The organism is Streptomyces sp. NPDC000075, assembly GCF_040301925.1.
Classification (GTDB): domain Bacteria; phylum Actinomycetota; class Actinomycetes; order Streptomycetales; family Streptomycetaceae; genus Streptomyces; species Streptomyces polychromogenes.
The window spans coordinates 56,189-109,998 of record NZ_JBEPFL010000005.1; the positions used below are offsets into that span (position 1 = coordinate 56,189).

60 protein-coding genes and 1 pseudogene (1 of these 61 cut by a window edge) are annotated in these 53,810 nt (G+C 72.4%); 27 read left to right on the forward strand and 34 right to left on the reverse strand.

Annotated elements, in window-relative coordinates; genetic code table 11:
• Together ABT403_RS07940 and ABT403_RS07945 are read right to left on the reverse strand one after the other, a co-directional pair.
• Positions 1–175, reverse strand: partial view of a L,D-transpeptidase family protein gene (locus ABT403_RS07940; RefSeq protein WP_344165806.1) — the 5' end (the start) only. Its footprint begins 470 nt before the window's first position; 175 of the gene's 645 nt are visible here — the first part of the coding sequence; the start codon lies at positions 173–175; its stop codon lies off the left edge, out of view.
• 167 nt (positions 176–342) lie between these two features.
• Complete coding sequence (locus tag ABT403_RS07945; protein WP_344163889.1) at positions 343–1,620, reverse strand: MFS transporter; 1,278 nt, start codon at positions 1,618–1,620, stop codon at positions 343–345.
• A 98-nt stretch (positions 1,621–1,718) separates the two neighbouring features.
• Here ABT403_RS07945 and ABT403_RS07950 point away from each other — a divergent pair, with 98 nt between their 5' ends.
• Positions 1,719–2,657 (forward strand): LysR family transcriptional regulator, encoded by a 939-nt coding sequence (locus ABT403_RS07950; protein ID WP_344163892.1) that lies wholly within the window; start codon positions 1,719–1,721, stop codon positions 2,655–2,657.
• A 53-nt stretch (positions 2,658–2,710) separates the two neighbouring features.
• Here the strand turns inward: ABT403_RS07950 and ABT403_RS07955 are convergent, their stop codons facing one another.
• The 4 genes from ABT403_RS07955 to ABT403_RS07970 form a co-directional block, all read right to left on the reverse strand.
• Positions 2,711–3,940, reverse strand: coding sequence for an NsdA family TPR-like regulatory protein (locus tag ABT403_RS07955; protein ID WP_486388783.1), 1,230 nt, complete (start codon positions 3,938–3,940; stop codon positions 2,711–2,713).
• Entirely contained in the window at positions 3,856–4,896 is a 1,041-nt protein-coding gene (locus ABT403_RS07960; RefSeq protein WP_344163898.1) for a helix-turn-helix transcriptional regulator, read from the reverse strand. The genes ABT403_RS07955 and ABT403_RS07960 overlap by 85 nt, the downstream gene beginning before the upstream one ends.
• A 228-nt stretch (positions 4,897–5,124) precedes the next feature.
• Positions 5,125–5,490, reverse strand: a complete 366-nt coding sequence (locus ABT403_RS07965) for a cupin domain-containing protein (RefSeq protein ID WP_344163901.1) — start codon at positions 5,488–5,490, stop codon at positions 5,125–5,127.
• 102 nt (positions 5,491–5,592) lie between these two features.
• A complete protein-coding gene (locus tag ABT403_RS07970) occupies positions 5,593–6,312 on the reverse strand; it encodes an alpha/beta hydrolase (RefSeq protein WP_344163904.1) in 720 nt (239 codons plus the stop codon).
• 113 nt (positions 6,313–6,425) lie between these two features.
• On the opposite strand from ABT403_RS07970, the gene ABT403_RS07975 reads away from it, so the two are divergent.
• The 3 genes from ABT403_RS07975 (at position 6,426) to ABT403_RS07985 (ending at position 8,878) form a co-directional block, all read left to right on the forward strand.
• Positions 6,426–7,574 (forward strand): adenosine deaminase, encoded by a 1,149-nt coding sequence (locus ABT403_RS07975; RefSeq protein ID WP_344163907.1) that lies wholly within the window; start codon positions 6,426–6,428, stop codon positions 7,572–7,574.
• A 139-nt stretch (positions 7,575–7,713) separates the two neighbouring features.
• Entirely contained in the window at positions 7,714–7,968 is a 255-nt protein-coding gene (locus ABT403_RS07980; protein WP_344163910.1) for a hypothetical protein, read from the forward strand.
• A 127-nt stretch (positions 7,969–8,095) separates the two neighbouring features.
• Positions 8,096–8,878: a hypothetical protein gene (locus ABT403_RS07985; protein ID WP_344163913.1), complete on the forward strand. Its 783-nt coding sequence runs from the start codon at positions 8,096–8,098 to the stop codon at positions 8,876–8,878.
• A 22-nt stretch (positions 8,879–8,900) separates the two neighbouring features.
• Here ABT403_RS07985 and ABT403_RS07990 read toward each other — a convergent pair whose 3' ends face one another.
• From ABT403_RS07990 to ABT403_RS08000, 3 genes are all read right to left on the reverse strand, one after another.
• The gene (locus ABT403_RS07990) at positions 8,901–9,119 is read right to left on the reverse strand and encodes a PspC domain-containing protein (RefSeq protein ID WP_344163916.1); all 219 of its coding nucleotides are present in this window, start codon (positions 9,117–9,119) and stop codon (positions 8,901–8,903) included.
• Positions 9,120–9,176: 57 nt separating this feature from the next.
• On the reverse strand, positions 9,177–9,767 hold the full coding sequence (locus ABT403_RS07995; protein ID WP_425580245.1) for a VanZ family protein: 591 nt from the start codon (positions 9,765–9,767) through the stop codon (positions 9,177–9,179).
• Between the two features lie 108 nt (positions 9,768–9,875).
• Entirely contained in the window at positions 9,876–10,259 is a 384-nt protein-coding gene (locus tag ABT403_RS08000) for a winged helix-turn-helix transcriptional regulator (RefSeq protein WP_344163919.1), read from the reverse strand.
• 170 nt (positions 10,260–10,429) lie between these two features.
• Here ABT403_RS08000 and ABT403_RS08005 point away from each other — a divergent pair, with 170 nt between their 5' ends.
• Positions 10,430–10,819, forward strand: coding sequence for a PPOX class F420-dependent oxidoreductase (locus ABT403_RS08005; protein ID WP_344163922.1), 390 nt, complete (start codon positions 10,430–10,432; stop codon positions 10,817–10,819).
• 120 nt (positions 10,820–10,939) lie between these two features.
• On the opposite strand, the gene ABT403_RS08010 is transcribed toward ABT403_RS08005, so the two are convergent.
• The gene (locus ABT403_RS08010; protein ID WP_344163925.1) at positions 10,940–11,581 is read right to left on the reverse strand and encodes a PH domain-containing protein; all 642 of its coding nucleotides are present in this window, start codon (positions 11,579–11,581) and stop codon (positions 10,940–10,942) included.
• 138 nt (positions 11,582–11,719) lie between these two features.
• On the opposite strand from ABT403_RS08010, the gene deoC reads away from it, so the two are divergent.
• From deoC to ABT403_RS08025, 3 genes are read left to right on the forward strand one after another with little or no spacing between them, the layout of a single operon-like run.
• On the forward strand, positions 11,720–12,682 hold the full coding sequence (deoC, locus tag ABT403_RS08015) for a deoxyribose-phosphate aldolase (protein WP_344165812.1): 963 nt from the start codon (positions 11,720–11,722) through the stop codon (positions 12,680–12,682).
• Between the two features lie 5 nt (positions 12,683–12,687).
• Complete coding sequence (locus ABT403_RS08020; protein ID WP_344163928.1) at positions 12,688–14,124, forward strand: aldehyde dehydrogenase family protein; 1,437 nt, start codon at positions 12,688–12,690, stop codon at positions 14,122–14,124.
• Complete coding sequence (locus ABT403_RS08025; protein ID WP_344163931.1) at positions 14,117–15,010, forward strand: aldehyde dehydrogenase family protein; 894 nt, start codon at positions 14,117–14,119, stop codon at positions 15,008–15,010. Before ABT403_RS08020 ends, ABT403_RS08025 begins: the two co-directional genes overlap by 8 nt.
• Positions 15,011–15,085: 75 nt before the next feature.
• On the opposite strand, the gene ABT403_RS08030 is transcribed toward ABT403_RS08025, so the two are convergent.
• Positions 15,086–15,439: a hypothetical protein gene (locus ABT403_RS08030; protein WP_344163934.1), complete on the reverse strand. Its 354-nt coding sequence runs from the start codon at positions 15,437–15,439 to the stop codon at positions 15,086–15,088.
• On the opposite strand from ABT403_RS08030, the gene ABT403_RS08035 reads away from it, so the two are divergent.
• Positions 15,438–16,220 carry a uridine kinase family protein gene (locus tag ABT403_RS08035; RefSeq protein WP_344163937.1) on the forward strand — a complete coding sequence of 261 codons (783 nt, stop codon included), beginning with the start codon at positions 15,438–15,440 and terminating at the stop codon, positions 16,218–16,220. The two genes, ABT403_RS08030 and ABT403_RS08035, sit on opposite strands and share 2 nt — an antisense overlap.
• 187 nt (positions 16,221–16,407) lie before the next feature.
• On the opposite strand, the gene ABT403_RS08040 is transcribed toward ABT403_RS08035, so the two are convergent.
• A complete protein-coding gene (locus tag ABT403_RS08040; RefSeq protein ID WP_344163940.1) occupies positions 16,408–17,109 on the reverse strand; it encodes a SigE family RNA polymerase sigma factor in 702 nt (233 codons plus the stop codon).
• 218 nt (positions 17,110–17,327) lie between these two features.
• Here ABT403_RS08040 and afsQ1 point away from each other — a divergent pair, with 218 nt between their 5' ends.
• The 6 genes from afsQ1 (at position 17,328) to ABT403_RS08070 (ending at position 21,597) form a co-directional block, all read left to right on the forward strand.
• A complete protein-coding gene (gene afsQ1, locus ABT403_RS08045) occupies positions 17,328–18,005 on the forward strand; it encodes a two-component system response regulator AfsQ1 (RefSeq protein ID WP_185117195.1) in 678 nt (225 codons plus the stop codon).
• Positions 18,002–19,492, forward strand: coding sequence for a HAMP domain-containing sensor histidine kinase (locus tag ABT403_RS08050; protein WP_344163946.1), 1,491 nt, complete (start codon positions 18,002–18,004; stop codon positions 19,490–19,492). The genes afsQ1 and ABT403_RS08050 overlap by 4 nt, the downstream gene beginning before the upstream one ends.
• Positions 19,473–20,123, forward strand: a complete 651-nt coding sequence (locus tag ABT403_RS08055) for a GerMN domain-containing protein (protein ID WP_344163949.1) — start codon at positions 19,473–19,475, stop codon at positions 20,121–20,123. The genes ABT403_RS08050 and ABT403_RS08055 overlap by 20 nt, the downstream gene beginning before the upstream one ends.
• A gap of 556 nt (positions 20,124–20,679) precedes the next feature.
• The gene (locus ABT403_RS08060) at positions 20,680–20,874 is read left to right on the forward strand and encodes a type II toxin-antitoxin system Phd/YefM family antitoxin (RefSeq protein ID WP_344163952.1); all 195 of its coding nucleotides are present in this window, start codon (positions 20,680–20,682) and stop codon (positions 20,872–20,874) included.
• 34 nt (positions 20,875–20,908) lie between these two features.
• Entirely contained in the window at positions 20,909–21,277 is a 369-nt protein-coding gene (locus tag ABT403_RS08065) for a DUF6247 family protein (protein ID WP_344163955.1), read from the forward strand.
• Positions 21,274–21,597, forward strand: a complete 324-nt coding sequence (locus ABT403_RS08070; protein WP_351648366.1) for a hypothetical protein — start codon at positions 21,274–21,276, stop codon at positions 21,595–21,597. The genes ABT403_RS08065 and ABT403_RS08070 overlap by 4 nt, the downstream gene beginning before the upstream one ends.
• A 649-nt stretch (positions 21,598–22,246) precedes the next feature.
• Here ABT403_RS08070 and ABT403_RS08075 read toward each other — a convergent pair.
• From ABT403_RS08075 to ABT403_RS08085, 3 genes are all read right to left on the reverse strand, one after another.
• Positions 22,247–23,896: a phospho-sugar mutase gene (locus tag ABT403_RS08075; RefSeq protein ID WP_344163961.1), complete on the reverse strand. Its 1,650-nt coding sequence runs from the start codon at positions 23,894–23,896 to the stop codon at positions 22,247–22,249.
• A 62-nt stretch (positions 23,897–23,958) separates the two neighbouring features.
• The gene (locus ABT403_RS08080; RefSeq protein ID WP_045949141.1) at positions 23,959–24,765 is read right to left on the reverse strand and encodes a purine-nucleoside phosphorylase; all 807 of its coding nucleotides are present in this window, start codon (positions 24,763–24,765) and stop codon (positions 23,959–23,961) included.
• 163 nt (positions 24,766–24,928) lie between these two features.
• Entirely contained in the window at positions 24,929–25,366 is a 438-nt protein-coding gene (locus tag ABT403_RS08085) for a gamma-glutamylcyclotransferase family protein (RefSeq protein WP_007266087.1), read from the reverse strand.
• Between the two features lie 208 nt (positions 25,367–25,574).
• On the opposite strand from ABT403_RS08085, the gene ABT403_RS08090 reads away from it, so the two are divergent.
• Positions 25,575–27,014 carry an NAD(P)H-quinone dehydrogenase gene (locus ABT403_RS08090; RefSeq protein ID WP_344163971.1) on the forward strand — a complete coding sequence of 480 codons (1,440 nt, stop codon included), beginning with the start codon at positions 25,575–25,577 and terminating at the stop codon, positions 27,012–27,014.
• Between the two features lie 235 nt (positions 27,015–27,249).
• On the forward strand, positions 27,250–28,179 hold the full coding sequence (locus ABT403_RS08095; RefSeq protein ID WP_385533872.1) for a DeoR/GlpR family DNA-binding transcription regulator: 930 nt from the start codon (positions 27,250–27,252) through the stop codon (positions 28,177–28,179).
• Between the two features lie 432 nt (positions 28,180–28,611).
• Here ABT403_RS08095 and ABT403_RS08100 read toward each other — a convergent pair whose 3' ends face one another.
• A complete protein-coding gene (locus ABT403_RS08100; protein WP_344163977.1) occupies positions 28,612–30,375 on the reverse strand; it encodes an acetyl/propionyl/methylcrotonyl-CoA carboxylase subunit alpha in 1,764 nt (587 codons plus the stop codon).
• A 378-nt stretch (positions 30,376–30,753) separates the two neighbouring features.
• Between ABT403_RS08100 and ABT403_RS08105 the strand changes: the two genes are divergently transcribed.
• A complete protein-coding gene (locus tag ABT403_RS08105; RefSeq protein WP_344163980.1) occupies positions 30,754–31,191 on the forward strand; it encodes a hypothetical protein in 438 nt (145 codons plus the stop codon).
• Here ABT403_RS08105 and ABT403_RS08110 read toward each other — a convergent pair.
• From ABT403_RS08110 to ABT403_RS08125, 4 genes are all read right to left on the reverse strand, one after another.
• The gene (locus ABT403_RS08110) at positions 31,172–31,771 is read right to left on the reverse strand and encodes a Maf family protein (RefSeq protein WP_344163983.1); all 600 of its coding nucleotides are present in this window, start codon (positions 31,769–31,771) and stop codon (positions 31,172–31,174) included. The genes ABT403_RS08105 and ABT403_RS08110 overlap by 20 nt on opposite strands.
• An 18-nt stretch (positions 31,772–31,789) precedes the next feature.
• On the reverse strand, positions 31,790–31,924 hold the full coding sequence (gene mmpB, locus ABT403_RS08115; RefSeq protein WP_344163986.1) for a morphogenic membrane protein MmpB: 135 nt from the start codon (positions 31,922–31,924) through the stop codon (positions 31,790–31,792).
• A 131-nt stretch (positions 31,925–32,055) separates the two neighbouring features.
• The gene (locus tag ABT403_RS08120; RefSeq protein WP_344163989.1) at positions 32,056–32,268 is read right to left on the reverse strand and encodes an acyl-CoA carboxylase epsilon subunit; all 213 of its coding nucleotides are present in this window, start codon (positions 32,266–32,268) and stop codon (positions 32,056–32,058) included.
• A gap of 21 nt (positions 32,269–32,289) precedes the next feature.
• Positions 32,290–33,882 (reverse strand): acyl-CoA carboxylase subunit beta, encoded by a 1,593-nt coding sequence (locus tag ABT403_RS08125; RefSeq protein ID WP_344163992.1) that lies wholly within the window; start codon positions 33,880–33,882, stop codon positions 32,290–32,292.
• Positions 33,883–34,013: 131 nt separating this feature from the next.
• On the opposite strand from ABT403_RS08125, the gene ABT403_RS08130 reads away from it, so the two are divergent.
• The 5 genes from ABT403_RS08130 to hutH all read left to right on the forward strand — a co-directional run bounded on the left by ABT403_RS08130 (position 34,014) and on the right by hutH (position 39,945).
• A complete protein-coding gene (locus tag ABT403_RS08130) occupies positions 34,014–34,880 on the forward strand; it encodes a biotin--[acetyl-CoA-carboxylase] ligase (RefSeq protein WP_344163995.1) in 867 nt (288 codons plus the stop codon).
• A gap of 190 nt (positions 34,881–35,070) precedes the next feature.
• A complete protein-coding gene (locus ABT403_RS08135) occupies positions 35,071–36,246 on the forward strand; it encodes an adenylate/guanylate cyclase domain-containing protein (RefSeq protein WP_425580246.1) in 1,176 nt (391 codons plus the stop codon).
• A gap of 31 nt (positions 36,247–36,277) precedes the next feature.
• The gene (locus tag ABT403_RS08140) at positions 36,278–37,087 is read left to right on the forward strand and encodes an enoyl-CoA hydratase/isomerase family protein (RefSeq protein ID WP_344164000.1); all 810 of its coding nucleotides are present in this window, start codon (positions 36,278–36,280) and stop codon (positions 37,085–37,087) included.
• 77 nt (positions 37,088–37,164) lie between these two features.
• Positions 37,165–38,280, forward strand: a complete 1,116-nt coding sequence (locus ABT403_RS08145; RefSeq protein ID WP_344164003.1) for a GGDEF domain-containing protein — start codon at positions 37,165–37,167, stop codon at positions 38,278–38,280.
• Positions 38,281–38,403: 123 nt separating this feature from the next.
• A complete protein-coding gene (gene hutH / locus ABT403_RS08150; protein ID WP_344165815.1) occupies positions 38,404–39,945 on the forward strand; it encodes a histidine ammonia-lyase in 1,542 nt (513 codons plus the stop codon).
• A gap of 65 nt (positions 39,946–40,010) precedes the next feature.
• On the opposite strand, the gene ABT403_RS08155 is transcribed toward hutH, so the two are convergent.
• Positions 40,011–40,337 (reverse strand): hypothetical protein, encoded by a 327-nt coding sequence (locus ABT403_RS08155; RefSeq protein WP_344164005.1) that lies wholly within the window; start codon positions 40,335–40,337, stop codon positions 40,011–40,013.
• A 107-nt stretch (positions 40,338–40,444) separates the two neighbouring features.
• Here ABT403_RS08155 and ABT403_RS08160 point away from each other — a divergent pair, with 107 nt between their 5' ends.
• Both ABT403_RS08160 and ABT403_RS08165 read left to right on the forward strand, forming a co-directional pair.
• Positions 40,445–40,786, forward strand: coding sequence for a hypothetical protein (locus ABT403_RS08160; protein ID WP_344164008.1), 342 nt, complete (start codon positions 40,445–40,447; stop codon positions 40,784–40,786).
• Positions 40,787–40,930: 144 nt separating this feature from the next.
• Positions 40,931–42,187: a L,D-transpeptidase gene (locus tag ABT403_RS08165; protein WP_344164010.1), complete on the forward strand. Its 1,257-nt coding sequence runs from the start codon at positions 40,931–40,933 to the stop codon at positions 42,185–42,187.
• Between the two features lie 87 nt (positions 42,188–42,274).
• Here ABT403_RS08165 and ABT403_RS08170 read toward each other — a convergent pair whose 3' ends face one another.
• Positions 42,275–43,180 (reverse strand): helix-turn-helix transcriptional regulator, encoded by a 906-nt coding sequence (locus ABT403_RS08170; RefSeq protein ID WP_344164013.1) that lies wholly within the window; start codon positions 43,178–43,180, stop codon positions 42,275–42,277.
• Between the two features lie 195 nt (positions 43,181–43,375).
• On the opposite strand from ABT403_RS08170, the gene ABT403_RS08175 reads away from it, so the two are divergent.
• Positions 43,376–44,422 (forward strand): NAD(P)-dependent alcohol dehydrogenase, encoded by a 1,047-nt coding sequence (locus tag ABT403_RS08175; protein ID WP_344164016.1) that lies wholly within the window; start codon positions 43,376–43,378, stop codon positions 44,420–44,422.
• A 128-nt stretch (positions 44,423–44,550) separates the two neighbouring features.
• Here the strand turns inward: ABT403_RS08175 and ABT403_RS08180 are convergent, their stop codons facing one another.
• The 10 genes and pseudogenes from ABT403_RS08180 to ABT403_RS08225 all read right to left on the reverse strand — a co-directional run bounded on the left by ABT403_RS08180 (position 44,551) and on the right by ABT403_RS08225 (position 51,780).
• On the reverse strand, positions 44,551–45,027 hold the full coding sequence (locus ABT403_RS08180; protein WP_344164019.1) for a hypothetical protein: 477 nt from the start codon (positions 45,025–45,027) through the stop codon (positions 44,551–44,553).
• 81 nt (positions 45,028–45,108) lie between these two features.
• A complete protein-coding gene (locus ABT403_RS08185; RefSeq protein WP_344164022.1) occupies positions 45,109–45,333 on the reverse strand; it encodes a DUF397 domain-containing protein in 225 nt (74 codons plus the stop codon).
• A gap of 110 nt (positions 45,334–45,443) precedes the next feature.
• Positions 45,444–45,749: a Scr1 family TA system antitoxin-like transcriptional regulator gene (locus tag ABT403_RS08190; RefSeq protein WP_344164025.1), complete on the reverse strand. Its 306-nt coding sequence runs from the start codon at positions 45,747–45,749 to the stop codon at positions 45,444–45,446.
• A 31-nt stretch (positions 45,750–45,780) separates the two neighbouring features.
• Positions 45,781–46,011: a hypothetical protein gene (locus ABT403_RS08195; protein WP_344165919.1), complete on the reverse strand. Its 231-nt coding sequence runs from the start codon at positions 46,009–46,011 to the stop codon at positions 45,781–45,783.
• Between the two features lie 9 nt (positions 46,012–46,020).
• A pseudogene (locus ABT403_RS08200) lies at positions 46,021–46,089 on the reverse strand (hypothetical protein); the annotation flags it as partial.
• 65 nt (positions 46,090–46,154) lie between these two features.
• Entirely contained in the window at positions 46,155–46,664 is a 510-nt protein-coding gene (locus ABT403_RS08205; RefSeq protein ID WP_344164028.1) for a DUF6879 family protein, read from the reverse strand.
• A gap of 381 nt (positions 46,665–47,045) precedes the next feature.
• Positions 47,046–47,711: a peptide-methionine (S)-S-oxide reductase MsrA gene (gene msrA / locus ABT403_RS08210; protein WP_344164031.1), complete on the reverse strand. Its 666-nt coding sequence runs from the start codon at positions 47,709–47,711 to the stop codon at positions 47,046–47,048.
• Positions 47,712–47,791: 80 nt separating this feature from the next.
• Positions 47,792–48,943 carry a hypothetical protein gene (locus ABT403_RS08215; protein ID WP_344164034.1) on the reverse strand — a complete coding sequence of 384 codons (1,152 nt, stop codon included), beginning with the start codon at positions 48,941–48,943 and terminating at the stop codon, positions 47,792–47,794.
• Positions 48,940–50,538, reverse strand: coding sequence for a M48 family metalloprotease (locus ABT403_RS08220; protein ID WP_344164037.1), 1,599 nt, complete (start codon positions 50,536–50,538; stop codon positions 48,940–48,942). The genes ABT403_RS08215 and ABT403_RS08220 overlap by 4 nt, the downstream gene beginning before the upstream one ends.
• A 132-nt stretch (positions 50,539–50,670) precedes the next feature.
• Entirely contained in the window at positions 50,671–51,780 is a 1,110-nt protein-coding gene (locus ABT403_RS08225; RefSeq protein WP_344164040.1) for a hypothetical protein, read from the reverse strand.
• A 114-nt stretch (positions 51,781–51,894) separates the two neighbouring features.
• On the opposite strand from ABT403_RS08225, the gene ABT403_RS08230 reads away from it, so the two are divergent.
• Entirely contained in the window at positions 51,895–53,052 is a 1,158-nt protein-coding gene (locus ABT403_RS08230) for a cystathionine gamma-synthase (protein ID WP_344164043.1), read from the forward strand.
• Positions 53,053–53,077: 25 nt separating this feature from the next.
• Here ABT403_RS08230 and ABT403_RS08235 read toward each other — a convergent pair whose 3' ends face one another.
• Positions 53,078–53,329: a hypothetical protein gene (locus ABT403_RS08235; protein WP_344164046.1), complete on the reverse strand. Its 252-nt coding sequence runs from the start codon at positions 53,327–53,329 to the stop codon at positions 53,078–53,080.
• Positions 53,326–53,775: a sigma factor-like helix-turn-helix DNA-binding protein gene (locus ABT403_RS08240; RefSeq protein WP_344164049.1), complete on the reverse strand. Its 450-nt coding sequence runs from the start codon at positions 53,773–53,775 to the stop codon at positions 53,326–53,328. Before ABT403_RS08240 ends, ABT403_RS08235 begins: the two co-directional genes overlap by 4 nt.
• Between the last annotated feature and the right edge of the window lie 35 nt (positions 53,776–53,810).

A 53,810-nucleotide genomic window follows, 5' to 3' on the forward strand; every position in this document is an offset into this window, starting at 1 on the left:
TGATCCCGTGGGTGGCCTGGAAGGACTGGATGGCCGCGCAGTCGGCCGCCGACTGCACCCCGTCCACCGGCCGCCCCAGGAACTGCTCCACCTGCCGCTGGTACGGCCCCGTCGTCACGTTGCACGAGGCGGCGGCCTCGGCGGCCTGCGCCGCACCGCCCCCCACGACCACCATCGGCGCCGCCAGCGCCAGCGCCCCGCCGAACACCATCGCGGCCCGCCGCCGCGCGCGCACGCGTATCCCCGCCATCGGTCCTCCCCTGCGGCGCCCGCACCGTGGGGACGCCGATGGCTCCCACGCTAGAGCGAGTCGCGCACGCCGCACAGGGGTCCGACCGGACTTCAGCGCGCGGCCACCGCCGCACCCGGCAGCCGCCGCTCGGCGCGGGCCGCGTGCGAGCCGTACAGGGTGATCGAGACGACGCCCAGCACCGCCAGCAGCGCGATCCCGACCGTCGCCGCCCACCCCGAGGCGTGGTACGCCAGCGCGCCCAGGGTGCCGCCCGCGCTGGAGCCGAGGTAGTACGCGGACTGGTACAGCGCGGAGGCCTGCGCCCGGCCCGACTTCGCCGTCCGGCTCACCGCCGCCGAGGCCACCGCGTGGCCCGCGAAGAACCCGGCCGTGATCAGCACCAGACCCGGCAGGATCAGCCACAGCGAGTCGGCGAGCGACAGCAGCAGCCCCAGCGCGGTCGTGGTCACCGCCAGGTACAGCGCACCGCGCCGGCCCGTCCGCGCCACCAGCTGCCCGGCCGCCGCCGAGGAGGCCGTACCCACCAGGTAGATCAGGAAGATCGACCCGACCACGCCCTGGCCCAGCGAGAACGGCGCCTCCACCAGCCGGTAGCCGATCACCGTGTACACGGCCCCGAAGACCGTCATGAACAGCGCGCCGATCCCGTACAGCCGCAGCAGCAGCGGATCCCGCAGGTGCCCGGCGACCGTACGGCCCACCGCGCGCGGGTTCAGCGACGCCGGCCGGAAGAACCGCGCCCGGGGCAGCAGCACCAGGAAGGCCACCGCGCAGACCAGCGCCATCACGCCGACCGCCAGCAGCCCGCCCCGCCAGCCCCACAGCTGGGCGCCCCAGCCGGTGACGATGCGGCCGCTCATGCCGCCGATGGAATTGCCGGCCACGAACAGGCCGATCGCCCCGACCAGCGCCCTGGGCCGGACCTCCTCCGCCAGGTACGCCATCGCGGAGGCGGGGATCCCGGCGATCGCCGCACCCTGCACCGCGCGCAGCGCCACCAGCCACTCCAGGTTCGGCGCGAACGGCACCAGCAGGCCGACGCCGACCGCCACCACCATCGAGCAGGTCATCATCCGGGTCCGCCCGCACCGCTCGGACAGCGCGCTGAGCGGCAGCACGAACAGGGCGAGCGCCCCGGTGGCCACCGACACCGTCCAGCTGGCCTGACCGGCCGTCACGCCGAAACCGGCGGAGAGCGCGGGCAGCAGGGCCTGGGTGGAGTAGAGGAGGGCGAAGGTCGCGAGGCCCGCGGCGAAGAGCGCGAGGCTCATCCGGCGGTAGCCGGGGCGGCCGGGGGAGAGGGGCTCGGGGGACGACGAGGTGGAGGCACCTGTGAAGACAGGTGCCCCGGTATGAGCGGGAGGCATACCTCGAAAGTAGGCCCCTCTTTTTCATGCGTCCAATGCACAAAAGCGCGATAATCAATCCACCTGTGCATGACTCCAGCTCAGCCCCTCGGATATCAATGAACCGTTACGAAGAAGACATGGCTGTGACACAAGGCCTGGCCCCCCGCCTCGCCCAGTTCGTCGCGGTCGCCCGGCACGAGCACGTCACCCGCGCCGCCCAGGAGCTGGGCGTACCCCAGTCCACCCTGTCCCGGGCGATGGTCCGCCTCGAACAGGACCTGGGCGTCTCGCTGTTCGCCCGCAAGGGCCGCACCGTCGCCCTCACCACCGCCGGCCGCACCTTCCTCGCCTCCGCCGAGGAGGCCCTCGCGGGGATCGCCCGCGCCGCCGGCTCCGTACAGCAGGACGCCGACCCGGGCTTCGGGAAGGTCGCCTTCGGGTTCCTGCACACCCTGGGCCCCGAGACCGTCCCCGGCCTGATCCGCGCCTTCCGCGCCGACCACCCCCGCGTCCGCTTCGCCCTCGTCCAGAACTACGGCGAGGCCATGCTGGAGAAGCTCCGCGCCGGCGAGCTCGACCTGTGCCTCACCTCGCCCGTCCCCGACGCCCCCGACCTGGTGGGCCGCCGCCTCGACGAGCAGCGGCTGCGCCTGGTGGTCCCGGACGACCACCGCCTCGCGGTCCGCAAGCGCATCCGCCTGGCCGAGGCCGCGGCGGAAACCTTCGTCACCCTGGAGCCCGGCTACGGGCTGCGCCGCATCACCGACGACCTGTGCGCGGAGGCCGGGTTCACCCCGAAGGTGGCCTTCGAGGGCGAGGAGGCCGAAACCCTGCGCGGCCTGGTCGCGGCGGGCCTGGGCGTGGCCCTCCTCCCCCCGCCCCCGGTCCCCCGCCCGGGCGTGGTCGAACTGACGGTGACGGCCCCGCGCGCGGTCCGCGAGATCGGCGTGGCCTGGCTGGACGGCCACCCGGACACCCCACCGGTAGCCGCCTTCAAACGCTTCCTCCTCTCCCGCCGCGGCCGCCTCATCCCCGAACTGGAACCCCCGCCCTAGCCACCCCCGCCGCCGCCCGCGCAGCCGGTCCATCTCGCCATGGGACCCCTCTTTCACGCCGTACGGAGCAGCGCCCTGCCCCGCTCGTACGCCTCTCGGGCGTGCGCGTTGCCGAGGTGCGGCCGGAGCGAGGAGAGCATGATCCGGACGCGGTCGTCGCACCGGCCGGACTGGACGAGCGGGTAGTCGTCCAGGACCCCGTTCCAGTCGACGCAGGCCTCCTCCAGGCGACCCACGGCCAGCTTCCGCTCGGCGATCATCGCGTTGTACCGGACCCTGGTCCGCCGGTAGGCGGGCTCGCGCAGCCGGTCCGCGAGCTCCATGGACTCGATGGAACCGGCGATGTCGCCGAGCTCGTACCGCACCTGCCCGATGTGGTAGTTCATCGCCGACGGGTCGTAGGAGCCGAACGCCTTCGCCCTCGACTCCGCCTTGTCCATTGCCGTCTCGGCCGCCTTCAGCCGCTGGAGCGCCCCCGCCCGGTCTCCGGTCTGCGCGGCGGCGTGCGCCTGCTGGCCGGTGAGGAAGGCCAGCATCCGGGGACCGGCCTGCGGCGAGGCCGCGGCAGCGGCGTCAGCCAGGCGCAGCGCGAGCGGGCCGTGCCCGAGGTCGACGGCCTGGACGCTCATTCCCCGCAGGGTGGTGCAGTAGGTCAGGTGGTCGCCCGCCGAACCCGCCAGTTCGAGGGCCTTGGTGTAGTACCGCTGTGCCAGTCCGTCCTCACGCTCGTCCATGGCCATGTACCCGGTCAGGTAGAGGTGATCGGCCGCCGCCGAGCGCAAGGCGTTCTTCACTTCCTCCCCGGCCGTCGCCCTGAGCGCGGGCACGATGGTGTTCACCAGGAAGGCGGCTGCCATCGGCCTGGCCATTCGCCCGCCGAACTTGTCGTCGAGATCGCTCATGTGCTCCGTCATGGAGATGACGGCGCTGACCTCGGGCAGACCGATCCGGGTGTGCGGATCCTCCTGCACGCGCTGCAACCGGTCGTGGACGTCAGGCCAGCCGGGAACCACCGCCGCAGCCGAGAACAGCCCGGCCCCGAGGACACTTCTGCGTGAGGGATCCATGTCAGCGCTCCCGAGATCGACCAGTCCCGACACGGTATCCGGGGTCTGGCCCGAGGTCTCGGGCGAATGTGTGAACCCTGCGGCATACGCGGTGACGGGCCGTCCGAGCCTGCGGGAGAGGGCTTCCAGGATCAGCGAAGCTGATGCCGCTCGGGCTCTTCCTCTGGGCGCCCGGCCGTGGCGGACGACAGCAGGTAGCCGGCCTGGAAGCGGGATTTGGCGCCGATGGCGCGCATGATTTCGGCGATGTGGCGTTGGCAGGTCCGTTCCGACATGCCCAGGCGGCGGGCGATGACCTTGTCCTCCAGGCCTTCCGAGAGCAGGCGGACGATGGTGCGGCGGAGTTCGTCCGAGAGGGATTTCGCGGCCTCGGGGCTGACCGTCGTGGGGAAGGGGCGGGCGCCCAGCCAGGAGCGTTCGAAGGCGGCCGTCATGAAGTGGACGACGCTGGGTTCGCGGACGAGCAGGGCCGCGCCCTGGCGGTCCGGGACGGACATCAGGCCGGTGCGGGCGTCGAAGATCAGCATGCGCATCAGGCCGTCGCCCAGGGTCCGCACCTGTGCTCCCAGTGCGGTCACGCGTTCCACGTAGGCTGCCGTCGGCCGTGAGTAGCGGGCCGTGTGCTGGTAGATCGTGCGCATCCGGACCCCGCGTGCGAGCAGGGACTCGTCCCGGCCGACCGCTTCCTCCAGGGTTTCCTGTGGCCGTCCTCCGCCCGGCTGGGAGGTCAGCAGTTCGTGCTCGCAGCCCGCGACCAGCTCGGCGATCAGTCCGCGTACCGCGCCCAGGTCCGTCACCAGTTCCAGGCGGCCCGCCCCGCCGTCGTCCCGGTGCGCGCTGCCCGCCTCGTAGGCGGGGACCAGCGCCTCCAGGCGCCCCCGCAGCCGGTCCATCTCGTCGTGCGTCTCCCGGACGAGCAGCGCGAGCGGGGCCAGCGCCCGGGCCGCCGCCGCGCGGGGCGCGACCGCGGTCCAGCGTTCCGGGCCGTCGCCGGGTGCCCGCTGGAGCAGGTGGGCGGCGGCCAGCTCCGTGACGGCCGCGCCCGCGCGGGCGCCCAGGGCGGCGGTGGCCTCGGCGGCGGTGAAGGCGTGGCGCTCCACGGCGAAGGCGTACAGGCGCCGTGCGGCAGGGCTCAGATCGGATCCATCGGCTCCGTCGGCATCGACTGGCATATGCCTATTCGTCCCTGACTGTGACCGTTTATAAACCCCTCGGGTTCCCGCAAGGCGACAAGTCGACGCCCGTATCCGGGCGTACCCCCTCCGCCGGACCGGCACAGTGGGGAGCACGGCGAGCCGGGGGCGGTCGCGCCGCATCCATCGGTGCCGTCCGACCGTGAGGGGACGGAGCGGCAGGCACGGGCGGACGCCGCGCGCCCGCCCCCGCCCCGCGGGTCCTTCCTACTGCGGCTTCGCGTAGGTGCCGTACCCCGTCCAGTCCAGCGCCTCGGCCGGCTCGTCGCCGACCACCCACGCGTCGTGCCCGGGCGCGATCTGCATGAAGTCCCCGGGGCCGTACTCCTCCTCCTGCCCGTCGTCCATGACGACGTGGATCCGGCCGCTGAGCATGTACCCCGTGTGCGCGGACTGGCAGCTGTCGGTGCCCGCCAGCGGCTTGATGTGCTCCGACCAGCGCCAGCCGGGCTCGAAGACCGCCCGCCCGACGGCCCCGTTCTCGGTCTCGATCACGTCCAGCCGGCCCTTGCCGTCCTCGAACGGACGGGTCTCGTCGGCGCTGTCGAAGTTCCTGCGCACCATCCCGGCCATGGCCCCTCGCCTCCCGGACAAAACGACCCCGAGTCCACTCCTCACTCTACGCGCGGGACGCCGCGCCGCACCGCCGGCACGGCCCCCCGCCACCTGCCGCCGTCACCCCCGCAGCGACCGCCCGAACCCCGAGGCCAGCGGCATCCGCAGCCCCAGCGGCGGCGGCGCCGCCAGCGCGTCCGTCACCGGCCGCGAGTACCGCCCCGAGCACATCGCGCCGAGGACGAAGTCCACCGCGAGCGCCACCACTTCCGCCCGGTGCTCCCGCAGCCCGTGCCCGTCGGAGTGCACCTCGAACCGGCAAGTTGAACGATTCGCCTTCTTCGCCCGGGCCGCCAGCCGGAAGGAGGACTCCGGGTCGCTGCGCGCGTCGTTCGTGCCGTGCACGATCAGCACCTGCCGCCCCGCGAGCTGTTTCACCGGTTCAGGGGATCCGCCGCGCACCTCGTCCGGTAAGCAAGGGGCCAGCGCCAGCACCGTGTTGACGGCCCCGTGCCCCGCGGCCCGCAGCGCCGCCCGGCCCCCGGCGCCGTAGCCGGCCAGGCAGACGGGGACGTCCCCGTACCGGCGCAGCGCCTCGTCCGCCGCCCACCGCGCGGCCGCCTCCCGGTCCTGCGGGCCGTGCAGCACCGCGTGCGCCACCAGCCCCTCCGCCCCACCCGCCCGGGCCAGTGCCCGGGCGAGCGGGCGCACCGGACCGGGGGAGATTCTGGAGGCTCCCGGGAGCAGGAGGACCACACCACTGACCATCGAGTCCGAGCCGTTCGCGCCGGCCGCCCGCCCCAGGCGGGCCCCGCGCGCCGGCGGCGCATGCTGTGCCATGGCGGAACAGTCTCAGACCGCGAGGTGTCTGCCACCCGTCCGTACGGTCTCTGTTACATATCGACGCCTGCCGCCGACCGGTTGCTCTACGCGCGTAGGAGTAGAGTGCCGGAATGACGAGCGAGACCACCGAAAAGCCCACCCCGGACCAGATCCGCCGCTCCCCGAAGGTGCTGCTGCACGACCACCTCGACGGTGGCCTGCGCCCCGGCACGATCATCGAGCTGGCCGCCGAGGTCGGCTACGACAAGCTCCCCGAGGCCGACGCCGACAAGCTGGGCGTCTGGTTCCGCGACGCCGCCGACTCCGGCTCCCTCCCGCGCTACCTGGAGACGTTCGCGCACACCTGCGCCGTCATGCAGACGAAGGCGGCCCTCTTCCGGGTCGCCGCCGAGTGCGCCGAGGACCTGGCCGAGGACGGCGTCGTGTACGCCGAGATCCGCTACGCCCCCGAGCAGCACCTCGAGGCCGGCCTGAGCCTCGAAGAGGTCGTCGAGGCGGTCAACGACGGCTTCCGCGAGGGTGAGCGCCGCGCCAGGGCGAACGGCCACCGCATCCGCGTCGGCGCCCTCCTGACCGCCATGCGCCACGCGGCCCGCGCGCTGGAGATCGCCGAACTGGCCAACCGCTACCGCGACAACGGCGTCGTCGGCTTCGACATCGCGGGCGCCGAGGCCGGGTTCCCCCCCACCCGCCACCTCGACGCCTTCGAGTACCTCAAGCGCGAGAACAACCACTTCACCATCCACGCCGGCGAGGCCTTCGGCCTGCCCTCGATCTGGCAGGCCCTCCAGTGGTGCGGCGCCGACCGCCTGGGCCACGGCGTGAAGATCATCGACGACATCGAGGTCGCCGCCGACGGCTCCGTGAAGCTCGGCCGCCTGGCCTCGTACGTCCGGGACAAGCGCATCCCCCTGGAGATGTGCCCCACCTCGAACCTGCAGACCGCCGCGGCCGCCTCGTACGCCGAGCACCCGATCGGCCTGCTGCGCAAGCTGCACTTCCGGCTGACCGTCAACACCGACAACCGGCTGATGAGCGGCACCAGCATGAGCCGCGAGTTCGAGCACCTGGTCGACGCCTTCGGCTACTCGCTCGACGACATGCAGTGGTTCACCGTCAATGCGATGAAGTCCGCGTTCATTCCTTTCGATGAACGACTGGCGATGATCAACGACGTGATCAAGCCCGGTTATGCCGAGCTGAAGTCCGAGTGGCTTTTCCGTCAGACCGCTTCCACCAGCGGATCCGTCTCGGCCTAGGCCACGGCATGACAGCGCGGAAGCGCCCGGGAGGACCAATTCCCGGGCGCTTCCTCGTATTTAAGGATGTTTGCGGGACGGGGTTTGAAGTGACTAGTTTGCGGAGCCGCTCGATTCCCCGTCGCAAGGACGATTTTTCATGAAGCAGTCTGCTGCCAAGTCCCTCGGTGTCGCTGTCATTGGTGCCGCCCTCGCCGCGGGTGCCGCGGGTACCGCCTCCGCCTCGGCGCTCCCGACCCCGAACCTGACGGACGCCCTCGGCACCGTCACCAGCACGGCCAGCGCCGTCACCAACCAGACGGACCAGGCCCAGCAGGGCGGCCAGAGCGACCCCGCCGCCCCGGTCAGCCAGCTGCTCGGCGGGCTGCCCCCGCTGCCCGGCCTCGGCGGCTGATCCGGAGCCCGGATTCGCACGCCCGACCGCGTGGCGCACACCCCTTCGAGGCGGTGTGCGCCACGTGGCGCGGTGTGCCACGATCACCACCAACTGCCCGTCTGCCTATGGGGTATGAGGTTCGGTCATGCGCATCCCGGCACGTTTCAAGACGCCCGCGACGACGTTCGCCCTGCTCCCCGCGCTGCTCCCCGCGCTGCTCCTCGGGGCCGCAGGTTGCGGCGGCGGTACGGACGCCCCCGCGGCCGGCAAGAGCCCGGACCCCAAGGGTTCCGCGGCCGCCGCACCCTCCTCCGGCGCGTCCGGTGCCCCGGTGGTCTCCCCGGCCCCCAAGGCCAAGGACGCCCGCCTGGAGGCCTCCGCGCTCCAGCAGGGCGACCTCCCCGGCTACCAGGTCTCCGCGCAGGGCAAGAACCCGAACGCCCCCGACGGCCAGCCGCAGGCCGACAAGAAGGCCTGCCAGCCGCTCGCCGACATCATGGGCGACAAGCCCGACCCGGCCGCGCACGAGACCGTGAACCGTGGCATCGGCTCCCAGAAGCAGGTCGGCCTCGCCGTCTCCGCCTCCGTCAGCTCCTACGACGAGAGCGACGCCAAGAAGGTCGTCTCCCGGCTCCGCGAGGCCGTCGCGGCCTGCGGCTCCGGCTTCACCGCCACCGTGCAGAAGCAGACCGGCACCTACCGGGACGTGAAGGCGGTCCCGTTCAAGGCCGCCGGTGACGAGAGCGTCAGCTGGACCACCACGGCCGCCGCCGAGGGCGTCTCGGCCCAGGTCCACCTGGTCGTCGTCCGCCAGGGCGCCACCGTCGTACGGCTGATGGCCCTCAACGTGGCGGCGGCCGGCCAGAAGGCGGCCGTCCCTCAGGAGGTCGCCGACAAGCAGCTGGAGAAGGTCCGGAAGGCCGGTTGATCCCGGCCGGAGTCCGGCAGGGTCACCAGGCGGTGTTCGCCGCGCCGGCGCCGACGCCGGACTTCTCGTTCGGGATCAGCACCCACAGCGCGAGGTAGATGAGGAACTGCGGCCCCGGCAGCAGGCAGGACAGCAGGAAGATGAGCCGCATCGTGCGGGCCTTCATTCCGTACCGCTTGGCCAGTCCGGCGCAGACGCCGCCGATCAGCCGTCCGTCACGGGGGCGGGTCAGCGCGCTCATGGTGTTCTCCTTCGTATCGGGATTCGCGCGCTTTCCTTTGGTGCTCGGCGCGATGAATCAATATTCGCGCGGTACCGCCGACAGGACGTCGGTCCACGGGCCGAGCCCGACCCTGGGAATTCTCGGGGTGCTCCCCTGAGGAGCGGCGTCGGGGGAGGTCAGGGGCCTGCGCAGGCGGGCCCGCAGCGCCGGTACGACCGCCACGTGCACGATCATCACCCCGGCGGTGTTCAGCAGCAGGGAGTCCACGTCCAGCACCCGGCCGGGGACGGACGTCTGGAGCATCTCGATGCTCAGCGAGATCAGAACGGCCGCGGCCGCCGTGCGCGCCAGCGAGGACCACGCGGCCAGCGGCCCGGGCGCCAGCCGGCCCCCGGCCAGCGGCAGCAGCACCCCCAGCGGGGCCAGGAGCGCCAGCCCCTCACCGATCCGCCGCGCGGCCTCCAGCGGCCCCATCGCCAGGTCCGCCCGGATCCCCTCCAGCGGGGTCAGGTTCGCCGCCGCCGCCCAGGGCACGTCGAGAGGGCTCAGGGTGAGCCATCCGACGACCAGCAGGTGCGCGGCCAGCAGGGCCCCGAACAGGAGCCGGGGACGGACCGGGAGCTGTGTGGCGGTGGCGGCGCTGCCGCTGCCCTCATGACGGTGCACACCACCGAGGACGCCGCCCCCGGTGGCGGCGGTTCCGCCTTGCCGCACCCGTCTCGCCCCACGCGGCACCCGCGGCCGCCCGGCACCCGCCCCGCGCGGCACCCGCGGTCAGCCGGCGACCGCCCCGCCCGTCCGCCGCTCGGCCGCGTTCACCGCCGGGTGCCGCTCCGCCCAGTCGACGAGACCGGTGAGCCGCTCGTAGAGCTCGCGCGCCGCCCCGGTGGCGGCGTACTCCACCCGGGGCGGCACCGTGGGGTACTCCGTGCGGACCAGCAGGCCGTCCTCCTCCAGCTCGCGCAGGGTGAGAGTGAGGATCCGGCGGCTGATCCCGGCCAGGGACCGTTCGAGCGCGGAGAAGCGGACGGGTCCGTGGAGGGTCTCGCTCAGGACGCCGAGGCTCCACTTGCCGCTCACCCTGCCGAGCACGTCGAGGACGGTGCAGAGCTCCCTGCCCGCGCCCTCCCGCGCCGTGCACGCGGCGGTACGTGACATAAATGTGCCTTCTTCCGTTGTGCGGCGCCCTCTTCGAGGATGAGCGGTGTGCACGTTCAGTGCCCCGCGAGGACGGCCCACCGGGCCGGCTCGCGGCCATCCGCAGGCCCGACGAGAGGCGAGGGACGACGAGTGAGGAACGCCGGGGCACGGAAGAGCTTCCCGCGACGGTGACGCTGGACGCGGGGGTGAGGGAACTGCTCGACGGCCGGAACTTCGCCGTGGTGGCGACGCTGAACCCCGACGGCGGCCCGCAGACGTCCGTCGTCTGGGTCGGCAGGCGCGGGGACGCCGTGGTCTTCTCCACCACCGCGGGACGCAAGAAGGCGCGCAACCTCGCGCGCGACCCCCGCGTCAGTCTGACCGTCTACGACCGCGAGAACCCCTACCGGTCGGTGGAGATACGCGGCACGGCCGAGCTGCTGCCGGACCCGGACAAGGAACTGCCACGCGAACTGTCGCGGAGCTATCTCGGCGAGGACCCGCCGCCGGAGCCGGCCGAGGTGGTCCGGCTGGTCGTGCGGATCACCGCGGAGAAGGTCGTCGCGATCTCGCTCTAGGGGTCCCGTACGGCAGCGCCGCCCGCCCGCAGGGCGGTTGCCGGGCGTCGCGGGGCAGACGGGACTCGGCGGACACCGGCCGGCACCCCGCCCGGGCACCCCGCCCCGGACGCCGGGTTCCTATCCGGCGGCCAGCAGGACGGCCAGGGCCACCGCGCCCAGGACCGCCGGGACGATGATCTCCCAGGCCCAGCGCACGGAGACCGGCCCCTGCGCGCCCGGCCTGCCCGCCCCGCGCTCGGCCAGCTCGGTCAGCTCCTCCACGGCCTTGTCGGCGGAGGCCCGGGCGACGGGCGCGGGCGCCTTGTCCCCCGTGCCGCCGGCACCCCTGCCGCCCGCACCCTGGCCGCCCGGCGCCTCGCGCCGGCCGGCCGAGCGGTTCGCCTTCTTGCGCTCGCGCAGCGACACCGGCACCGACCAGAGCTGGTACTTCGCCCCGTCCGCCAGCACCTCCGCCGAGTACCCGGCGCGCACCGCGTCGACGATCCCCCAGGGCAGCTCGATGATCCGGAAGGGGTTGCGCACCCGCATCCGGTCCTCGTTCGCGAAGACGGCCGGCCGGATGGTGAACGCCACGGTCAGCGGTACGGCGCACAGCGCGGCGGCGAGCCCGATCCACCGGCCGCCGCCCACGCCGCGCACGACGGCGTCCCCGCACAGCCACACGATCATCGCCAGGATCAGCACCCCGGTGACGACGGCCATGGGGGAGCGGTAGACGCGATCGGCGTACGCCGGCTCATGGGGGGAGGGTGTGCTCATGCCGCCGATTGTGCCGCATGCCCGCCCGGCGGCCACCGGTGCGCGGGGGCCGGGTGCACCGATGGTGGATGTCACGCCCAGATGTGCACGAGGGGGGTGACAGGTCGCTACGCGCGTAGATATGCTCATCTGGTGACCATGCCCACCACCCTCACCGCATTCGCTGACGTGACGACGTCCGACAGCGCGCTGCGCCGCTTCCTGCACGGGCTGCCCGGCGTCGACGCAGTCGGACTGGAGGCCCGCGCGGCCTCCCTCGGCACCCGCTCGATCAAGACGACGGCCAAGGCGTACGCCATCGACCTGGCCATCTCGATGATCGACCTGACGACGCTCGAGGGTGCGGACACCCCGGGCAAGGTCCGGTCGCTCGCCGCCAAGGCCGTCAACCCCGACCCCCTCGACCGTACGACGCCCATGACCGCCGCGGTCTGCGTCTACCCCGACATGGTGGCCACCGCCAAGGCGGCCCTGAACGGCGCCGACGTCAAGGTCGCCTCCGTCGCCACCGCCTTCCCGGCGGGCCGCGCCGCCCTGCCGGTCAAGCTGGCCGACACCCGTGACGCGGTCGCCGCCGGCGCCGACGAGATCGACATGGTCATCGACCGTGGCGCCTTCCTCGCCGGCCGCTACCTGGAGACCTACGAGCTGATCAAGGCCGTGAAGGAGGCGTGCGTCCGCGAGGACGGCACCGCCGCCCGCCTCAAGGTCATCTTCGAGACCGGCGAGCTGTCGACGTACGACAACATCCGCCGCGCCTCCTGGATCGGCATGCTCGCGGGCGCCGACTTCATCAAGACCTCCACCGGCAAGGTCGGCGTCAACGCCACCCCCGCCAACACCCTGCTCATGCTCGAAGCCGTCCGCGACTTCAAGGCGCAGACTGGAATCCAGATCGGCGTGAAGCCGGCCGGCGGCATCCGGACCACCAAGGACGCCATCAAGTTCCTGGTCCTGGTCAACGAGACCGCGGGCGAGGACTGGCTGACCAACGAGTGGTTCCGCTTCGGCGCCTCCAGCCTGCTGAACGACCTGCTCATGCAGCGCCAGAAGCTGAGCACCGGGCGTTACTCCGGACCCGACTACGTGACGGTGGACTGATCACCATGGCATCCCTCTTCGAGTACGCACCGGCTCCCGAGTCCCGCTCGGTCGTCGACATCGCCCCCTCCTACGGGCTCTTCATCGACGGCGAGTTCACCGACGCCGCCGACGGCAAGGTCTTCAAGACCGTCAGCCCCTCCAGCGAGGAGGTCCTGTCGGAGGTCGCCCAGGCCGGTGCCGCCGACGTCGACCGCGCCGTCAAGGCCGCCCGCCGCGCCTTCGAGAAGTGGTCCGCGCTGCCCGGCTCCGAGCGCGCCAAGTACCTCTTCCGCATCGCCCGGATCATCCAGGAGCGCAGCCGCGAGCTCGCCGTCCTGGAGACCCTGGACAACGGCAAGCCGATCAAGGAGACCCGCGACGCGGACCTCCCCCTGGTCGCCGCCCACTTCTTCTACTACGCGGGCTGGGCCGACAAGCTCGACCACGCGGGCTACGGCGCGAACCCGCGCCCGCTCGGCGTGGCCGGCCAGGTCATCCCGTGGAACTTCCCGCTGCTGATGCTCGCGTGGAAGATCGCCCCGGCGCTCGCCACCGGCAACACCGTCGTCCTCAAGCCGGCGGAGACCACCCCCCTCTCGGCGCTGTTCTTCGCGGACATCTGCCGCCAGGCCGGCCTCCCCAAGGGCGTCGTCAACATCATCCCCGGCTACGGGGACGCGGGCGCCGAACTCGTCGCCCACCCCGACGTCAACAAGGTCGCCTTCACCGGCTCCACCGCGGTCGGCAAGGCCATCGCCCGCCAGATCGCCGGCACCGACAAGAAGGTCACCCTGGAGCTGGGCGGCAAGGGCGCCAACATCGTCTTCGACGACGCCCCCATCGACCAGGCCGTCGAGGGCATCGTCAACGGGATCTTCTTCAACCAGGGCCAGGTCTGCTGCGCGGGCTCCCGCCTCCTGGTCCAGGAGTCCATCCACGACGAGCTCCTCGACTCCCTCAAGCGCCGCCTGAGCACCCTGCGCCTGGGCGACCCGCTCGACAAGAACACCGACATCGGTGCGATCAACTCCGCCGAGCAGCTCGCCCGGATCACCGCCCTCGCCGACACCGGCGAGGCCGAGGGCGCCGAGCGCTGGTCCCCGGCCTGCGAGCTGCCCTCCTCCGGCTACTGGTTCGCCCCGACGCTCTTCACGAACGTCACGCAGGCGCACACCGTCGCCCGCGACGAGATCTTCGGCCCGGTCCTGTCCGTGCTGACGTTCCGCACCCCGGACGAGGCCGTCGCCAAGGCCAACAACAGCCAGTACGGGCTGTCCGCCGGCATCTGGACGGAGAAGGGCTCCCGCATCCTCGCGGTCGCGAACAAGCTCCGCGCGGGCGTCGTCTGGGCCAACACCTTCAACAAGTTCGACCCGACCTCGCCCTTCGGCGGCTACAAGGAGTCGGGCTTCGGCCGCGAGGGCGGCCGCCACGGCCTGGAGGGCTACCTCGATGTCTGAGTCGACCCGTCTGAACGTCTTCAAGACCTACAAGCTGTACGTCGGGGGCAAGTTCCCCCGCTCCGAGAGCGGCCGGGTGTACGAGGTGAGCGACTCCAAGGGCAACTGGCTGGCCAACGCCCCGCTGTCCTCCCGCAAGGACGCCCGTGACGCGGTCGTCGCCGCGCGCAAGGCCTTCGGCGGCTGGGCGGGCGCGACCGCGTACAACCGCGGCCAGATCCTCTACCGCATCGCCGAGATGCTGGAGGGCCGCCGCGACCAGTTCGTCCGCGAGGTCGGCGAGGCCGAGGGCCTGTCCAAGTCGAAGGCCGCCGCCGTCGTCGACGCGGCCATCGACCGCTGGGTCTGGTACGCGGGCTGGACCGACAAGATCGGCCAGGTCGTGGGCGGGGCCAACCCCGTCGCGGGCCCGTTCTTCAACCTCTCCACCCCGGAGCCGACCGGCGTCGTCACGGTCGTGGCCCCGCAGGACTCGTCCTTCCTGGGCCTGGTCTCGGTGATCGCCCCGGTGATCGCGACCGGCAACACCGCCGTCGTCATCGCCAGCGAGAAGTCCCCGCTGCCCGCCCTGTCCCTGGGCGAGGTGCTGGCCACCTCCGACCTGCCGGGCGGCGTCGTCAACATCCTCTCCGGCAAGGCCGCCGAGATGGGCCCGCACCTCGCGGCCCACCAGGACGTCAACGCGATCGACCTCGCGGGCGCCGGCACGGCCCTCGCCAAGGAGCTGGAGATCGCCGCGGCGGACAACCTCAAGCGCGTCCTGCCTCCACAGCCTGTGGACGACTGGGCCGCCGACCCGGGCACCTCGCGCATGACGGCGTTCCTGGAGACCAAGACGGTCTGGCACCCGACCGGATCGCTCGGCTCGGGCGGCTCCTCCTACTAGAGCCCGCCCGCACGTGAACCGGCCCCGGCAGCAACCTCCCCCGAGCTGCCGGGGCCTTCGCGCGCCCTGACGCGGTCAGGACTTCGGAAGCACCGGCCCCAGCAGCGAGGAGACGGCCGCCTGGGGGATCTCCTTGACCGACGGCCCCTGCGTCAGCACCCCCGTCACCATCGAGGTCCCCACCGCCGGGAAGTCGGCCACCTTCGTACCGACCCCGTTGTCCAGCGGGTCCACCCCGGTGTGGGCGAGGGGGTTCACCTTCAGGTTGGAGATCGGGTCGACGACCCCGGCGACGGCCGCCGCCGGGTCCAGCTCCCCGGCCTGCGCCCCTCCGGCCGCCATGGCCAGGGCCGCCCCGGCCATGGAGAGGGTCAGTCCGGCCGAGCGGAGCCGCTTGGAAGAGGGGTCGGAGGCTGCGTGACGTGCCATGGTTCCCGCCTGTGGTCGTAGTCGCGTGCGCACACAGCGTAGTCGAGGAGGGTTCCGGGATTCCAACCCGGCGTGTGAGACCGGTCGCAGGGCCTGTCGGCGGTGTGTTGATACGCCGGGTCATGCCTCACACTGGTATCCCGTGAGCTGTTCATCCCCCCTTCCCACGCGCGTCGTACTCCTGACCGGTCCCTCGGGTTCCGGCAAGTCCTCGCTGGCGGCCCGCTCGGGCCTGCCCGTACTGCGCCTGGACGACTTCTACAAGGAGCAGTCGGACCCGACCCTGCCCCTGGTCGAAGGCAGCTCCGACATCGACTGGGACTCCCCGCTCTCCTGGGACGCCGACGTCGCCGTGGCCGCCGTCGCCGCACTCTGCGCCACCGGCCGCACCGAGGTCCCCGTCTACGACATCGCGACCAGCTCCCGCACCGGCACGGAGACCCTCGACATCTCCCGCACCCCGCTGTTCATCGCGGAAGGCATCTTCGCCGCCGACATCGCCGCCCGCTGCCAGGAACTCGGCCTCCTCGCCGACGCCATCTGCCTGCGCGGCCGCCCCTCCACCACCTTCCGCCGCAGGCTCGCCCGCGACCTGCGCGAGGGCCGCAAGTCCCTGCCCTTCCTGCTGCGCCGGGGCCTGCGCCTGATGCGGGCCGAACGCGGCATCGTCGCCCGGCACGTCGCCCTCGGCGCCCACGCCTGCGGCCGGGACGAGGCCCTGGGCCGCCTCGCCGCGGCGGCCGCCGGCCGCCACCGCTCGGCCACCGCCGCCGTCGCGTAGCCGTACGCACGAAGCACGCAGGAAGCACGCACGAAGAGGCGCCCGGGCCGCGTGAGCGTCCCGGGCGCCAAAGAGGAAGCGGGACCAAGCGGACCCCCGACCGCCTGATCCCGCTCCCATCCCCCCATGGCCTCCGTCCCACCCCCGTAGGACGGACCCCCTGGCCGGTGGTCTGTGGTCTGTGCCGTTACGCGACGAGCTCCCCGAAGGACTCCGCCTCGTCCTGCCCGAAGCTCAGCGCCTCGTCCTCGCGCAGCCGGCGCAGCGAGCGCCAGATGCTCGACTTCACGGTGCCCACGCTGATGCCCAGGATCTCCGCGATCTCCGGGTCCGTGCGGCCCTCGTAGTAGCGCAGCACCAGCATCGTGCGCTGCGGCTCCGGGATCCGCGACAGCGCCTGCCAGAGCACGGCACGCAGCTCCGTACCGCGCATCGCGTCCGTGTCGGAGGCCGTCTCCGGCAGCTCCTCCGTCGGGTACTCGTTCAGCTTGCGCCGACGCCACGCGCTGATGTGCAGGTTCGTCATCGTCCGGCGCAGGTAGCCGCCCACCGCCGCCTTGTCGCTGATCCGGTCCCAGGCGCGGTACGTGGAGAACAGGGCGCTCTGCAGCAGGTCCTCGGCCTCGTGGCGGTCGCCGGTGAGGTGGAAGGCCGTCGCGTACAGCGCCGCGCGCCGCTCCTGCACGTACGCCGTGAACTCCGCCTCCGAGGAGGAGGACGGGGAGGACGGGGTCCGCTGGGCGGGAACCGCCTGGTACTGGTTCGCGTCAATGGCTACGACGCGAGCCTGTCGCCGGGAGCCCGGCACCGTACGGACACCCGCCCGGCGGTTCGCGTCGTGCAGCCGCGTGACAACCGCGCTGGTGGTGGTGCTGTGCAGCGTGTTCATCTCGCGCCCCCCGTCGTGGAGTCTGCTTCGGTCCGTGCTTCGATGACAAAAGACTGCCCGGCGGACTTAACCGGCGTGTCCGTCGACTGTCACAGCACTGTCACAGCCGTCTCCGGCAGCCCTCCGGAGCCCCGCGGCCGGGCCCCCGCCGCGACCCCCGCCGGATCCGTCGCGCGCGACGGTCGAAGTCCCGACGGCCGATGGGACAGAATGAGCCCGTGCCTTTCCTGTTGCTGATCGAGGACGACGACGCCATCCGCACGGCCCTCGAACTCTCCCTGACCCGCCAGGGCCACCGTGTGGCCACCGCGGCGACGGGTGAGGACGGCCTGAAACTGCTGCGCGAGCAGCGGCCGGACCTGATCGTGCTCGACGTCATGCTGCCCGGGATCGACGGTTTCGAGGTGTGCCGGAGGATCCGCCGCACCGACCAGCTGCCGATCATCCTGCTCACCGCGCGCAGTGACGACATCGATGTCGTCGTCGGCCTGGAGTCCGGAGCCGACGACTACGTGGTCAAGCCCGTCCAGGGGCGGGTGCTCGACGCCCGCATCCGCGCCGTGCTGCGCCGCGGCGAACGCGAGGCCAGCGACTCCGCCGTCTTCGGGTCGCTCGTCATCGACCGGGCCGCCATGACCGTCACGAAGAACGGCGAGGACCTCCAGCTGACGCCCACCGAGCTGCGGCTGCTGCTGGAACTCAGCCGCCGGCCCGGCCAGGCCCTGTCCCGCCAGCAGCTGCTGCGGCTGGTGTGGGAGCACGACTACCTCGGCGACTCCCGCCTCGTCGACGCGTGCGTACAGCGGCTGCGCGCCAAGGTCGAGGAAGTGCCCTCCTCGCCCACGCTGATCCGTACCGTCCGGGGTGTCGGCTACCGGCTGGACTCACCGCAGTGACCAAGGCCCTGTTCGCGGGCCGGCGCTGGACCAGCCTGCGACTGCGGCTGCTCGTGGTGTTCGCCCTGGTCGCCCTCGTGGCCGCCGTCTCCGCCTCCGGCATCGCCTACTGGCTCAACCGCGAGGCGGTGCTCACGCGCACCCAGGACGCCGCCCTCGGCGACTTCCGCCAGGAGATGCAGAACCGGGCCGCGGCCCTGCCCGCCGACCCCACCCCCGAGGAACTGCAGCGCACCGCCGAGCTGATGGCGGGCAGCAGCCCCGGGTACAGCGTGCTACTCGTCCACGAACGCAAGGACAGGCGGCTGGTGTTCGGCACGGCCGGGGCGACCTCGTTCGGGCTGGACGACGTACCGAAGTCCCTCCAGCACGCCGTGAACGACCGGCAGAAGTCCACGACCGCGAACGACGCCGAGTACCACATGTACTGGCAGCGGACGAAGCCGAACGGCAACCCCTACCTGGTCGGCGGCACGCGGATCGTGGGCGGCGGGCCCACCGGCTACATGTACAAGTCCCTCGCCACCGAACGGGACGACCTCAACGCGCTCGGCTGGTCGCTGACCATCGCGACGGGGCTGGCCCTGCTCGGGTCCGCGCTGCTCGCGCAGGCGGCGGCGCGGACCGTCCTCAAGCCCGTACAGCGGCTCGGCGAGGCGGCCCGGCGGCTCGGCGAGGGCGAGCTGGACCACCGGCTCGACGTGTCGGGGACCGACGAACTGGCGGACCTCTCGCGGACGTTCAACCGGACGGCGGAGGCGCTGGAGAAGAAGGTCGCCGACATGAGCGCGCGGGAGGAGGCCAGCCGGCGGTTCGTCGCCGACATGAGCCACGAACTGCGCACGCCGCTGACGGCGTTGACGGCGGTCGCCGAGGTGCTGGAGGAGGAGGTCGACGACCTCGATCCGATGATCGCCCCCGCCGTGGGCCTGGTGGTCAGCGAGACCCGGCGGCTGAACGACCTGGTGGAGAACCTGATGGAGGTCACCCGCTTCGACGCGGGGACGGCGCGGCTGGTGCTGGACGACGTGAACGTCGCCGACCAGGTCACGGCGTGCATCGACGCCCGGGCCTGGCTGGACGCCGTCGAGGTCGACGCCGGACGCGGGATCGTGGCGCGGCTCGACCCGCGCCGGCTGGACGTGATCCTGGCCAACCTGATCGGCAACGCGCTCAAGCACGGCGGATCGCCGGTACGGGTCTCGGTGCGGGTCGAGGGGGAGTGGCTGGTCGTCGCGGTCAAGGACAACGGCCCCGGCATCCCGGAGGAGGTGCTGCCGCACGTCTTCGACCGCTTCTACAAGGCGAGCGCCTCCCGGCCGAAGTCGGACGGCAGCGGGCTGGGCCTGTCGATCGCCATGGAGAACGCGCACATCCACGGGGGCGACATCACGGCCGCGAACGGCCCGGAGGGCGGTGCCGTGTTCACGCTGCGGCTTCCGGTGGACGTGGGGAAGGTGATCGCCGGTGGCGGCACGGACGCGTAGGGCGCTGTGGGCGGCCGGGGTCCTCTCCCTGGTCCTGTCCGGGTGCGGGATCCGGGCCACGACCGTTCCGGTCGACGTGGGCCCGGCCCCGTCGCGGGTCTCCTGCGACACCCCGGACCTGCCGCCCGGGCAGAGCGGGGTACAGGGGTTCCGGGCCAAGATCGAGCTGGTCTGCGGATCGCAGCTGGTCGCGGTGGAACGGGTCGTCCCGGTGCCGGAGAAGCGGACCGGGCGCGAGCCCGTCACGCTGGTCGCCCAGGCCCTGCTGGAGGAGCTGGAGCGGACCCCGTCCGAGCAGGAACGGGAGGGCGGCTTCACGACCGGCGTCCCGGACGGCCTCACGGCCGCCCCGGCCCGGCCCGGCGACCCGGCGGGCACGGTCCGGCTGAGCCGCAAGGCCGAGGACCTGCCGCCGGTGGCCCTGGCCCAGATCGTGTGCACCCTGTCCGCGAGCGACGCCGTCTCGGCGGGCCCGGGCCCGGTGGTCCTGGGCGGCCCGGACGCGGACCCGCCGCGGGCGTGGGAGTGCACGGAGGCGGTCCGCAACCGCCCGGAATCGGCCCCGACCCTGGGCGAACTGGTCAGACCGAGCGGCTCGCCGACCCCGTCGCCGGGGGCGTCGGGGTCCTGAGGCGGGGGTAGCGGTACGGAGTCTCGCGGCGCGGGCCCGGGGCGGGGCGGTGGTTGCCCACCCGCCTCCCTGGGTGCGGGGCGGTGGATGGGGACCTGCGTCCCGCCGGGCGGGGACGGACCTGCCGGCCGGGGCCGGGAAGGGCGGCACCTGAGCCGGCCGTTCTCAGAGACGCCTTGGGGGTTTCCCGTCAGTCTCATCGTCCTTCCGCGTCGGGCCGCCCTGTCAAGGGCGCTCCTTCGTCGCGTCGCTTCGCGATGGCCTTCGGCCACCCTTGACAGCCCGTCCCGCCACGAAAAGCCGAAGACTGCCGGGAAACCCCCAAAAGGACGGCACGGGTCATGGTGGTGCACTCGGCGGGATCAGCGATCCCCCGGGGAGGCCGGGACACGGCAGACCGGGCATCCGGGCCCCTCCGTGGCAATCGGCGCCACCCCACGCATCAGATCGCTACGCGCTTCTCATTTCTCAGCGTCCGGCGGCCGTCTGGGGTTGCTCCTGCTCGTCCGGGTGATTCAACTCTCGCAACTATGATAGTTGGGGTAGCGTGTGGAGCATGGAGACGCGGACCTACACGACGATCGACCTTCGCAAGCAGATGGGCGAGATCCTTGACCGAACGAGGATCGCGCTGGAGCCGGCGGCGATCACGCGTAAGGGCAAGACTCTCGCCTACCTGGTGCCTGCCGAATGGTTCGAGCACTACCTGCAACTGGCGGACGCCGCGTCAGCCGACCAGGACGCGGCCTGAGCCGCTCCGGGCGCACATCGGGAGCCCCCACGTCATGACAGCGCAGCCCGTACACGTCGATGGTCCCGGCGACGGCCGGCCCCGTCGCATCCCGCCGATGCCCGAACGCACCCCTCAGGCGCTACGCCTGGCCATCCAGGACCATGCCCCCCACCTCCTGCCGGATTTCGAGGCTCACTGGAGGCGCGCGATCGGGGACGCCTTCAACCTCACCCCGGTGCCGGCCTTCATGCGACTGTGGTGGACTCAGTACGCCATTGCCCGGGACCCCGCTCTGGAGGAGCACCTTCGCGACCTCGAGGTGCGCGCCTCGAAGTCCGAGGACCCGGATGAATCCGCCCGGCTCCTGGGCGAGTACAGCCGTCTGCGGCGGGCCGCAGCCGCCTTGGAGCCCGGTCAGTGACGGATGACCCTCCGGCTCCGCCCTGGCAGATGGACTGGACACGTGAAGCCCGCCAGGAGTTCGACGACATGCCTGCCGACGGCAGGGAGCTCATTCTGTCCGCCAGAGCCGAATTGATCACCGCCGCAGATCCCTACTTCCGCGGCATCGATGCCGACAGCAACCTGCCGCACTGGATCACGGTCCGCCCTCTGGCCTCCACCAGCCCGGGTGGACCCCACATCGCCGACCTCGCGGGCGGACGCGGGTGGCTCGTCTTCACCTTCATCCGCAGGCACGCAGACCCCCAGATCACCGTCACCGACGCCTTCTGGGCGTGAGCACCACTGCGGACCGCGTCCCGAACGTGCACCTCATCCGCCCGGCGATCCGGGTAGACGGCCTCCGGACGCCATCCGGTTCGTCTTTTGGTGCAGGTATCAGCCCAGGACGGACGGCGGGCGCCGACGAAAGAGGAGCGCGTAGCGATCTGACGCGCCCCCGGTCCCGGATGACTCCCTGATCGTCATTTCGTGCGGGTAGCGGCCCCAGGCGGGCGGTGGACGCTGAGACGGGAGGAGCGCGTAGCGATCTGATGCGTGGGGTGGCATGGCTTACCGGTTGACGGGGCCGGATGGGTGGTCTGCCGTGTCCCGACGACCCCGACGGGTCGCTGATCCCGCCGATTGCATGACCTGCGTCCGTCCTGTTCCTTTGGGGGGTTCCCGGCAGTCTTCGGCTTTTCGTGGCGGGGCGGGCTGTCAAGGGTGGAGCGCAGCGACATCGCGAAGCGACGCGACGAAGGAGCGCCCTTGACTGACCGTCCCGACGCGGAAGGACGATGAGACTGACGGGAAACCCCCAAGGCTGCTCTGAGACCGCCCGGCCGAAGTCCCGACCCTCCCCGGCCCCGGCCCGCTCGCCGGGACGACGACGGCCCCTTCGGTGGGGCCGAGGGGGCCGTCGGGCGCGGGGCCGGGGGTTACGGGCTTACAGGCCCATGGCCGCCGCGAGGTCCTTCTTCACCGTGTCCAGGATCTCCTGGCCCCGGACGCGGGCCGAGGTGAGGTCCGAGGCTTCCGCCACCGGGACGACGACCTCCAGGTAGCACTTCAGCTTGGGCTCCGTGCCCGACGGGCGGCAGATCACCCGGGCCTTGTAGTCGCCCTCCAGGTAGTAGCGCAGGCCGTCCGTGGGCGGGAGGGTGGCCGTGCCCCGGGACAGGTCCTCCGCCGAGACCACCCGCAGGCCCGCCAGGGCCGTCGGGGGTTCCGCGCGCAGCCGCGCCATCGCGTTCGCGATGATCGACAGGTCCTCGACGCGGACCGAGAGCTGGTCGGTGTGGTGCAGGCCGTGGGCCATCGCCAGGTCGTCCAGCAGGTCGGTCAGGGTCCGGCCCTGCTCCTTGAGCACCGAGGCCAGCTCGGCGACCAGGAGGGCGGCGGTGATGCCGTCCTTGTCGCGGACGCCCTCCGGGTCCACGCAGTAGCCGAGGGCCTCCTCGTAGCCGTAGCGCAGGCCCTCCACGCGGGAGATCCACTTGAAGCCCGTGAGGGTCTCCTCGTAGCCCAGGTTCACCGCCTCGGCGATGCGGCCCAGGAGGGACGAGGAGACGATCGACTCGGCGAAGACGCCCTGCGCGCCCTTGTGGACCAGGTGGGCCGCCAGGAGCGCGCCGACCTCGTCGCCGCGCAGCATGCGCCAGCCGCCGTCGTCGGGGACGGCGACCGCGCAGCGGTCCGCGTCCGGGTCGTTGGCGATCACGATGTCGGGGTGGACCTCGGCGGCCTTCGCGAAGGCCAGGTCCATCGCGCCGGGCTCCTCCGGGTTGGGGAAGGCGACCGTCGGGAAGGCCGGGTCCGGCTCCGCCTGCTCGGCGACGAGCACCGGGGTGGGGAAGCCGTGCCGGGCGAAGGCCGCCATGACGACGTCCTTGCCGACGCCGTGCATGGCCGTGTAGACGGTCCGCACGCCGCGCGGGGACCCGGGGGTCAGGACGGCGTCCGTGCGCGCCAGGTAGGCCTCCAGGACCTCCTCGTCGAGCTGCAGCCAGCCGTCCGAGGGGCGGGGGACGGACGCGAGGGTGGTGATCGCGTCGATCTCCGCCGCGATCTGCGCGTCCGCCGGGGAGACGATCTGCGAGCCGTCGCCGAGGTAGACCTTGTAGCCGTTGTCCCGGGGCGGGTTGTGGCTCGCGGTCACCTCGACGCCGGCGACGGCTCCCAGGTGCCTTATCGCGTACGCGAGGACCGGCGTGGGCAGGGGGCGGGGGAGCACGGCCGCGCGCAGGCCGGCGCCCGTCATGACGGCCGCCGTGTCACGGGCGAAGTCCGCGGACTTGTAGCGGGCGTCGTAGCCGACGACCACCAGGCCGCCCTCGTGGCCCTGGGCCTTCAGGTAGGCCGCCAGGCCCGCCGCCGCGCGGATGACCACGGAGCGGTTCATCCGCATCGGGCCCGCGCCGATCTCGCCGCGCAGTCCGGCGGTGCCGAACTGGAGCGTGCCGGAGAAGCGGTCCGCGAGCTCGGCGGTGTCGCCCGCCTCGATGAGCCCGCGCAGCTCGGCCGCCGTCTCCTCGTCGGGGTCCTCCGCCAGCCAGGCCCGGGCCCGGGTGAGCAGGTCGTCCTGTGCCTGTTCCACTAGTTCCGCCTTACCTCTCGTACGTCGTCGGTCGTCGAGTCGTCGAGTCGTCGAGTCGTCGATCAGATGCGGGCGAGGACCTGCGTCAGCAGGGTGCCCATGCGGGCGGCGGAGTCGCGGCCGGCCTGGAGGACCTCTTCGTGGTTGAGCGGCTCGCCGGACAGGCCCGCGGCCAGGTTGGTGACCAGGGAGATGCCCAGGACCTCGGCGCCGGCCTCACGGGCGGCGATGGCCTCCAGCACGGTGGACATGCCGACCAGGTCGGCGCCCATGACGCGGATCATGTTGATCTCGGCCGGGGTCTCGTAGTGCGGGCCGGGGAACTGGACGTAGACGCCCTCTTCGAGGGTCTCGTCGATCTCCTTGCACATCGCGCGCAGGCGCGGCGAGTACAGGTCGGTGAGGTCCACGAAGTTCGCGCCGACGATCGGCGAGGTCGCGGTGAGGTTGAGGTGGTCGCTGATCAGGACGGGCTGGCCGGGCTTCATGCCCTCGCGCAGGCCGCCGCAGCCGTTGGTCAGGACGACGGTCTTGCAGCCGGCGGCGACGGCGGTACGGACGCCGTGGGCGACGGCGGCGACGCCGCGGCCCTCGTAGAAGTGGGTCCGGCCGAGGAAGAGCAGCGCACGCTTGTCGCCGATCTTGTACGAGCGGATCTTGCCGCCGTGGCCCTCGACGGCGGGGGGCGGGAAGCCGGGCAGCTCGGTGACCGGGAACTCGGCCTCGGGCGCGCCGAGCGCCTCTGCGGCGGGGGCCCAGCCGGAGCCCATGACGAGGGCGACATCGTGGGATTCGACGCCGGTGAGCTCGCGGAGGCGGGCGGCGGCGGCGTCGGCGGCGGCGAAGGGGTCGGTAACAGATGCGTTCACGCGGATGAGCGTAGCCGCTGTTGGCCTACGCGCGTAGATGGCACAGCTCACGGTGTTCGGATCGTTGCCTTGTCGTTTCCGCCGAAACGTCCCGGAGAGGCCGGAGGAGGGGGCCGGAGAGGGTGGGGACCGGCTGGACGGAGCCTGGGGCTCCGCCCCGGGGTCAGCAGGGGCGCTTGCGCAGTTCCATCACGTAGTCGTGCGGGGCGCCGGCCGATTCCGCCGCGTCGGCGATCTCGCCCAGGTAGCGCGCCGAGGGGAGGCCGCCCTCGTAGCCGTTCAGGACGTAGCACCAGGCGGCCTCCTCGCCGTCCAGCGTGTGGACCCGGATCCGCATGCGGCGGTAGATGTCCAGGCCGACACCCTCCCAGCGGTCCATGGAGTCCTCGTCCAGCGGCGCGATGTCGTACAGGGCGACGAAGACCTGCTGGCGGGGGGCTTCCACGATGGTGGCGAGGGCGCCCTCCCAGCCCATCTGCTCGCCGCCGAAGGTCAGCCGCCAGTCGTTGATCCAGCCCGTGCCGCGCAGCGGCGAATGCGGAGCGCGGCGCGTCATCAGCCGCGGGTCGAGGTTGCCGGCGTACGCGGCGTAGAGCGACATGAGGTCGAGGGTACGGGAGGGGCGCCCCGGCACGCGTGCCCGGATGGCGGACGGAGGACGCGACCGGGAGTGGGACATGTGAGCGGGACCGGGAGTGGAGCACGTTGAAGCGTGCGGGACAATGGGCGTGGAATGCATCCCCCGGGGAGACCCCCCGGATCGCCGGCCGGGGCGGCAGCCGGCCGGGCAGACGTGAGGCGGAGTTTTCGTGACCCGGATCGTGATCATCGGCGGCGGACCCGGCGGGTATGAGGCGGCCCTGGTGGGGGCCCAGCTCGGCGCGGAGGTGACCGTCGTCGACTGCGACGGTCTGGGCGGGGCGTCGGTGCTGACCGACTGCGTGCCCTCCAAGACCCTCATCGCGACCGCCGAGGTCATGACCACCTTCGACTCCTCGTACGAGGAGCTCGGCATCGTCGTCGCGGACGACACCCCGCCGATCGAGCAGGCCGCGCGTGTCGTCGGCGTCGACCTCGGCAAGGTGAACCGGCGCGTCAAGCGCCTCGCGCTCGCCCAGTCGCACGACATCACCGCCTCCGTGACCCGGGCCGGCGCCCGCGTCCTGCGCGGCCGCGGCAAGCTCGGCGGGCCGCAGGGCATCGACGGCACCCGGGACGTGATCGTCACCGCGGCCGACGGCACCGAGACGATCCTCACCGCCGACGCCGTGCTGATCGCGACCGGCGGCACCCCCCGCGAGATCCCCGACGCGATGCCCGACGGGGAGCGGATCCTGAACTGGACCCAGGTTTACGACCTGGAGGAGCTTCCCGAGGAGCTCATCGTGGTCGGCTCCGGTGTGACCGGTGCGGAGTTCGCCGGCGCGTACCAGGCGCTCGGCTCCCGCGTGACGCTGGTGTCCTCCCGCGACCGCGTGCTGCCGGGCGAGGACCCGGACGCGGCCGCCGTCCTGGAGGACGTCTTCCGCCGCCGCGGCATGAACGTCATCGGCCGCTCGCGCGCCGAGTCCGCCAAGCGGGTCGGCGACCGGGTCGAGGTCACCCTCTCCGACGGCCGGGTCATCACCGGCACCCACTGCCTGATGGCGGTCGGCGCGATCCCGAACACCAAGGACATGAACCTGGAGGAGTCCGGGGTCCGGCTGAAGGAGTCCGGGCACATCTGGACCGACAAGGTCTCGCGGACCTCCTCGCCGGGCGTGTATGCCGCCGGTGACGTGACGGGCGTCTTCGCGCTGGCCTCCGTCGCCGCCATGCAGGGCCGCATCGCGATGTACCACTTCCTCGGTGACGCGGTGGCCCCGCTGAACCTGAAGACGGTCTCCTCTAACGTCTTCACCGACCCCGAGATCGCCACTGTCGGTTACACCCAGGCCGATGTGGACGCCGGGAAGATCGACGCCCGTGTCGTGAAGCTGCCCCTGCTGCGCAACCCGCGCGCCAAGATGCAGGGCATCCGGGACGGCTTCGTGAAGCTGTTCTGCCGCCCGGGCACCGGGATCGTGGTCGGCGGCGTGGTCGTCTCGCCGCGCGCGAGCGAGCTGATCCACCCGATCTCGATCGCCGTCGACAACAACCTGACGGTCGAGCAGATCGCAAACGCGTTCACCGTGTACCCCTCCCTGTCGGGTTCGATCGCCGAGGTCGCCCGCCAGCTCCACACGCGCAAGGCCGCCGGAGAGGCGTAGGGCCGCATGCCGCCACGGAACAACCGCCCCTCCCCGTACGGGGGTTGGGGCGGCTTTCCGGGTCGGGCGGTGGCGTCCGGGTGGACGCGGGATGTCCGTTCGGACGCGTATACCACTTGTCGCCCCACCGTATGGACAACTTCGGTATTCCGGCGCAAGGAGCTGAAACCAGACGGTCGTTGGGGTTACTGTCAGTTTCGTGTTCGCTGCTGAACGTCGCCAACTGATCCTCGAAATGGTGCGGGCCAATGGAGCGGTATCGCTCCGGGAGCTCGCCCGCGTCGTCCAGACCTCCGAAGTGACCGTACGGCGGGACGTGCGGGCACTGGAGGCCGAAGGACTCCTCGACCGCCGCCACGGCGGTGCGGTCTTGCCGGGCGGTTTCACGCGGGAGTCCGGCTTTCCGCAAAAGTCCCATCTCGCGACGGCGGAGAAGACCGCCATCGCCGACGTCGCGGCCGGCCTCGTCGAAGAAGGCGAGGCCGTCGTCGTCGGCGCGGGCACCACGACCCAGGAGCTGGCCCGCCGGCTCGCACGGGTGCCCGGACTGACCGTCGTCACCAACTCGCTGCTCGTCGCCCAGGCGCTGGCGCACGCCAACCGGGTGGAGGTGGTGATGACCGGCGGCACGCTGCGCGGGTCGAACTACGCCCTCGTCGGCAGCGGCGCCGAGCAGTCCCTCCAGGGGCTGCGGGTCTCGCGGGCCTTCCTGTCCGGCAGCGGCCTGACCGCCGAGCGCGGGCTGTCCACGTCCAACATGCTCTCCGCGAGCGTGGACCGGGCGCTGGTGCAGGCGGCGGCGGAGGTCGTGGTCCTCGCCGACCACACCAAGCTGGGCACCGACACGATGTTCCAGACGGTGCCGACGGACGTGATGACCCGGCTCGTGACGGACGAGCCCCCGCCGCACGACGACCGGGCCGCCACCGAGCTCCAGGCGCTGGCCGACCAGGGCGTGCAGATCACGGTCGCCGGCTCCGCGCCGGCCTCCGGCGGGCACGGGGGTCCCGGGGACGGCATGCCCGGGCGCCGGCCGCGCCGGGACGCTCCGCTGCCGGTGCAGCGCAGGGGCGGGCCGGGTGCGCAGCTGCGGAGTGCGCCCGCGTCGATGCTGGAGCAGCAGGCGGGGGAGCGGGCCCGCGTCGCGGACATGCGGCGGCGCTAGCCGCTGGTCGCCGCGGAGCCTGCCGCCGTTCCCCCCGGCCGGTGTCCGACGGGCCGTCCCCGCCAGGGCGGCCCGTCGGACACCGGCCGGCGGTGCGGTGGGCCGCCGTCGCGGGGCGGGGCCTCCTGGGGGCTCCGCCCCCAGACCCCCGCGCCTCAAACTCCCCCAGCTACCGCTGGGAGGTGCCCCCAGGCGGGGCTGGAATGTGCTGCGCACATCCAGCCCGCGCGGCGTTTGAGCGCACCGGGCGCGGAGCGTCCGGAACGGGGTCCGGGGCGGAGCCCCTGGGGGTCCCCCCAGCGGTAGCTGGGGGAGGAACGGGCGAAGGGTGGGTAGGGGAACTGCCCCGCGCAGCGGCAGCCGGGGCCCCTGGGGTAGCGCGAAGGCCCCCGCCCGGTCAGTCGGGTGGGGGCCTTCGTCACGTGCGGGGTGTCAGTCCTTGATCTCGCAGATCGTGGCGCCCGACGTCAGCGACGCGCCGACCTCCGCCGTCAGGCCGACGATCGTGCCGGAGCGGTGCGCGTTCAGCGGCTGCTCCATCTTCATCGCCTCCAGGACGACGATCAGGTCGCCCTCGTTGACCTGCTGGCCCTCCTCCACGGCGACCTTGACGATCGTGCCCTGCATCGGGGACGCCAGCGTGTCGCCGGAGGCGGCCGGGCCGGACTTCTTCGCCGCGCGGCGCTTCGGCTTGGCGCCGCCCGCGGCGGCCGTGCGGGCCAGGGTCATGCCCAGCGAGGACGGGAGGGAGACCTCCAGCCGCTTGCCGCCGACCTCGACGACGACCGTCTCGCGGCCGGGCTCGTCCTCGGTGTCCTCGGCGGCCGGGGCGGCGAAGGCCGGGATCTCGTTGACGAACTCGGTCTCGATCCAGCGGGTGTGGACCGTGAACGGGTTGCCGTCGGCCGGGGCGAAGGCCGGGTCGGCGACGACCGCGCGGTGGAACGGGATGGCCGTGGCCATGCCCTCCACGTTGAACTCCGCCAGGGCACGCGCGGCACGCTGGAGGGCCTGCTCGCGGGTGGCGCCGGTGACGATCAGCTTGGCCAGCAGCGAGTCCCAGGCGGGGCCGATGACCGAGCCGGACTCCACGCCGGCGTCCAGGCGGACGCCCGGGCCGGTCGGGGCCTCGAACTTGGTGACGGTGCCGGGGGCGGGCAGGAAGTTGCGGCCCGGGTCCTCACCGTTGATGCGGAACTCGAAGGAGTGGCCGCGCAGGACCGGGTCCCCGTAGCCGAGCTCCTCGCCGTCGGCGATGCGGAACATCTCGCGGACCAGGTCGATGCCGGCGACCTCCTCGGTCACCGGGTGCTCGACCTGGAGGCGGGTGTTGACCTCCAGGAAGGAGATGGTGCCGTCGGTGCCGACCAGGAACTCGACGGTGCCCGCGCCGACGTAGCCGGCCTCCTTGAGGATGGCCTTGGACGCGGCGTACAGCTCGGCGTTCTGCGCCTCGGACAGGAAGGGCGCGGGGGCCTCCTCCACGAGCTTCTGGTGGCGGCGCTGGAGCGAGCAGTCACGCGTGGAGACGACGACCACGTTGCCGTGGGAGTCGGCCAGGCACTGGGTCTCGACGTGGCGCGGCTTGTCGAGGTAGCGCTCGACGAAGCACTCGCCGCGGCCGAAGGCGGCCACGGCCTCGCGCACGGCGGACTCGTACAGCTCGGGGACCTCTTCGAGCGTGCGGGCGACCTTCAGGCCGCGGCCGCCGCCGCCGAAGGCGGCCTTGATGGCGATGGGCAGCCCGTGCTGCTCGGCGAAGGCGACGACCTCGTCCGCCCCGGAGACCGGGTCGGGGGTGCCCGCGACGAGCGGCGCGCCGGCGCGCTGGGCGATGTGGCGGGCGGCCACCTTGTCGCCGAGGTCGCGGATGGCCTGCGGCGGCGGGCCGATCCAGGTCAGGCCCGCGTCGAGGACGGCCTGGGCGAACTCGGCGTTCTCGGACAGGAAGCCGTATCCGGGGTGGATGGCGTCCGCACCCGAGTCGGCGGCGGCCTGCAGGACCTTGCTGATGTCGAGGTAGCTGGTCGCCGGGGTGTCACCGCCCAACGCGAAAGCTTCGTCTGCCGCGCGGACGTGCAGAGCGTCCCGGTCCGGATCGGCGTAGACGGCTACGCTCGCGATCCCGGCGTCCCGGCAGGCCCGGGCAACGCGGACAGCGATTTCGCCACGGTTGGCGATGAGCACCTTGCGCACGATGGCTCCCTCCTTGAAACAAGCTGAGTTTAGGGACTGCCGACACGGCCTTACGACCCTTCCCCGGTGGTGAGCTTGCCCACACAGAGCGTGATGCGAGTGCCCTTTGAGTGCGAAAACCCTTGTGTCGGCCCAGGTCAGGGAGATCCCCAACTGCACAGTAACCCTGTGGCGCGTCGGAGGTCTCTGTTCGGCGGGTCAGCCGCCCCCGTCGATTCTTTGTGGAGTCCCTACGAACGGCCTAGGCAATCTTTGCGTGAGAGCCGTCACGGACCCCGTCCCGTAACGGACCCGCCGCGACCTCTTGTCCGCAGGTTTACTCGTTAGTAGCCTCCCAGGCGTCGAACACGCTTGTGGCGTGGGAGGGATGGGGGCGGCGTGCTGCGCAGACTCGTGGCGGGGCTGGGCGCGCTCGCGCTCGTCGTCGAGGCGGCGGTGCTCGTCGTCGTCCATCTGGTGCTCGGCCGGGCGACGGCCGCTCAGTCGATGTCGGTCGCCGGCAGCGATCCGGACGTCATGTCCAAGGCGACGTACGGGCTGGGCATCGCCATGGGCGCCTTCCTCCTGCTGAACGCCGTGCTCCTCGCCGTCGCCGCCCTGCGCGACCGGCGACCCGGGCGCGCCGCACGGGCCGTCCTCGTGGCCGCCGCCGTCACCCACGGGGTGCTCGGCGCCCTCGCCGCCGCACTCGTCGGCTGGGGCGCCTTCGCGGCCGTCATGGCGGTCTTCTGCCTGATCATGGCGGCCCTGACCCTCCACGCGGAGGCCGGGGACGGGGACGGGGCCCGGGAGGGGCTCAGACCCACAAATCCGTGATGGACACGTCCAGTTCGCCCAGCAGGGAGCGCAGCAGTGGCATCGACAGGCCGATGACGTTGCCCGGGTCCCCGTCGATCCCGTCGATGAACGCCGACGACAGCCCGTCCAGGGTGAACGCCCCGGCCACGTGCAGCGGCTCGCCGCTCTCCACGTACGCCGCCACCTCCGCGTCCGTCGGCTCGCCGAAGCGGACCGTCGTCGAGGCCGTGGCCGAGACCTGACGCCCCGTCGCCGTGTCGATCACGCAGTGGCCCGTACGCAGGACGCCGGCCCGGCCGCGCATGGACTTCCAGCGGGCCGTGGCCTCCGCCGCGTCCGCCGGCTTGCCCAGGGCCTCGCCGTCCAGTTCCAGCACCGAGTCGCAGCCGATCACCAGCGCGCCGGCGGCCTCCGGCAGCTCCGCCACCACGCCCGCCTTGGCCTCGGCCAGGGCCAGCGCCAGCTCGGCCGGCTCGTCGTGGTCCAGGGTGTCCTCGTCGAAACCGCTGACGATCACGTGCGGGGCCAGACCGGCCTGCCGCAGCAGGTTCAGCCGGGCGGGGGAGGCGGAGGCGAGGACGAGCGTGCGTACGGTCATGGGGTCAGCCTAGCCAGGCTAGAACGGGGCCACGCCCAGCACGTAGACCCCCACCAGCGTCGCCAGCAGCAGCACCACCAGCATCCGCCGCAGCATCGCCTGGGCGTCGCGCATGTCCTTCGGCGGCTCGTCCTTCGGGTCTGACCAGAGCATGCTCCGATCCTCGTCCCGGCACGCCGGTGGCGCCTGAGTACCCGTACTCAGGCGCCACCGTCCGTTCGCGCCATTTTCCGCGCGGCGCCGCGCGGGATCGGCCGCCGCGCGGGATCGGCCGCCTCGTGGGATCAGCCCTGGTGCGGCCAGTACGTACGGCCCCACGCGCGCGGCCCCGGCCGCATCACGTGCCGCCGGGCCACCCGGCCCGGCGCCGACCACTCGTCCGGGACCCGGGGCGCGCCCGACGGCGCGGAGGCCAGCGCCGCCGCGCGCGCGTGGACCACCGCCAGTGCGGCGGCCAGCTCCTCGGGGGTCGGGTTGCCCTTGACGACCTTGATCATCACTGTGAGCTCCTCGGGAACCTAGAGGGGGATGTTGCCGTGCTTCTTCGGGGGCAGCGACTCCCGCTTGGTGCGCAGCTGCCGCAGCCCCTTCACCACGTGGGCGCGGGTCTCGGACGGCATGGTCACCGCGTCGATGTAACCGCGCTCGGCGGCCGTGTACGGGTTGAGCAGGGTGTCCTCGTACTCGGTGATGAGCCGGGCCCGGGTCTCCTCCACCTCCTCCGGGGCGGCCTCCGCGATCGTGCGCCGGTGCAGGATGTTCACCGCGCCCTGCGCGCCCATGACGGCGATCTGGGCCGTCGGCCAGGCGAGGTTCAGGTCCGCGCCGAGGTGCTTGGAGCCCATGACGTCGTAGGCGCCGCCGAAGGCCTTGCGGGTGATGACGGTGATGAGCGGGACGGTGGCCTCGGCGTAGGCGTAGATCAGCTTCGCCCCGCGCCGGATGATTCCGTTGTACTCCTGGTCGGTGCCGGGGAGGAAGCCCGGCACGTCGACGAAGGTCAGCACCGGGATGTTGAAGGCGTCGCACGTCCGTACGAAGCGGGCGGCCTTCTCCGAGGCGTTGATGTCCAGGCAGCCGGCGAACTGCATCGGCTGGTTGGCGACCACGCCCACCGGGTGCCCCTCGACGCGGCCGAAGCCGGTGAGGATGTTCGGGGCGAACAGGGACTGCGTCTCCAGGAACTCCCCGTCGTCCAGCACGTGCTCAATCACAGTGTGCATGTCGTACGGCTGGTTCGCACTGTCCGGGATCAGCACGTCGAGTTCGAGGTCGGCCTCGGAGACCTCGGTGTCCGCCTCCTCCGGGAAGGCCGGGGGCTCGGAGAGGTTGTTCGACGGCAGGTACGCGAGGAGCGACTTCACGTACTCGATGGCGTCCTTCTCGTCACCCGCCATGTGGTGCGCCACGCCCGAGGTGGAGTTGTGGGTGCGGGCGCCGCCCAGCTCCTCGAAGCCGACGTCCTCGCCGGTGACCGTCTTGATGACGTCCGGGCCGGTGATGAACATGTGCGAGGTCTGGTCGACCATGACCGTGAAGTCGGTGATGGCCGGGGAGTACACGGCGCCGCCGGCGCAGGGGCCGACGACCAGGCTGATCTGCGGGATCACGCCCGAGGCGTGGACGTTGCGGCGGAAGATCTCGCCGTACATCCCCAGCGCGCTGACGCCCTCCTGGATGCGGGCGCCGCCGGAGTCGTTGATGCCGACGACCGGGCAGCCGGTCTTCAGGGCGAAGTCCATCACCTTGATGATCTTCTGGCCGTAGACCTCGCCGAGGGCCCCGCCGAAGACCGTGAAGTCCTGCGAGAACACGGCGACCGGGCGGCCGTCCACCGTGCCGTAGCCGGTGACGACGCCGTCGCCGTAGGGGCGGGTCTTCTCCAGCCCGAAGTTGGTCGACCGGTGCCGGGCGAACTCGTCCAGCTCGACGAACGACCCCTCGTCCAGCAGCAACGCCACCCGCTCACGTGCCGTCAGCTTGCCCTTGGCGTGCTGCTTCTCGACGGCGCGCTCGGAACCGGCGTGTGTGGCTTCCTCGACTCGGCGCCGCAGGTCCGCGAGCTTGCCCGCGGTCGTGTGCATGTCGATCGGCTCTGAGGGTTGGGACATCGGGGTCGCGGCTCCCTGTGTGGTGTCAACTGCCTGGTCAATTGATTGACTGCTGCTGGCTACTGGTGCGTAGCGTATCGGCGGGCATGGCGCTCGGCAGTGCGGCGTTTGACACACCTACATTGGGTTGCATGACTCCACAAGATGCTTCATCCGGAGCCGCGCCGGGCCGCTGGACGAGCCTGGACCGCCCGCCCCTGAACGCCTCCGCCCTCTCTCGGGCGCTCGTCGCGCCGGACGGCCTGTGGACCTCGCTTGAGGTCGTGGGCTCCACCGGGTCCACCAACACCGATCTCGCCGCGCGGGCCGGTGAGCTGGCCGAGGGGGCCGTGCTGGTCGCCGAGGAGCAGACGGCCGGTCGGGGGCGGCTCGACCGCAGCTGGGTCGCGCCCGCGCGGTCCGGGCTGTTCTTCTCCGTGCTGCTCAAGCCGGGCGCGGGCGTGCCCGAGGAGCGGTGGGCGTGGCTGACCCTGCTCGCCGGGGTGGCCACGGCGACCGGGCTGTCGCGGGCGGCGGGCGTGGACACCCTGCTCAAGTGGCCCAACGACCTGCTGGTGACCGTGGACGGCGAGGAGCGCAAGACCGGCGGCATCCTCGCCGAGCGGGTGGCAGACGGGGTGGTCATCGGCATCGGCCTCAACGTGACCCTCACCGAGGACGAGCTCCCCGTACCGCAGGCGGGCTCCCTGGCCCTCGCGAAGGCGACGGTCACGGACCGCGAGCCGCTGCTGAAGGCCGTGCTGCGGTCGCTGGAGGAGTGGTACGGGCGCTGGCGCGACGCCGCCGGGGACCCGGGCGAGAGCGGGCTCCAGGAGACGTACGCGGCGGGCTGCGCCACGCTCGGCCGGCACGTCCGGGCGGACCTGCCGGGGGGCCGGGTGCTCACCGGTACGGCCGAGGCGCTGGACACCGACGGGCGCCTGGTGATCCGGACGGCCGAGGACGAACGGGTGGCGGTGGGCGCGGGCGACGTGGTCCACCTGAGGGCCGTCCGCTAGCGGGGTCTTCCCGGGCGGCCCGGGTGCGGGGGCTCCGCCCCGGGCCTCCGCGCCCCCGTCTCCCCCGGCCACCGCGGGCGGGCCGGGGGTGGCTCGATCGTCCCCGGCGCCGGAACTGGGGGAGTGAGCTACGGCACACCTGCCGTATGGTTTAGGCGATCCCGATCGGGCTCCCCGGATTGCGCACGGAATGGACAGGAGGCGGCCCTTGACCGTCGGCGACTCTACGTCCAGCGCGTCCCCTTCCGGCTCCGCGGGCAACCCCGGGACCCCGATCGGACGGGACCAGCACACCCCGTTCCACGAGGTCGACCACGCCGCGCAGCCCACGGCCGATCCGCTCGCCATCCGGCTGGAGCAGCTCATCCTGGGCGCCGAGCGGCGCTACACCCCCTTCCAGGCGGCCCGCAGCGCCGGGGTCTCGATGGAGCTGGCGTCCCGTTTCTGGCGGGCCATGGGCTTCGCGGACATCGGTCAGGCCAAGGCCCTGACCGAGGCCGACGTGCTGGCGCTGCGGCGCCTCGCCGGACTGGTGGAGGCCGGGCTGCTCAGCGAGCCGATGGCGGTGCAGGTGGCGCGCTCCACGGGGCAGACCACCGCCCGGCTGGCGGAATGGCAGATCGACTCCTTCCTGGAGGGGCTGACGGAGCCGCCGGAGCCCGGCATGACCCGTACGGAGGTCACCTACCCGCTGGTCGAGCTGCTGCTGCCGGAGCTGGAGGAGTTCCTCGTCTACGTGTGGCGCCGCCAGCTCGCTGCGGCCACGGGCCGGGTGGTGCAGGTCGCGGACGACGAGGAGATGGTCGACCGGCGGCTCGCGGTGGGCTTTGCGGACCTGGTGGGCTTCACCCGGCTGACCCGGCGCCTGGAGGAGGAGGAGCTCGGCGAGCTGGTCGAGGCCTTCGAGACGACGGCGGCGGACCTGGTCGCCGCGCACGGCGGCCGGCTGATCAAGACGCTCGGCGACGAGGTGCTGTACGCCGCCGACGACGCGGCGACGGCGGCGGAGATCGCGCTGCGGCTGATCGAGACGATGGAGGCGGACCCCCAGATGCCGGAGCTGCGCGTCGGCATAGCGTTCGGGACGGTGACGACCCGGATGGGCGACGTCTTCGGGACGACGGTGAACCTGGCGAGCCGGCTGACCTCGATAGCGCCGAAGGACGCGGTGCTGGTGGACGGCGCGATGGCCGAGGAGCTGAGCCGTACGGGCGCGGCGCCGAAGTCCGAGAAGGACGCCGAGAACGAGGAGGGCGGCGGCTCGTACCGCTTCGCGCTCCAGCCGATGTGGCAGCGGCCGGTGCGCGGACTGGGTGTCGTGGAGCCCTGGTCGTTGACGCGGCGGACGCCTAAGATCCCCGGGTAACGTTCGTTAACTTTTCCGGGGAGAGTGTGCCGTGGGCGGGAACGAAGTCCGTTTCGGGGAGTTCGTAGCGGTCCGGCGGCACGGTGACCGCGGGGTGGTCGCGGAGCTGGTGCTGGACCGGCCCAAGGCGATGAACGCCGTCTCGACGGAGATGGCGCGCTCGGTCTCCGCCGCGTGCGACGCGCTCGCCGCGGATCCCGGCGTACGGATCGTGGTCCTGTCCTCCACCCATGAGCGGGCCTTCTGCGTGGGCGCGGACCTCAAGGAGCGCAACTCGCTGTCGGACGCCGAGCTGGTGCGGCAGCGGCCGACCACCCGGGGTGCGTACGGGGGCGTGCTGGAGCTGCCCATGCCGACGATCGCGGCGGTGCACGGCTTCGCGCTGGGCGGCGGCTTCGAGCTGGCGCTGGCCTGCGACGTGATCGTGGCCGACGAGACGGCGGTCGTGGGGCTGCCGGAGGTGTCGGTGGGCGTGATCCCGGGCGGCGGCGGTACGCAGCTGCTGCCGCGCCGGGTCGGGGCGGCCCGGGCCGCCGAGCTGATCTTCACGGCCCGCCGGGTGGAGGCGGCCGAGGCGCTGTCCCTGGGGCTGGTCGACGAGGTGGCCCCGGCCGGCGGGGACCGTGCGCGGGCCCTGGAGCTGGCGGCGGCGATGGCGGCGAACTCCCCGGTCGGGCTGCGGGCGGCCAAGCGGGCGCTGCGGCTGGGGCACGGGATGGACCTGGCGGCGGGGCTGGAGATCGAGGACGCGGCCTGGCGGACGGTGGCCTTCTCGGGTGACCGGGCCGAGGGCGTGGCGGCGTTCAACGAGAAGCGGAAGCCCGAGTGGCCGGGGGAGTAGGGGTGGAACCCCTTTCCGTGCCGCACAAACTCGTGGCATCCATCACTTAATCGGATAAAACTCCCTAATCTGGGGTGATGGGAGTTGACGGACGGCTTCGGGCCGTCGTGGGCCTCGCGCAGGCCATGGCGGCGGCCTGCGCCCCGCGGGACAGTGTCCGGGCCGCCGCCCGGGGGGCCCGGCTCGCGCTGGACGGGTCCGTCGCCGCCGTCTCCGCCTGGGAGCGGGAGCGCGGCCGGCTGCGGGTGCTGGTGAACGAGGGGGAGCTGCGGCCCGGGGAGGAGGAGTTCCCCGAGGACGAGTCCTATCCCGTGCACGACTTCCCCGAGATCACCGAGTTCCTGCACGAGCGCTGGGTCGGTGGCGGCGGGCCGCACGCCTGGGTGGACGCCGCCGACGGCGGCCGGCCGGGGCGCCGGGGCGCGGCGCTGCGGGCGCGCGGGCGCGGGACGTGCGTGGTCGCGCCGATCGTGCTCAGCGGGCGCGCCTGGGGGGAGCTGTACGTCGCCCGGAACGCGGGGCTGCCCCGGTTCGACGACACCGACGCGGAGTTCGCGACCGTCCTGGCGGCCGTCGTGGCGGCGGGGCTGGCGCAGAACGAGCGCCTGGAGGAGGCCCGGCGCCTGGCCTTCACCGACCCGCTGACCGGCCTGGCCAACCGGCGGGCCGTGGACATGCGGCTCGACGAGGCGCTGGAGGAGCACCGGCGCACGGACGCGGTGGTCAGTCTGGTCGTCTGTGACCTGAACGGCCTCAAGAAGGTCAACGACACCCTCGGGCACGCGACGGGCGACCGGCTGCTGGAACGTTTCGGCTCGGTGCTGAGCCTGTGCGGGGCCATGCTCCCGGGCGCCCTCGTCGCCCGGCTGGGCGGCGACGAGTTCTGCCTGGTCAGCGTCGGCCCGTCGGCGGACGAGGTGGTACGGGTCACCGAGGAGGTGTGCGTACGGGCCGCGGCGCTGGAGCTGGGGGAGGGGGTGGCCTGCGGGGTGGCCTCCACGGGGGACCCGATCGGCCCGGTGAAGTCCTCCCGGCGGCTGTTCCGGCTCGCGGACGCCGCCCAGTACAAGGCGAAGGCGGCCCGTTCGGCGGGCCCGGTGGTCGCGGGACGGGACACGGCGGTGGTGCGGCTGGCCGACGCCGCGGCGCGGGAGGCGCCGGGCGAGCGGCGGCGGTTCCGGGGGCGGCAGTAGGGGCGCGGGCGGGGCGGGTGCGGCCGGGAAGGTTGATCCGTAAGGGGTAACAGGCGGACCCGATCGTGACATTCTCAGCTAGTGACATGAAGGGATTCAGTCCGTAGGGTGCTGAATATGGATATGCACACTGTCGTGGTGGGGACCTCCGGGACCACCGCCGAGGACGTCATCGCCGTCGCCCGAGGCAACGCGCGGGTCGAGCTGTCCGGCGAGGCGCTCGAAGCCCTCGGCCGCGCCCGCGAGATCGTCGACGCGCTCGCCGCCAAGCCCGAGCCCGTCTACGGCGTCTCGACCGGCTTCGGCGCCCTCGCCTCCCGGCACATCAGCCCCGAGCTGCGCGCGCAGCTCCAGCGCAACATCGTCCGCTCCCACGCCGCCGGCATGGGCCCGCGCGTCGAGCGCGAGGTCGTCCGCGCCCTGATGTTCCTGCGCCTGAAGACGGTGGCCTCCGGGCACACCGGCGTACGGCCCTCGGTCGCCCAGACCATGGCCGACCTGCTCAACGCCGGCATCACTCCCGTCGTCCACGAGTACGGCTCCCTCGGCTGCTCCGGCGACCTCGCGCCCCTCTCCCACTGCGCCCTCGCGCTCATGGGCGAAGGCGACGCCGAGGGCCCCGACGGCGTCGTCCGCCCGGCCGGCGAACTCCTCGCCGAGCACGGCATCGAGCCCGTCGAGCTCCGCGAGAAGGAGGGCCTCGCCCTCCTCAACGGCACCGACGGCATGCTCGGCATGCTGGTGATGGCCCTCGCCGACCTGCGGACCCTCTACACCTCCGCCGACATCACCGCCGCCCTCACCCTGGAGGCGCTCCTCGGCAGCGAGAAGGTCCTCGCCCCCGAGCTGCACGCCATCCGCCCGCACCCCGGCCAGGGCGCCGCCGCCGCCAACATGGCCGCCGTGCTGAAGGGCTCCGGGCTCACCGGGCACTTCCAGGAGGAGTCCGCACCGCGCGTGCAGGACGCCTACTCCGTGCGCTGCGCCCCCCAGGTCGCCGGCGCCGGCCGCGACACCATCGCGCACGCCGCCCTCGTCGCCTCCCGCGAGCTGGCCTCCGCCGTCGACAACCCGGTCGTCCTGCCCGACGGCCGCGTCGAGTCCAACGGCAACTTCCACGGCGCGCCCGTGGCCTACGTCCTGGACTTCCTGGCCATCGCGGCCGCGGATCTCGGCTCGATCGCCGAACGCCGCACCGACCGCCTCCTCGACAAGAACCGCAGCCACGGCCTGCCGCCGTTCCTCGCGGACGACGCCGGCGTCGACTCCGGCCTGATGATCGCCCAGTACACGCAGGCCGCCCTGGTCAGCGAGATGAAGCGACTCGCCGTCCCGGCCTCGGCCGACTCCATCCCGTCCTCCGCCATGCAGGAGGACCACGTCTCCATGGGCTGGTCGGCGGCGCGCAAGCTGCGCACCGCGGTCGACAACCTCACGCGCGTCATCGCCATCGAGCTGTACGCGGCCACCCGCGCCCTGGAGCTGCGCCACGGCCTCACCCCGGCCCCGGCCAGCCAGGCCGCCCTCGCGGCGGCCCGCGCGGCGGGCGTCCAGGGCCCCGGCCCGGACCGCTTCCTGGCCCCCGACCTCGCGGCGGCCGACGCCTTCGTCCGCGCGGGCGGCCTGGTGGCGGCGGTGGAACCGGTGACGGGCCCGCTGGCGTAGCCGCACCGCGACGACGACGAAGGCCGCGCCCCGGGGGATCCCGGGGCGCGGCCTCGCCTTTTGGGTCAGGTGTGGCGTGAGCGGCGTACCGAGAACGCCACGAAGCCCGCGCCCAGGCCCAGGCACAGGGTGCCGCCCAGGACGTAGGGGGTGGTGTCGACGCTCCCCGTGTCGGCCAGGGAGAGGACCGTGATCGCCGCCGGGCGTTGCTCCGGGGCGATGGTGCCGTCGCCCGTGCCCACGCCCGTGACGGTGCCCGTGTTGGCGGCGGCGGGGGCTTCGGAGGAGGCCTGGGGGTCCGGCGCGGTGGCGTTCGCCGACGGGACGAACCAGAGGGCGGCGAGGAGGGTGGTCGCTCCGAGAGCGGTGAGCAGCGGTCGAGGTGCGGACACGGTGCGATCCCCCTTGCGGAAGCAGCGAATTGGCCGTGTGCGCAGATGCTAGTGAAAGGGGCGGGTCGTGGGAAAGTCGAGGCTGTCGCGGGCTTACTCTCCGTCGTATGAACCCTTCTGAGACATCACGTTACGTCCGGCTTCGGGTGGATCTGGTGCTGGAGGTGTCGGATTCCGACGCCCTCATCGGCGCCGCCCTCGCCCACATCAAGGCCGACGAGTTCATGCCGGACGAGGAGCGCGGACATGCCGAGTCCGCCGTGCGGGAAGACGAGTCGGAGGCCCTGGCCTACCTCGTCGACCCCACCGACCTGGTCGCGGAGCTCGCCGGCGTGGAGCTGGCGCAGGCCTCCTGGAGCAGCGAACCCGTCGAATACGACCCCGAGTCCCTGGAGTGGGACCTGGACGAGGAAGATGGGGTCTTCGAAGAAGAGGCCGACAACGCCTGACCGTGGGGTTGCACACATTCGAACGGAGTGTGGAACCGATCCGCGTCGTTAACGCGTTGTCAGGACGTGCAGGGGGTGATCCCCCCTGCCCGGCCCGATCCCGGGAATGCAGCCTCGGGGTTTCCGGCAACGATGGAGTGACGTGTGAGGACGTACAGCAAGCGGCGGCGACGGTCCCTGGTGGCCGTGTCCGCCGTGCTCGGTGGCGTACTGATGCTTTCGGCCTGCAACGACGGGGGTGCCGACAAGTCTCAGGGCGGGGACACGAGTAAGTCGCAGGCCGACGTCGACGCGGCCGCGGCGAAGGACGCCTCCAAGGCGAAGATAGCGATCACGCCGAAGGACGGTTCCAGCAACATACCGACGAACGACGGGACGAACGTCACCGTCAGCGACGGTACGCTCACCAAGGTCGAGCTCAAGAGCTCGGACGGCACCGCGGTGGCGGGCAAGATCGCGGCCGACGGCAAGAGCTGGAAGCCGGACGCGGCGCTGAAGCGCTCCACGAAGTACGCCCTGGCGGCGACGGCGAAGGACGAGGCCGGGCGCGAGGCGCACGAGAACTCCTCCTTCACGACGCTGTCGCCCGAGAACAGCTTCATCGGCGACTACACGCCGGAAGAGGGTCAGACCGTCGGCGTCGGCATGCCGGTCTCGATCAACTTCAACAAGCCGATCAAGGACACGAAGGCCGTCCAGGCGGCCATCACGGTCACCTCCAGCAGCGGCCAGGAGGTCGTCGGCCACTGGTTCGGCAACCAGCGCCTGGACTTCCGTCCGGAGCAGTACTGGCAGGCGAACTCCACCGTCACGCTGAAGCTGGCGCTCCAGGGCGTGCAGGGCGCGCCCGGCGTCATGGGCGTGCAGAACAAGACCGTCACCTTCAAGATCGGCCGGAGCCAGGTCTCCACGGTCGACACGAAGACCAAGAAGATGACGGTCACCCGGGACGGGCAGGTCCTCAAGACCATCCCGATCTCGGCGGGCTCCCCGGAGAACCCGACCTACAACGGTCAGATGGTGATCTCCGAGAAGTTCAAGGAGACCCGGATGGACGGTTCCACCGTGGGCTTCAAGAACAGCGAGGGCAAGGGCGAGTACGACATCAAGGACGTCCCGCACGCGATGCGGCTGTCCACGTCGGGCACGTTCATCCACGGCAACTACTGGGGCGACGACTCCATCTTCGGCAGCGTGAACACCAGCCACGGCTGTGTCGGCCTGAACGACGCCAAGGGTGCCAACGACCCGGACACCGCCGGTTCGTGGTTCTTCGAGAACTCGCTCATCGGTGACGTGGTCACCGTGGTGAACTCCCCGGACAAGACCATCAAGCCGGACAACGGCCTGAACGGCTGGAACATGAGCTGGGCGGAGTGGAAGGCCGGTCCGTCCGCGTGACGTGACGTGACGTCAACCGCCGAACGGCGGGGAGCCCCTGGGGCTTCCCGCCGTTCTGTCGTCCCGCCCTCCTCAGGCCTGCCCTCCTCAGGCCCGCTCCTCCGCCGGAGCGGAGGAAGCGGAGGAAGCCGAGGGAGCCGTCGGAGCCGTCGGGGCCGTCCACGAGGACAGCAGCCGCAGCGCGTCCGCCGACGGGGAGCCGGGCTCCGGGTGGAAGGTGACCAGGAACTGCGCCGGATCGTCCGGCAGGGTCAGTGTCTCGAAGGCCAGCTCCATCTCGCCGACCAGCGGATGCCGCAGCCGCTTCACCCCGTGCGTCTTGTCGGCCACCGTGTGGGCCGCCCACAGCCGGCGGAACTCCTCGTTCTTCACCGACAGCTCCCCGACCAGCGCCGTCAGCTGCTCGTCGTCGGGGTGCTGGCCGGCGTACATCCGCAGGTTGCTGACCACCTCGCAGGCCCGGCACTCCCAGTCCGCGTACAGCTCCGCCGTCGCCGGGTCCAGGAACACCAGCCGCACCAGGTTCCGCTCCGCCGCCGGGTGCGCGCCGAAGTCACCGAAGACGGCCGCCGCCAGCCGGTTCCAGCCGATCACGTCCTGGCGCCGCCCCACCAGGTACGCCGGTACGCCCTCCATCGCGTCCAGCAGCTTGCGCAGCGCCGGGCGGACCTGCTGGGGGCGCCGGATGCGGCCCCGCCCACGGGTGCGGGGGCTCGCCAGGTGGTTCAGGTGCGCCGCCTCCGTGTCGCCCAGGCGCAGCGCCCGCGCGACGGCGTCCAGGACCTCCGCCGACACGTTGTGGCCCTGGCCCTGTTCCAGGCGGGTGTAGTACCCCACCGACACGCCGGCCAGCTGCGCCAGCTCCTCCCTGCGCAGGCCCGGCACCCGGCGGCGGCCGTAGTCGGGCAGGCCCACGTCCTCGGGGCGCAGCCGGGCGCGGCAGGCACGCAGGAAGTCGCCCAGTTCGGCTCGTTGGTCGAGGTGCTGGTCCATAGCGCAAGTATCCGTGCCGTCGAGGCCCGGCGCGGGGCTCATCCTGACCCCCTCAGGGGTAGGCCCGGCAGTCCTACCCCCGGCAGGGGGCTGGGTGGCGCGGGCCGGCGGGGGCATCGTGGTGCCATCGCAGTACGGACGCCGCGGCCGGCCCCTTCCGGCCGGCCCGGCGTCCTCGTCCGAGGAGAGCACCCCATGTCCGTGACCCAGGCAGCCGCCTACGCCGCCCCCGCCCCCAAGGCCCCGCTGGAGCGCACGACCGTGCCGCGCCGGCCGGTCGGCGAGCACGACGTCCTCATCGAGATCAAGTACGCCGGTATCTGCCACTCCGACATCCACCAGGCCCGCGACGGCTGGGGCGAGGGCATCTACCCGATGGTCCCGGGCCACGAGATCGCCGGCGTGGTCACCGAGGCCGGTGCGGGCGTCACGCGGTTCGCGGTCGGTGACCGGGTCGGCGTCGGCTGCCTGGTCGACAGCTGCCGGGAGTGCGAGTACTGCCTGGCCGGGCAGGAGCAGCACTGCGTCCAGGGCGCGACCGGCACGTACAACGCCCTCGACAGGAACGGCGAGCCGACCTACGGCGGCTACTCCACGCACCTGGTCGTCGACGAGAACTACGCCGTCCGCATCCCCGAGGGCCTCGCCCTCGACGTCGCCGCGCCGCTGCTGTGCGCCGGTATCACCCTGTACTCCCCGCTGAAGCGGTGGGGCGCGGGCCCGGGCAAGAAGGTCGCCGTCGTCGGCCTGGGCGGCCTCGGGCACATGGGCGTGAAGATCGCGCACGCGCTGGGCGCGGAGGTGACCGTCCTGTCGCAGTCCCTGCGCAAGAAGGAGGACGGCCTGCGGCTGGGCGCCGACCACTACTACGCGACCGCCGACGAGGCCACCTTCCAGGAGCTGCGGGGCCGCTTCGACCTGATCGTGTCGACGGTCTCGGCCCCGCTGGGCCTCGACCGCTACCTGTCCCTGCTGCGGGTCGGCGGCGCGCTGGTGAACGTGGGCGCGCCGGAGGAGCCGGTGGAGCTGAACCTGTTCTCGGTCATCGGCGGCAACAAGACCCTGGCGGGTTCGATGATCGGCGGTATCGCCGAGACCCAGGAGATGCTCGACTTCTGCGCCGAGCACGGCCTGGGCTCGGAGATCGAACTGATCGCCGCCGACCGCATCAACGAGGCGTACGAACGCGTCCTGTCGAGCGACGTCCGCTACCGCTTCGTGATCGACACCTCGACGATCTGACCGGCCGCCTGGACGCTGCGGCCCGTAAGGGCAACGTCGAGCCACCCTGTACCGCCACCTGGGAGAGAGTGCCTGAGGCGGCGCACGCGGACGCAGGCAGGCCCCCGGCATCACGCCGGGGGCCGCTGTCAGGCACGGGCCTGCCGGACCGGGCAGGGCAGGAGGGGATCAGTACGGTTCGGCGAGCACGTCACAAGGGCGACGGAGTGGAAGACGGTGCCCTTCAGGTAGTGGCCGAGGGACACGTCCCCTCCCCACGTCAGGCGTTCGACAGCAGACTTCGCAAGGAGAACCAGCCTGGTCGCCTCGCGGTCCTGCTCGGAGGCGAACCGGGGCGCGAACTCTGCGAGCTGGAGGCCCAACCACTCGCCGGCCTCCTTGGGCTCCTCCCATGTCCCCCTGATCAGCGAGGGCGGTTTCATGAGCCAGTGCGCCGTCTGGACCGGAGGCAGATCGGCGGTCGGGAACGCGGCCACGGCTTCTCGGTACCGGTCGTGCACCTCTTGCTCACTGGTTGCCGCCGGGGCCTGGCCGGGCGGTCTGCGGACGCTCTCCCTGTCGAACGTCTTCTTCTCCCCCACCCATGCGTAGCCGTGGTGGTGCACCGCTGCTCCGTTCCGAGAGATGACGACGGGCCCCGCCCGTCGGCGTGAGGGCAGGGCCGTCGGTTCAGGTGGTGCCGTGGATCAGGCGGAGAGGTCGAAGCGGTTGGGGTCGATGCCCGCCGCGTCCAGCTCGGCCGAGGTGAAGCGCAGCGGCTCGGCGTCCGGCCGCTTGCTGTCGCCCATCGCCCACGCGTCCGGCCCGATCTTCGCGAGGGTCACGCACGCCTCGCCGTCCGGGTGGGTGTTGCCTCCGCACGCCTTGCTGAAGTGGGCTCCGGAGATGTCGAGTCCGTACAGGTCGGTCATCTGGTCCTCCTTGATTCAGGTGGGAAGGGCACCGCTGTCCCGATCGGGGTGTGCCCGGGTACCTCGCAGCGCCTCCGACCGCTGATGCTTCACCCGCTGAGCAGCTCCTTCTAGGACCTTTCCTGTTGGGGCAAGAATCCGTCCCGGATGCCCTCGACCAGGGCTCTCATGGCATCGCCGTAGACCGCCACGGCGGCGAACCGTTCAAAGGTGTCGAGGTAGAGCTGGACGTCCTTCGGGTCGCGGGTGGTGATTTCGGAGTGGAACGTCTCCACGATGACGAGACGGTCGTCGTGGAGGCTGAAGCAGGTCATGGGGAAGTCGGGCATCCGGCGGCCGGACGGGACGACACCCAACGAAACGTTGGGCAGACGGGACACGGATACGAGCCGGTCGAGCTGGAGCGCCATGACCACGGGCTCGCTGATGCGCCACCGGAGTACGTGCTCACAGATCAGGAAGCGGAAACACCTGCCCGGCTCGAACGAGCTGCCCCTGAAAGAGCCTGAGTGTGGTGGTGCCGGCCTCGATGGCCCGGATGGTCTTCTGGTGCTTCCACGGGCCCACGCGGCGCAGCAGGCGCCATGCGGTGGCCTCGGTGGCTTCAGCGCGGGCGGCTGCCAGGAACTCTTCCTTGACTTCCTCGCTCACGCCCATGGCAGTGAGGACCAGGTCCACGTCCTGGACAGTCGGCCGCACCTTGCCCGTCTCGATTTTCGAGAGCTTCCCGGCAGACATGGAAGCCCTGCGGGCCACCGCATCACCCGTGAGTCCGGATGCGTCGCGCAGCGCCCGCAGGGCTTTCCCGATCGAGTCGGCGGTCAGTGGTGCCGCTCCCGGTAGTCCGCGAACGGCACGGCTTCGGCCAAGGCGCGGTCTCGGTAGTCCTGGTACTCGGCGAGGCGGTGGGCAGGAAGCAGTTCGGCGCCGGTGAACGCACCTTCCGGCGTGTAGTGCATCCGGTATACGTCCTGGTCGTCGAACAGCCAGAAGTCGTGATCGGGCAGGCCGGTCACGGCCTGCTCTGACAGGTCGATGATTCCGATGGTCTCGCCGGCAGCGATGTTGCCCGGATAGGCGGCCAGTTCGTACCGCAGGTAGTCGGTCAGTGGAGACCGGAGGACGTGGACGCGCGAGACCTGCTTGCCCTTGTCGGTCATGGACCGCACCCATGGGTTGTCGTCCCAGTCAGGGCCCATGTCTCCTCCGGCGAGGAAGCGTTCGAACTCCTCGTGCTCGTCCTCCACGCTGTAGACGGAGAGCATCTCCAGGCGGAAGGCGGTCCGCTCGAAGGCCTCGAAGAGACGACCGAACTCCTCAGCGTTGAGCACGGAAGTACTCCTCCAGCACCGTGGCCGGGACCACGACGGCGGTTTCCCCCTCGGGCAGGTTGAGCTGCGCCAGCCGTGCGGGGTCCGTGACTACGTAGCCCTGCACTACGTAGTCCTTGGCGTCCTCAGTACCCCACAGCGTCGGGCACGTTCCGTTCCTGCACTCCGGGTCACCGGACAGCTTCCGCAGCATCCTCGCCCCCACATGTCGGCGCATGCCTGTCGTGTTCGATGCTCCCGAGCCGGTCATGGCAGGGTCAAGCGCTGATCCTTTCCAGAACAGGAAAGCTGTACACATGGCCGAAGTGGTTCGACAGGAAGCTGCCGATCGCAGCGAGGGTGACCAGGGCGGCCTTGCCGTCTGAGGCCCGCTGGCGTCGATCAGCCGTCGGCCGGGGCCACGCCGATCGGGCAGGAGACGCCCGTGCCGCCGATGCCGCAGTAGCCGTTGATGTTGCGGTCCAGGTACTGCTGGTGGTACGGCTCCGCCGGCCAGAAGGGGCGGTCCGTTGCCGGGAGGACGGCCGTGGTGATCGTGCCGTAGCCCGAGGCGGTCAGGACGCGCTGGTAGGCGTCGCGGGAGGCCTCGGCGGTCTTCTGGTGGGCGGGGGAGTGGGTGTAGACCGCCGAGCGGTACTGGGTGCCCACGTCGTTGCCCTGGCGGAAGCCCTGGGTGGGGTCGTGGGACTCCCAGAAGAGCTTCAGCAGGCTCTCGTAGGAGACCCGCGAGGGGTCGAAGACCACCCGGACGACCTCCGTATGGCCGGTCTGGCCCGAGCAGACCTCGTCGTACGACGGGTTCTGCGTGTAGCCGCCCTGGTAGCCGGCCAGGGTGGTCCACACACCGGGGGTCTGCCAGAACTTGCGCTCCGCGCCCCAGAAGCAGCCCAGGCCGAAGTCGGCGACCTCCAGGCCCTCCGGGTAGGGGCCGGCCAGCGGGTTGCCGAGGACGGTGTGGCGTTCGGGCAGGGAGAACTGCGCTTCGGCGCGGCCCTTCAGGGCCTCCTCGCGGGTGGGCAGCTCGGGCGTGCGGCGGTACGAGAACATGGAATTCCCTCCTTGTGGGAGGGACAACGGACCGGGGCGGGCGGGGATTCCCGGTGCGGGCATCCCGCCCGCCCCGGCGGTCACGCGTCCGGCGCCGTCACGTCCACCGCCCAGTCGCGGGCGTACAGGTAGCGCCGCTTCGGTTCGTCGGCGTACGTCCACGGCACGGCGCCGATGTACCCGTCGATGTGGCGGAACTGCTCGACCGCCTCCGCGTCCCGGTCCTGCCAGAACAGCAGGTAGGCCAGCATGTGCCGCATCCGGGGGGTGCCGGGGTGCGCGTGGCCGGCGGCGGCCAGGTCGGCGAGTGCCGCGTCCACGGCGGCGACGATCTCCGGCTCCTTGTAGTACGTCTCCGGCAGGAGGTCGTCCTCGTACGTCTCCTGCTCGAAGTACGCCATGAGCGGGAGCAGGGTCAGCAGGTCGCCCGGCTTCCCGGCGGCCGCCGACGCGCGGGCGTACTCCATGGCCAGCTCGTGCGAGCCCTGCCACTTCGCGCACCAGTACTGAAGGCCCGCGACGTGCGACCACAGCAGGCGCGGGGCGCGTTCGGTGATCCGCTCCCACAGCCGGCGGTACTCCTCGTGCGCGTAGCCCAGGCCCATGGCGATCGCCTGCTCGACGACGTAGGGGCAGGGGTCCGCGGGGCCGGCCAGCTTCTGCGCCGCGTGCGCGTCGGCCCGGGCCGTGGTGAGCAGCTGGTGGAAGAGGCGGAACTGTTCCTGCGTGGTGCGGCGGCCGGACCGGCTGCCGCGCACGTTCCAGGCGACCATCACGCCGGTGTCGGCGTGGACCAGCGCCGCGGTGGGGTCGGCGGGCCGGGCGGTGCGCCAGGCCAGCAGCCAGGCGTCGTCCTCGGCGGCCGCCTCGGCCAGCGGGCGCACCCGCTCCAGCCGCTCCTGCCAGTCCTCCCCGGCCGCCTCGACGTACGCGGCGGCGGCCTCCCAGTCGCCCGAGCGGGCGGCTTCGAGGACGGCGAGGCGCTCGGCCGGGACCGGCGCCGGGTGATCGGTGTCGAGGCCGGACTCCGCGACGAAGCCCAGCGCGACGGCGGCGGCCGCCTTGCGGGCCTGCTCGTCGCTCCGGTCGGCCTCGGTCCGCGCGTCCAGGGCGCCGATCTCGGCTTCGAGCCGCTTGGCCTTGCGGATGAGGAAGACCCCGCGCAGCACCCAGCAGACGACGGCCAGCAGCAGGGCGCCGAGGACGCAGAGGACGGCGAGTACGACGGTCACGGGGCGAGCACCAGCTTTCGCAGGAGTCCGGTGTCGGGCACGTCGGCGACGGCCGCGTCCAGGGCGGGGCCGAGCTCGTCCTCGAAACCGGGAACGGGGTAGGACAGGGCGGCCGGGTCCGACCAGGACAGCTCCCAGCGGGCGGCGCCGCGGGCGAGCAGTTCGACGGTGACCAGCCGCTCGACGGCACGCCGGACGACGGGGCGGGCGAACTCGCGGGCGGTGCGGCCGGTGGCGGCCCGCGCCTCGTCGGACTTCGGGAAGCGGTCGGCGATCCGCCAGCGCACCGCCGGGTCGGTGTCGATGGCGTCCAGCAGGTCGCCCAGGCCGGGGCCGGCGCCTTCGGCGGTGAGGGCGTCGCGGATCTCCTCGGCGCCCCGGCCGGAGTAGGTGGTCATCGACCGGTGGACGAGCTCGTCCCAGTCCACGCGGGTGAGCGCGAGCGCCTCGGGGGTCAGGACGGCCTGCTCCAGCGCGGCCAGCGCCTCCTGCGGGGAGGCGAGCAGCTCCAGGGCCGGGCGGGCCGCCTGCCCGGCGCGGCCGTCGTCGGGCAGGGCCTCGATGCGGGCCACGCGCTCGGCGAGCGCCGGGTGGGAGTCGTACGGGGACGCGGGCTTCGTGGGCAGCTCGCGGCGCATCTCCTCCAGCTCGGCGGGCCGGGCGTCGAGGAGGTGGCGCAGCCCGCCGAAGACCTGGCCGGGGCCCGGCAGCAGGCCGGCGCCGACGCCGAGGGTGGCGTACGAGCGCATGTAGAAGCCGTGCGCCGAGTCGAGGGCGTTCAGCTCGCGCAGTGCGGAGGCGGCGGAGTCGCGGCCGGCGACGCGGACCGAGGCGAGGTCGGCGGCGAGTTCCTGGCGGCGCGAGGAGGAGAGGGTGGCGCGCATGTAGAGGTGGGCGTAGCCGGTGTAGATCTTCGCCATGGCGCGGTACGAGATGCCCTCGCCCTCGGTGTCGATCTTCTTGGCCTTCTTGCCCTTGGCGATCCGCTTCTCGGCGCGCTTCTCCTGCCTGGCGCGCTCCTTGGCCTCGACGTTGTCGGCGCGGTCGTGGAAGTGGCCGATGGTGCGCACCAGCTGTGCGCGGCCGCGGGCGATGAGCGGGGTGAGGCGGGTGTCGAAGTTGGCGTAGTGGCCCATCTCGTGGGCGAGGACGGCGCGCAGCTGCATCTCGTCCAGGCCGGTCATCAGGGGCAGGCCGAGGTAGAGGCGGCGGGTGCCGGAGCGCAGGCCGAGGAGGCTGGCGTCCTCGGAGACGGCCGCGTTGACCTCGTCGATCAGCAGGATCTCGTCGGGGGCGCGGGTGCCGACCTGGTCGGCGGTCTCGCGGACGGCCCGCCACAGGGCGGGTTCCCGCTCCTCGGTGACGCGGACGCCGGGCAGGGGCTCGGCCTTGGGGGTGCGGAGCATGAACATGCCGCGCACGACCGGGACGGCGAGGACCACGGTCCCGATGACGATCTTGCCGGCGAGCGCGCCGTGGAGCCAGGAGAAGGCCGCCCAGTCGGCGAGTCCGAGGACGGCGAGCAGGACGAAGCTCAGCAGGTAGAAGCCTGCGAGCAGGACGAGGGCGCGCAGAGCGCGCAGCGAAGCGCCCATATGGACGGGTCCCCCCACGGGATGGTGCGGCTTTGACGCGCACTTGGTGCGATGTTTACGCGCACCTTACGTCCCGGGCGGGGCAGCGGAAAGCGGGGGGTACCCGTGGGTACCCCCCGCTTCCGCCGCAGGTCAGTGGGGCAGCGTCGCCGGGGAGCCGCCGTTGGCCTCGTAGCCGGCGACCGCCAGCGCCCGGTACACCGCGTACTGCGCGGCCGGGTCCTCGGACGCCGACCACGGCAGCGCGCCCACGCAGCCGTCCACGTGCCGCACCTGCTCCATCGCCTCCGCCCAGCGCTCCGTCGTCACCAGGAACCACAGCAGCAGGTGCCGCACGTGCGCCAGCATCGGGTCGTCCGCCCGTGCCTGCCGCACCGCGAACAGGGCGCCCTCCACCGCCCGCGAGACGACCGCGGTCCGGCCGAAGTCGCTGACCATGACCTGGTCGGGCAGGTTCTCGTACACCGAGAACAGCGGCAGCGCCGCCAGCAGCGACCCCTGCGGGGCGCGGGCCGCGGCGGCCTCCGCGAAGGCGGCCGCCTTCTCCCGCGAGCCGTGCCACTTCTCGCACCAGTAGTGCAGGGCCGCCAGGTGCGCGCCCATGTGCGCGGGCGCCACGTCGATCACCTTGGCCCACAGGGCGTCGAACTCCGCCTCCGAGTAGCCGAGCCCGCGCGCGACCGCCAGCTCCGTGATGAACGGCACCGGGTCGCCGGGCGCCAGCAGTGACGCCTTGTGGCAGGCCTCGCGCGCCTCCTCCAGCATGATCCGGTGGTCCTGCGAGCCCACCCCGCCGGAGGACCGCCACGCCTGCTGCACCAGCAGCTCGGCGTGCACCTGCGCGCCGCCCGCGTCCTTCTCCGCCTCCAGCCGCCACGCCTTCAGCCACGGCGCGCCCTCCCCGGGACGCCGGACGAGGTCCAGCGCGGCCGCGCCGCCGAAGGCCTGCACCCGCTGCCAGCGCCGCTCGCCGTCCTTCGGGGTCCCGGCGAGCAGGGCGGAGGCCGCCTGCCACCCGCCGGTGCGCTGGACGTTGCCCAGAGCGTCCATCAGGTCCTGGTCGGGTCCGGGCACCCGGACGTCCAGCTCCTCCTGCCGCGCGAAGCCGTAGTCCAGGGGGTCGGCGGCGTCGGGACTGCCGGGCGAGACCAGGCGCAGGCCGCCGCCGCGCCGGACCCGTACGAACCGATAGATCATGAGGCCGGCCAGGACCAGCGTCATCAGGACCCACATCATCTGCATGCCTCCCAGCGAACCAGACCCGGCGGCCCGAACGCGAATGCGGACCCGGCGCCGGTCGACGGCGCGTCAGGCCAGGGGAGGAACGATCCGCGCGCGGGGCATAGCATCTGCCCCATGAGCGACGACAGCCACGAGCACCAGAGCTTCGAGACCCGCGCGATCCACGCGGGCAACACGGCGGACCCGCAGACCGGTGCGGTCGTCCCCCCGATCTACCAGGTTTCCACCTACAAGCAGGACGGCGTCGGCGGGCTGCGCGGCGGCTACGAGTACAGCCGCAGCGGCAACCCCACCCGTACCGCGCTGGAGGAGAACCTCGCCGCGCTCGAAGGCGGCCGGCGCGGCCTCGCCTTCGCGTCCGGGCTCGCCGCCGAGGACTGCCTGCTGCGCACGCTGCTCTCCCCGGGCGACCACGTGGTCATCCCCAACGACGCCTACGGCGGCACCTTCCGCCTCTTCGCGAAGGTCGTCTCCCGCTGGGGCGTGGAGTGGTCGGTCGCCGACACCTCCGACGCCGCCTCCGTGCGTGCCGCCCTCACCCCGAAGACCAAGCTGATCTGGGTCGAGACCCCCTCCAACCCGCTGCTGGGCATCACCGACATCGCGGTGGTCGCGGACATCGCCCGCACGGCCGGCGCCAAGCTCGTCGTCGACAACACCTTCGCCTCCCCCTACCTCCAGCAGCCCCTCGCGCTCGGCGCCGACGTCGTCGTGCACTCGCTGACGAAGTACATGGGCGGCCACTCCGACGTCGTCGGCGGCGCCCTGGTCACCGCGGACGAGGCCCTCGGCGAGGAGCTCGCCTACCACCAGAACGCCATGGGCGCGGTCGCCGGACCGTTCGACTCCTGGGTCGTGCTGCGCGGCATCAAGACGCTCGCGGTGCGCATGGACCGGCACGCCGAGAACGCCGAGAAGATCGTCGAGGTGCTCCAGCGCCACCCGAAGGTCACCAAGGTCCTCTACCCGGGCCTGCCCGAGCACCCGGGCCACGAGGTCGCCGCCAAGCAGATGCGCAACTTCGGCGGCATGATCTCCTTCCAGGTCGCCGGCGGCGAGGAGGAGGCCGTCGCGGTCTGCGGCCGCACCCGGATCTTCACGCTGGCCGAGTCCCTCGGCGGCGTCGAGTCCCTCATCGAGCACCCGGGCCGCATGACCCACGCCTCGGTGGCCGGCTCGGCCCTGGAGGTCCCCGCGGACCTCATCCGCCTGTCCGTCGGCATCGAGAACGCCGACGACCTCATCGCGGACCTCACCCAGGCCCTGGGCTGATCGCGGTCCGCCGCCCCTGGAACGGCTACCAGCCCTCCAGGGGCGGCGAGACGTGACTGGGCGGCGTCACCCACGGGTGCCTCAGCGCCGCCCACACCGCGAAGGCGGCCGCCGCCGCCCACAGCACCGCCCACCCGAACCGGCGCAGGGCCCGGCGCCGGCGCAGCAGCCGTCGGCCACGGACCACGGCGGCCGCCGCCAGACCGGCCGGAACCGCCGGGTGCGGACCCTCCAGCAGCTGCCTGACCTGCGCTTCCTTACGGTCGTACGCGCTCATGCCGCCCCCGCCGCCGGCCGCACCGCCTCGCGCAGGGCGGCCACCGCCCGGTTGCGCAGGGCCTCGACCCGCTCCGGCGCCAGCCCCAGCTGCGCGGCCGTGACCTCCTCGGCGACGCCCTCGTAGACCCGCATCACCAGCACCAGCCGCTGCGCCGGGCTCAGCGGCGCCAGGATCCCCGTCCCGGCGGGCAGCCGCCGCGCGGTGCGCGCGTACGCGGCGCAGACCTCCTGGCGGGTGTGGTCGTACGGGTCGTCCCCGCGCAGCCGCTCCCAGTGCGCGTACGTACGGGCCAGCGCGCCGGCGAGGATGCGGTGCGCGGCGTACGCCCGCGCCGGGTGCTCGGCCGTCAGCAGCACCGCGACGTGCAGCAGCCGCCCCGCCGCGCCCGCGACGAAGGCCTCGAACTCCGGGTCCCGCCCCGCACGCCGGTCCACAGCACCCATGGTGCGGCCGGTGGCACCACCCCGGTCAAGGGGTC

Excerpts from the sequence above, each read along its gene's own strand:
- ABT403_RS08225 (WP_344164040.1), bottom strand. The coding sequence starts at position 51,780 with ATGCAGATGATGTGGGTCCTGATGACGCTGGTCCTGGCCGGCCTCATG.
- ABT403_RS07980 (WP_344163910.1), top strand. The coding sequence starts at position 7,714 with ATGAAGCAGTCTGCTGCCAAGTCCCTCGGTGTCGCTGTCATTGGTGCC.
- ABT403_RS07965 (WP_344163901.1), bottom strand. The coding sequence starts at position 5,490 with ATGGCCGGGATGGTGCGCAGGAACTTCGACAGCGCCGACGAGACCCGT.
- ABT403_RS07970 (WP_344163904.1), bottom strand. The coding sequence starts at position 6,312 with ATGGCACAGCATGCGCCGCCGGCGCGCGGGGCCCGCCTGGGGCGGGCG.
- ABT403_RS08035 (WP_344163937.1), top strand. The coding sequence starts at position 15,438 with ATGGTTCCCGCCTGTGGTCGTAGTCGCGTGCGCACACAGCGTAGTCGA.
- mmpB (WP_344163986.1), bottom strand. The coding sequence starts at position 31,924 with ATGCTCTGGTCAGACCCGAAGGACGAGCCGCCGAAGGACATGCGCGAC.
- ABT403_RS08240 (WP_344164049.1), bottom strand. The coding sequence starts at position 53,775 with ATGGGTGCTGTGGACCGGCGTGCGGGGCGGGACCCGGAGTTCGAGGCC.
- ABT403_RS08060 (WP_344163952.1), top strand. The coding sequence starts at position 20,680 with ATGGAGACGCGGACCTACACGACGATCGACCTTCGCAAGCAGATGGGC.
- ABT403_RS07945 (WP_344163889.1), bottom strand. The coding sequence starts at position 1,620 with ATGCCTCCCGCTCATACCGGGGCACCTGTCTTCACAGGTGCCTCCACC.
- ABT403_RS08170 (WP_344164013.1), bottom strand. The coding sequence starts at position 43,180 with ATGGACCAGCACCTCGACCAACGAGCCGAACTGGGCGACTTCCTGCGT.
- ABT403_RS08145 (WP_344164003.1), top strand. The coding sequence starts at position 37,165 with ATGGGAGTTGACGGACGGCTTCGGGCCGTCGTGGGCCTCGCGCAGGCC.
- msrA (WP_344164031.1), bottom strand. The coding sequence starts at position 47,711 with ATGTTCTCGTACCGCCGCACGCCCGAGCTGCCCACCCGCGAGGAGGCC.
- deoC (WP_344165812.1), top strand. The coding sequence starts at position 11,720 with ATGCCCACCACCCTCACCGCATTCGCTGACGTGACGACGTCCGACAGC.
- ABT403_RS08040 (WP_344163940.1), bottom strand. The coding sequence starts at position 17,109 with ATGAACACGCTGCACAGCACCACCACCAGCGCGGTTGTCACGCGGCTG.
- ABT403_RS08175 (WP_344164016.1), top strand. The coding sequence starts at position 43,376 with ATGTCCGTGACCCAGGCAGCCGCCTACGCCGCCCCCGCCCCCAAGGCC.
- ABT403_RS07985 (WP_344163913.1), top strand. The coding sequence starts at position 8,096 with ATGCGCATCCCGGCACGTTTCAAGACGCCCGCGACGACGTTCGCCCTG.
- ABT403_RS08025 (WP_344163931.1), top strand. The coding sequence starts at position 14,117 with ATGTCTGAGTCGACCCGTCTGAACGTCTTCAAGACCTACAAGCTGTAC.
- ABT403_RS08110 (WP_344163983.1), bottom strand. The coding sequence starts at position 31,771 with ATGACCGTACGCACGCTCGTCCTCGCCTCCGCCTCCCCCGCCCGGCTG.
- ABT403_RS08135 (WP_425580246.1), top strand. The coding sequence starts at position 35,071 with ATGGACAGGAGGCGGCCCTTGACCGTCGGCGACTCTACGTCCAGCGCG.
- ABT403_RS08235 (WP_344164046.1), bottom strand. The coding sequence starts at position 53,329 with ATGAGCGCGTACGACCGTAAGGAAGCGCAGGTCAGGCAGCTGCTGGAG.
- ABT403_RS08120 (WP_344163989.1), bottom strand. The coding sequence starts at position 32,268 with ATGATCAAGGTCGTCAAGGGCAACCCGACCCCCGAGGAGCTGGCCGCC.
- ABT403_RS08020 (WP_344163928.1), top strand. The coding sequence starts at position 12,688 with ATGGCATCCCTCTTCGAGTACGCACCGGCTCCCGAGTCCCGCTCGGTC.
- ABT403_RS07950 (WP_344163892.1), top strand. The coding sequence starts at position 1,719 with ATGAACCGTTACGAAGAAGACATGGCTGTGACACAAGGCCTGGCCCCC.
- ABT403_RS08085 (WP_007266087.1), bottom strand. The coding sequence starts at position 25,366 with ATGTCGCTCTACGCCGCGTACGCCGGCAACCTCGACCCGCGGCTGATG.
- ABT403_RS08030 (WP_344163934.1), bottom strand. The coding sequence starts at position 15,439 with ATGGCACGTCACGCAGCCTCCGACCCCTCTTCCAAGCGGCTCCGCTCG.
- ABT403_RS08010 (WP_344163925.1), bottom strand. The coding sequence starts at position 11,581 with ATGAGCACACCCTCCCCCCATGAGCCGGCGTACGCCGATCGCGTCTAC.
- ABT403_RS08000 (WP_344163919.1), bottom strand. The coding sequence starts at position 10,259 with ATGTCACGTACCGCCGCGTGCACGGCGCGGGAGGGCGCGGGCAGGGAG.
- ABT403_RS07960 (WP_344163898.1), bottom strand. The coding sequence starts at position 4,896 with ATGCCAGTCGATGCCGACGGAGCCGATGGATCCGATCTGAGCCCTGCC.
- ABT403_RS08125 (WP_344163992.1), bottom strand. The coding sequence starts at position 33,882 with ATGTCCCAACCCTCAGAGCCGATCGACATGCACACGACCGCGGGCAAG.
- ABT403_RS07975 (WP_344163907.1), top strand. The coding sequence starts at position 6,426 with ATGACGAGCGAGACCACCGAAAAGCCCACCCCGGACCAGATCCGCCGC.
- ABT403_RS07990 (WP_344163916.1), bottom strand. The coding sequence starts at position 9,119 with ATGAGCGCGCTGACCCGCCCCCGTGACGGACGGCTGATCGGCGGCGTC.
- ABT403_RS08185 (WP_344164022.1), bottom strand. The coding sequence starts at position 45,333 with ATGACCGACCTGTACGGACTCGACATCTCCGGAGCCCACTTCAGCAAG.
- ABT403_RS08160 (WP_344164008.1), top strand. The coding sequence starts at position 40,445 with ATGAACCCTTCTGAGACATCACGTTACGTCCGGCTTCGGGTGGATCTG.
- hutH (WP_344165815.1), top strand. The coding sequence starts at position 38,404 with ATGCACACTGTCGTGGTGGGGACCTCCGGGACCACCGCCGAGGACGTC.
- ABT403_RS08230 (WP_344164043.1), top strand. The coding sequence starts at position 51,895 with ATGAGCGACGACAGCCACGAGCACCAGAGCTTCGAGACCCGCGCGATC.
- ABT403_RS08095 (WP_385533872.1), top strand. The coding sequence starts at position 27,250 with ATGGTGCGGGCCAATGGAGCGGTATCGCTCCGGGAGCTCGCCCGCGTC.
- ABT403_RS08130 (WP_344163995.1), top strand. The coding sequence starts at position 34,014 with ATGACTCCACAAGATGCTTCATCCGGAGCCGCGCCGGGCCGCTGGACG.
- ABT403_RS08220 (WP_344164037.1), bottom strand. The coding sequence starts at position 50,538 with ATGGGCGCTTCGCTGCGCGCTCTGCGCGCCCTCGTCCTGCTCGCAGGC.
- ABT403_RS08065 (WP_344163955.1), top strand. The coding sequence starts at position 20,909 with ATGACAGCGCAGCCCGTACACGTCGATGGTCCCGGCGACGGCCGGCCC.